General features: G+C 65.1%; 47 protein-coding genes, 1 tRNA gene and 1 pseudogene (1 of these 49 running past the window's edge). 24 read left to right on the top strand and 25 right to left on the bottom strand.

Features of this window, described 5'->3' with window-relative positions; translation table 11 throughout:
* Positions 1 to 208: the 5' portion of an FmdB family zinc ribbon protein gene (locus D4Q52_RS13150; protein ID WP_119857022.1), read on the bottom strand. Its footprint begins 2 nt before the window's first position; the window shows 208 of its 210 coding nt (coding positions 1-208); the start codon lies at positions 206 to 208; the stop codon is cut by the window's left edge — 1 of its three bases falls inside, at position 1.
* Between the two features lie 94 nt (positions 209 to 302).
* On the opposite strand from D4Q52_RS13150, the gene cutA reads away from it, so the two are divergent.
* Both cutA and D4Q52_RS13140 read left to right on the top strand, forming a co-directional pair.
* Positions 303 to 629, top strand: a complete 327-nt coding sequence (cutA, locus tag D4Q52_RS13145) for a divalent-cation tolerance protein CutA (RefSeq protein ID WP_119857118.1) — start codon at positions 303 to 305, stop codon at positions 627 to 629.
* Between the two features lie 4 nt (positions 630 to 633).
* The gene (locus D4Q52_RS13140; RefSeq protein WP_119857021.1) at positions 634 to 1,608 is read left to right on the top strand and encodes a YheT family hydrolase; all 975 of its coding nucleotides are present in this window, start codon (positions 634 to 636) and stop codon (positions 1,606 to 1,608) included.
* A gap of 210 nt (positions 1,609 to 1,818) precedes the next feature.
* On the opposite strand, the gene D4Q52_RS13135 is transcribed toward D4Q52_RS13140, so the two are convergent.
* The 3 genes from D4Q52_RS13135 to D4Q52_RS13125 form a co-directional block, all read right to left on the bottom strand.
* The gene (locus D4Q52_RS13135) at positions 1,819 to 3,036 is read right to left on the bottom strand and encodes an ABC transporter substrate-binding protein (protein ID WP_119857020.1); all 1,218 of its coding nucleotides are present in this window, start codon (positions 3,034 to 3,036) and stop codon (positions 1,819 to 1,821) included.
* A gap of 58 nt (positions 3,037 to 3,094) precedes the next feature.
* Positions 3,095 to 4,072: a Bug family tripartite tricarboxylate transporter substrate binding protein gene (locus tag D4Q52_RS13130; RefSeq protein WP_119857019.1), complete on the bottom strand. Its 978-nt coding sequence runs from the start codon at positions 4,070 to 4,072 to the stop codon at positions 3,095 to 3,097.
* Positions 4,073 to 4,148: 76 nt separating this feature from the next.
* Positions 4,149 to 5,027, bottom strand: a complete 879-nt coding sequence (locus D4Q52_RS13125; protein ID WP_119857018.1) for an IclR family transcriptional regulator — start codon at positions 5,025 to 5,027, stop codon at positions 4,149 to 4,151.
* Between the two features lie 95 nt (positions 5,028 to 5,122).
* Between D4Q52_RS13125 and D4Q52_RS13120 the strand changes: the two genes are divergently transcribed.
* The 9 genes from D4Q52_RS13120 (at position 5,123) to D4Q52_RS13080 (ending at position 16,974) form a co-directional block, all read left to right on the top strand.
* Positions 5,123 to 5,371: a hypothetical protein gene (locus D4Q52_RS13120; RefSeq protein WP_425328485.1), complete on the top strand. Its 249-nt coding sequence runs from the start codon at positions 5,123 to 5,125 to the stop codon at positions 5,369 to 5,371.
* 248 nt (positions 5,372 to 5,619) lie between these two features.
* Positions 5,620 to 6,933, top strand: coding sequence for a siderophore utilization protein FsrB (fsrB, locus tag D4Q52_RS13115; protein WP_119857016.1), 1,314 nt, complete (start codon positions 5,620 to 5,622; stop codon positions 6,931 to 6,933).
* A gap of 580 nt (positions 6,934 to 7,513) precedes the next feature.
* The gene (locus D4Q52_RS13110) at positions 7,514 to 10,636 is read left to right on the top strand and encodes an ATP-binding protein (protein WP_182915308.1); all 3,123 of its coding nucleotides are present in this window, start codon (positions 7,514 to 7,516) and stop codon (positions 10,634 to 10,636) included.
* A gap of 70 nt (positions 10,637 to 10,706) precedes the next feature.
* Positions 10,707 to 11,126: a hypothetical protein gene (locus D4Q52_RS13105; protein WP_119857014.1), complete on the top strand. Its 420-nt coding sequence runs from the start codon at positions 10,707 to 10,709 to the stop codon at positions 11,124 to 11,126.
* A gap of 5 nt (positions 11,127 to 11,131) precedes the next feature.
* A complete protein-coding gene (locus D4Q52_RS13100) occupies positions 11,132 to 12,508 on the top strand; it encodes a hypothetical protein (RefSeq protein ID WP_147407792.1) in 1,377 nt (458 codons plus the stop codon).
* A 517-nt stretch (positions 12,509 to 13,025) separates the two neighbouring features.
* Complete coding sequence (locus D4Q52_RS13095) at positions 13,026 to 14,417, top strand: amidohydrolase family protein (protein ID WP_119857012.1); 1,392 nt, start codon at positions 13,026 to 13,028, stop codon at positions 14,415 to 14,417.
* Positions 14,410 to 15,150, top strand: coding sequence for an ABC transporter permease (locus D4Q52_RS13090; protein WP_119857011.1), 741 nt, complete (start codon positions 14,410 to 14,412; stop codon positions 15,148 to 15,150). The genes D4Q52_RS13095 and D4Q52_RS13090 overlap by 8 nt, the downstream gene beginning before the upstream one ends.
* Positions 15,147 to 15,965: an ABC transporter ATP-binding protein gene (locus D4Q52_RS13085; protein WP_182915307.1), complete on the top strand. Its 819-nt coding sequence runs from the start codon at positions 15,147 to 15,149 to the stop codon at positions 15,963 to 15,965. The genes D4Q52_RS13090 and D4Q52_RS13085 overlap by 4 nt, the downstream gene beginning before the upstream one ends.
* Positions 15,966 to 16,002: 37 nt before the next feature.
* Complete coding sequence (locus D4Q52_RS13080; protein WP_119857009.1) at positions 16,003 to 16,974, top strand: ABC transporter substrate-binding protein; 972 nt, start codon at positions 16,003 to 16,005, stop codon at positions 16,972 to 16,974.
* A 21-nt stretch (positions 16,975 to 16,995) separates the two neighbouring features.
* Here D4Q52_RS13080 and D4Q52_RS13075 read toward each other — a convergent pair whose 3' ends face one another.
* The gene (locus tag D4Q52_RS13075) at positions 16,996 to 17,937 is read right to left on the bottom strand and encodes a LysR family transcriptional regulator (RefSeq protein WP_119857008.1); all 942 of its coding nucleotides are present in this window, start codon (positions 17,935 to 17,937) and stop codon (positions 16,996 to 16,998) included.
* Between the two features lie 131 nt (positions 17,938 to 18,068).
* Between D4Q52_RS13075 and D4Q52_RS13070 the strand changes: the two genes are divergently transcribed.
* From D4Q52_RS13070 to D4Q52_RS13060, 3 genes are all read left to right on the top strand, one after another.
* Positions 18,069 to 19,286 (top strand): acyl-CoA dehydrogenase family protein, encoded by a 1,218-nt coding sequence (locus tag D4Q52_RS13070; protein ID WP_119857007.1) that lies wholly within the window; start codon positions 18,069 to 18,071, stop codon positions 19,284 to 19,286.
* A gap of 45 nt (positions 19,287 to 19,331) precedes the next feature.
* Entirely contained in the window at positions 19,332 to 19,835 is a 504-nt protein-coding gene (locus D4Q52_RS13065; protein ID WP_119857006.1) for a flavin reductase family protein, read from the top strand.
* Between the two features lie 108 nt (positions 19,836 to 19,943).
* Positions 19,944 to 20,885 (top strand): sensor domain-containing diguanylate cyclase, encoded by a 942-nt coding sequence (locus tag D4Q52_RS13060; RefSeq protein WP_119857005.1) that lies wholly within the window; start codon positions 19,944 to 19,946, stop codon positions 20,883 to 20,885.
* A 469-nt stretch (positions 20,886 to 21,354) separates the two neighbouring features.
* Here the strand turns inward: D4Q52_RS13060 and D4Q52_RS13055 are convergent, their stop codons facing one another.
* From D4Q52_RS13055 to D4Q52_RS13035, 5 genes are all read right to left on the bottom strand, one after another.
* Positions 21,355 to 22,131, bottom strand: coding sequence for a hypothetical protein (locus D4Q52_RS13055; RefSeq protein ID WP_147407791.1), 777 nt, complete (start codon positions 22,129 to 22,131; stop codon positions 21,355 to 21,357).
* Positions 22,132 to 22,144: 13 nt separating this feature from the next.
* A complete protein-coding gene (locus D4Q52_RS13050) occupies positions 22,145 to 22,648 on the bottom strand; it encodes a Panacea domain-containing protein (RefSeq protein ID WP_119857003.1) in 504 nt (167 codons plus the stop codon).
* Between the two features lie 252 nt (positions 22,649 to 22,900).
* Positions 22,901 to 24,241, bottom strand: coding sequence for a hypothetical protein (locus D4Q52_RS13045; RefSeq protein WP_210210138.1), 1,341 nt, complete (start codon positions 24,239 to 24,241; stop codon positions 22,901 to 22,903).
* Positions 24,242 to 24,509: 268 nt separating this feature from the next.
* Positions 24,510 to 24,586: transfer RNA gene (locus D4Q52_RS13040), tRNA-Arg, on the bottom strand.
* Positions 24,587 to 24,709: 123 nt separating this feature from the next.
* The gene (locus D4Q52_RS13035; protein WP_119857002.1) at positions 24,710 to 25,117 is read right to left on the bottom strand and encodes a YccF domain-containing protein; all 408 of its coding nucleotides are present in this window, start codon (positions 25,115 to 25,117) and stop codon (positions 24,710 to 24,712) included.
* Between the two features lie 229 nt (positions 25,118 to 25,346).
* Here D4Q52_RS13035 and D4Q52_RS13030 point away from each other — a divergent pair, with 229 nt between their 5' ends.
* Together D4Q52_RS13030 and D4Q52_RS13025 are read left to right on the top strand one after the other, a co-directional pair.
* On the top strand, positions 25,347 to 26,951 hold the full coding sequence (locus tag D4Q52_RS13030) for a histidine kinase famiy protein (RefSeq protein WP_119857001.1): 1,605 nt from the start codon (positions 25,347 to 25,349) through the stop codon (positions 26,949 to 26,951).
* Between the two features lie 108 nt (positions 26,952 to 27,059).
* Positions 27,060 to 27,452 carry a hypothetical protein gene (locus tag D4Q52_RS13025; RefSeq protein ID WP_119857000.1) on the top strand — a complete coding sequence of 131 codons (393 nt, stop codon included), beginning with the start codon at positions 27,060 to 27,062 and terminating at the stop codon, positions 27,450 to 27,452.
* A gap of 346 nt (positions 27,453 to 27,798) precedes the next feature.
* Here D4Q52_RS13025 and D4Q52_RS13020 read toward each other — a convergent pair whose 3' ends face one another.
* The 9 genes from D4Q52_RS13020 to D4Q52_RS12980 form a co-directional block, all read right to left on the bottom strand.
* Positions 27,799 to 29,391, bottom strand: a complete 1,593-nt coding sequence (locus D4Q52_RS13020) for a gamma-glutamyltransferase family protein (RefSeq protein WP_119857116.1) — start codon at positions 29,389 to 29,391, stop codon at positions 27,799 to 27,801.
* 121 nt (positions 29,392 to 29,512) lie between these two features.
* Positions 29,513 to 30,205: a response regulator gene (locus D4Q52_RS13015; protein ID WP_119856999.1), complete on the bottom strand. Its 693-nt coding sequence runs from the start codon at positions 30,203 to 30,205 to the stop codon at positions 29,513 to 29,515.
* Positions 30,202 to 32,898 (bottom strand): sensor histidine kinase, encoded by a 2,697-nt coding sequence (locus D4Q52_RS13010; protein WP_119856998.1) that lies wholly within the window; start codon positions 32,896 to 32,898, stop codon positions 30,202 to 30,204. The genes D4Q52_RS13015 and D4Q52_RS13010 overlap by 4 nt, the downstream gene beginning before the upstream one ends.
* Complete coding sequence (locus D4Q52_RS13005; protein ID WP_119856997.1) at positions 32,898 to 33,518, bottom strand: K(+)-transporting ATPase subunit C; 621 nt, start codon at positions 33,516 to 33,518, stop codon at positions 32,898 to 32,900. Before D4Q52_RS13005 ends, D4Q52_RS13010 begins: the two co-directional genes overlap by 1 nt.
* Before the next feature lie 12 nt (positions 33,519 to 33,530).
* Positions 33,531 to 35,603 (bottom strand): potassium-transporting ATPase subunit KdpB, encoded by a 2,073-nt coding sequence (gene kdpB, locus D4Q52_RS13000; RefSeq protein WP_119856996.1) that lies wholly within the window; start codon positions 35,601 to 35,603, stop codon positions 33,531 to 33,533.
* Between the two features lie 15 nt (positions 35,604 to 35,618).
* A complete protein-coding gene (kdpA, locus tag D4Q52_RS12995; RefSeq protein ID WP_119856995.1) occupies positions 35,619 to 37,322 on the bottom strand; it encodes a potassium-transporting ATPase subunit KdpA in 1,704 nt (567 codons plus the stop codon).
* A 10-nt stretch (positions 37,323 to 37,332) separates the two neighbouring features.
* Positions 37,333 to 37,422, bottom strand: coding sequence for a K(+)-transporting ATPase subunit F (gene kdpF / locus D4Q52_RS12990; RefSeq protein ID WP_119856994.1), 90 nt, complete (start codon positions 37,420 to 37,422; stop codon positions 37,333 to 37,335).
* 238 nt (positions 37,423 to 37,660) lie between these two features.
* Entirely contained in the window at positions 37,661 to 40,378 is a 2,718-nt protein-coding gene (locus tag D4Q52_RS12985; protein ID WP_119856993.1) for a bifunctional diguanylate cyclase/phosphodiesterase, read from the bottom strand.
* Positions 40,379 to 40,604: 226 nt separating this feature from the next.
* Entirely contained in the window at positions 40,605 to 41,009 is a 405-nt protein-coding gene (locus tag D4Q52_RS12980) for a hypothetical protein (protein ID WP_119856992.1), read from the bottom strand.
* A gap of 387 nt (positions 41,010 to 41,396) precedes the next feature.
* Between D4Q52_RS12980 and D4Q52_RS12975 the strand changes: the two genes are divergently transcribed.
* Positions 41,397 to 41,591 carry a hypothetical protein gene (locus D4Q52_RS12975; protein WP_234831185.1) on the top strand — a complete coding sequence of 65 codons (195 nt, stop codon included), beginning with the start codon at positions 41,397 to 41,399 and terminating at the stop codon, positions 41,589 to 41,591.
* Here the strand turns inward: D4Q52_RS12975 and D4Q52_RS12970 are convergent.
* The 4 genes and pseudogenes from D4Q52_RS12970 to D4Q52_RS12955 form a co-directional block, all read right to left on the bottom strand.
* Positions 41,588 to 42,850 (bottom strand): acyl-CoA dehydrogenase family protein, encoded by a 1,263-nt coding sequence (locus D4Q52_RS12970; RefSeq protein WP_119856991.1) that lies wholly within the window; start codon positions 42,848 to 42,850, stop codon positions 41,588 to 41,590. The two genes, D4Q52_RS12975 and D4Q52_RS12970, sit on opposite strands and share 4 nt — an antisense overlap.
* A gap of 69 nt (positions 42,851 to 42,919) precedes the next feature.
* Positions 42,920 to 43,261, bottom strand: a complete 342-nt coding sequence (locus tag D4Q52_RS12965) for a c-type cytochrome (protein ID WP_119856990.1) — start codon at positions 43,259 to 43,261, stop codon at positions 42,920 to 42,922.
* Positions 43,262 to 43,267: 6 nt separating this feature from the next.
* Positions 43,268 to 43,703, bottom strand: a pseudogene (locus D4Q52_RS12960) (hypothetical protein).
* 125 nt (positions 43,704 to 43,828) lie between these two features.
* Entirely contained in the window at positions 43,829 to 45,625 is a 1,797-nt protein-coding gene (locus D4Q52_RS12955) for a putative bifunctional diguanylate cyclase/phosphodiesterase (protein WP_119856989.1), read from the bottom strand.
* Positions 45,626 to 45,797: 172 nt separating this feature from the next.
* Here D4Q52_RS12955 and D4Q52_RS12950 point away from each other — a divergent pair, with 172 nt between their 5' ends.
* Complete coding sequence (locus D4Q52_RS12950) at positions 45,798 to 46,640, top strand: SDR family NAD(P)-dependent oxidoreductase (RefSeq protein WP_119856988.1); 843 nt, start codon at positions 45,798 to 45,800, stop codon at positions 46,638 to 46,640.
* Positions 46,641 to 46,786: 146 nt separating this feature from the next.
* On the opposite strand, the gene D4Q52_RS12945 is transcribed toward D4Q52_RS12950, so the two are convergent.
* Positions 46,787 to 48,166 carry a cytochrome P450 gene (locus tag D4Q52_RS12945; RefSeq protein ID WP_119856987.1) on the bottom strand — a complete coding sequence of 460 codons (1,380 nt, stop codon included), beginning with the start codon at positions 48,164 to 48,166 and terminating at the stop codon, positions 46,787 to 46,789.
* 120 nt (positions 48,167 to 48,286) lie between these two features.
* Positions 48,287 to 49,621 (bottom strand): adenylate/guanylate cyclase domain-containing protein, encoded by a 1,335-nt coding sequence (locus tag D4Q52_RS12940; protein WP_234831183.1) that lies wholly within the window; start codon positions 49,619 to 49,621, stop codon positions 48,287 to 48,289.
* Between the two features lie 142 nt (positions 49,622 to 49,763).
* Here D4Q52_RS12940 and htpX point away from each other — a divergent pair, with 142 nt between their 5' ends.
* From htpX to D4Q52_RS12910, 6 genes are all read left to right on the top strand, one after another.
* Positions 49,764 to 50,741, top strand: coding sequence for a zinc metalloprotease HtpX (gene htpX / locus D4Q52_RS12935; protein ID WP_119856985.1), 978 nt, complete (start codon positions 49,764 to 49,766; stop codon positions 50,739 to 50,741).
* A 292-nt stretch (positions 50,742 to 51,033) separates the two neighbouring features.
* A complete protein-coding gene (locus D4Q52_RS12930) occupies positions 51,034 to 52,455 on the top strand; it encodes an MFS transporter (protein ID WP_119857114.1) in 1,422 nt (473 codons plus the stop codon).
* A gap of 191 nt (positions 52,456 to 52,646) precedes the next feature.
* Positions 52,647 to 53,684, top strand: coding sequence for a branched-chain amino acid ABC transporter permease (locus D4Q52_RS12925; RefSeq protein ID WP_119856984.1), 1,038 nt, complete (start codon positions 52,647 to 52,649; stop codon positions 53,682 to 53,684).
* On the top strand, positions 53,681 to 55,453 hold the full coding sequence (locus D4Q52_RS12920; RefSeq protein WP_119856983.1) for an ABC transporter permease subunit: 1,773 nt from the start codon (positions 53,681 to 53,683) through the stop codon (positions 55,451 to 55,453). The genes D4Q52_RS12925 and D4Q52_RS12920 overlap by 4 nt, the downstream gene beginning before the upstream one ends.
* The gene (locus D4Q52_RS12915) at positions 55,450 to 56,172 is read left to right on the top strand and encodes an ABC transporter ATP-binding protein (protein ID WP_119856982.1); all 723 of its coding nucleotides are present in this window, start codon (positions 55,450 to 55,452) and stop codon (positions 56,170 to 56,172) included. Before D4Q52_RS12920 ends, D4Q52_RS12915 begins: the two co-directional genes overlap by 4 nt.
* Positions 56,173 to 56,264: 92 nt before the next feature.
* Entirely contained in the window at positions 56,265 to 57,419 is a 1,155-nt protein-coding gene (locus D4Q52_RS12910) for an ABC transporter substrate-binding protein (protein ID WP_119856981.1), read from the top strand.
* The last annotated feature ends 252 nt before the right edge of the window (positions 57,420 to 57,671 follow it).

The following is a 57,671-nucleotide window of genomic DNA, read 5'->3' as shown; positions in this document are numbered from 1 at the left end:
AGGCGCAGAGGTCCGTGCAGCGGCCGCAGCCGCCCGCGCCATCACACATCGGCACGTCCGGGCCTGCCTTGGCGGGCCTCGCGATCAGCGACAGCTGCTGGTCAAGATCGGTACTCTGGCACGACGGGCAGTTCGCGGTCTCGTTCGCGTAGAGCAGCGTTTCGAAGCGGTGCCCGCATTTGTTACAGACATAGCCGTAAATCGGCATGGCGGTCTCCGGGGCGGAACGGCGGATCGGCGTGCGTTAGCAATGACGAGGCCCACGCGCAATCCACCGGGCCTCAGCCAAAAGGAGCATGGGGATGGATCAGGCCGACGCCTGCGTGGTGATGGTCACGGCGCCCAGCAAGGATGAGGCGGAGCGTCTGGCAGTCGCAACGCTCGAAGCCCGGCTCGCCGCCTGTGTCCAGATCCAGGCCATCTGCAGCCATTATTGGTGGGACGGTAGAATTACCAGCGACGCCGAACAATTGCTGCTCTTCAAAACAGTGCCGGGGCATTTCGCAGCGCTGCGCGATTTGATTAGTTCCCTGCATTCCTACGATACGCCGGAGATTATCCAGCTGCCAGTGACGGCCGGGGCCGGCAAGTATCTCGGCTGGCTACGGCGCGAGGTGGCGGCGGTGTAGAGCGATGCACGAGCCTTTGTGCGCCTATCGCGCGCCGTGGTGGCTGCCCGGCGGCCATCTGCAAACGATCTGGCCGGCGCTGTTCGCGAAGCCGCGGCCGGCCGAAGCGCCGCGGCTCGCGCGCGAGCGCTGGCGCGCGCCGGACGGCGACTTCATCGACGTCGATCATCTCGCTGGCCCCGAAGCGGCGCCGTGGCTGGTGCTGTTTCATGGGCTGGAAGGCTCGTCGTCCAGCCGCTACGCGATCGCCTTCGCGCGCGCCGCACAGGCGCGCGGCTGGCGCTTCAGCATTCCGCATTTCCGCGGCTGCTCGGGCGAGCCCAATCTGGCGCCGCGCTCCTATCACTCCGGCGACTTCGAGGAGATCGGCTGGATGCTCGGCCGGCTGCGTGACCGCGCCGGTGCGCCGGTGCTCGCCGCCGGCGTCTCGCTCGGCGGCAACGCGCTGTTGCGCTGGACCGAGGAGGCCGGCGATAGCGCGGCGCAGACGGTGCGCGCGGTGGCATCGATCTCCGCACCGCTCGATCTACTCGCCGCCGGTGCTGCTATCGACGCCGGTCTCAACCGGCAGATCTATGTCCGCAACTTCCTGCGCACCATGAAGCCGCGTGCGCTGGCGAAATGGCGGCAGCATCCTGGTCTGTTCGATCGCGACCGGATGCTCGCGGCGACCACGCTGCGCGCCTTCGACGACGCCTTCACGGCGCCGCTGCACGGCTTCGCCGACGTCGACGATTACTGGACGCGGGCGTCGGCGAAGCCGCATCTGCACAGGATCCGCGTGCCGGCCTTGGTGCTGAACGCCCGCAACGATCCGTTCGTGCCGGGCGGCTCGCTGCCGGCGCCGCATCAGGTCGGGGATCACGTCGCGTTGGTGCAGCCCGATGATGGCGGCCACGTTGGTTTCGCGACGGGGCCGTTTCCGGGCGAGGTGCGGGCGATGCCGGAGGCGGTGTGTGCGTGGCTGGGCGCTGTGTAGTTGCCGGCGGAGCGATCCGGCACGGCGCACCTCTCCCGCTTGCGGGAGAGGTCGACGCGCGAAGCGCGGCGGGTGAGGGCACTCCTCTCCGCGAATCGCTGAGTCATCGGCTGGGGCGCCCTCACCCCAACCCTCTCCCGCAAGCGGGAGAGGGGGCGCGCTGCATGCGGGGAGGGGCTGCGCGTAGAAGCTAAGGTCGCGCCTTGCTTACTACTCCTTCGCCTGGTCGGTGATGATGTCGCCGTAGCGTTCCCATTTTTCGCCGTCGAATTTGGCCATTTGGAACTGCTTGTTGACGCGGTAGTCGGTCGGCGTGGTGGTGACGGTGATGCCGGGGAGCAGCATGTCGAGCGGGACGTTGGTGAGGTTGCTGGCCTGGCGCATCACGTTCTCGCGCGTCAGGTCGTCGCCGCATTGCTTCAGCACCTGCACCAGCAGCTGCGCGGTGATGTAGCCGTAGACGTTGAAGCTCGAATTGCGGTCGCCGTCCGGATAGTACTTGGCCATGAAGTCGAGATAGCGCTTGTTGCCTTCGTCGTTGGCCCATTGCGGATCGTCCGGCTCCTTGACGTAGCCGACGCTGATCACGCCCTTGGAGGCTTCGAGCCCGGCCGGCTTCAGTACCGCGCCGATCGAGCCAGCGTTAATGTCGATGATGTGGACCGGTTTCCAGCCGATCTCGTGCAGCTTCTTGATCGCCTGTGCGGCCTGTTTCGGCGTCGCGGCGCTGAACAACAAATCGGCGCCGGAGTCGCGGATCTTGAGGATCTGCGAGTCGATGGTCGGCTCGGATAGTTCGTAGGACGCTTCGGCGACGATCATCTTGGCGGCCTTGTCGCCAAGCCCGGCCTTGATGCCGGCGAGATAATCCTTGCCGAGGTCGTCGTTCTGCCACAGCACGCCGACTTTGGCGTTCGGATGCTGCTTGAGGATGAACTGGCCGTAGATCCGGCCCTCGACGAAGTAGCTCGGGTTGAAGCCCATCGTCCACGGGAAGTTCTTCGGGTCGGTGAAGCGCGCCGCGCCGGTGGCGGCGAACAGCTGCGGCACCTTCTTGGCGTTGAGATATTTCAGCACCGCGGCGTTCGGTGCCGTGCCGATGATCTGGAATGTCAGCAGCACCTCGTCGCCCTCGACCAGCTTGCGAACCTGCTCGACGGTCTTGGGCGGCGAGTAGGCGTCGTCGTACTGGATCAGGTTGACCTTGCGGCCGTTGACGCCGCCCTGCTCGTTGACCATCCGCATAAAGGCGGCCTGGGTCTTGGCGATCGACGAATAGGCCGAGGCCGGGCCGGACAGCGGCGCCGTCTGGCCGACCTTGATCTCGCTGTCGGTGGCGCCGGTATCGTATTTCTTCTGGGCGTGGGCAGCTGGGGCCGCGCAGGCGATGGCCATCGCGGCGGCGAGGCCGGCGATCAGTGTCCTCATGACGTTCCTCGTTGTGGGTTGTCGTTGTCGTCGCGTCGCGTCCGCACGGGCCGGGCGGCTATTGCTGTCCCTTGAGGCCGGCCTCCTCGATGACCTTGCTCCATTTGCTGGTTTCTTCGTCGATGAACGTGGCGAACTCGGCGCCGGGGCGCCCGCTGGCCTCGAGGCCCTGGTCGAGCAGCTTCTGCTTGACGGTGGGGTCCTGCAGGGCACGCAGTACGGTGTCCTGCAGCCTGGCGACGATCGGCGCCGGCGTCGCGGCGGGCGCCATGAAGCCGTACCAGCCGGCGGCGACGATCTGCGGAAAGCCCAGCTCGACCAGCGTCGGCGCGTCCGGATAGATCGTGCTGCGCTGGGCGGAGGCGACGCCGAGTACGCGGAAGTTTCCGGCCTGGATGTGCGGCAACGCCGAACTGATCGCCGTGAAGGTGGCGTCGACCCGGCCGGCGAGCAGTTCGGTGTAGGAGGCGGAGTCGCCGCGGAACGGAATGTTGAGGCCCTTGACGCCGGCGGTCCTGAACAGCAGCTCGGCGGCGAGATGCGGCTGCGAGCCCGGGCCCGGCGAGGCGAAGGTCAGGCCGTCCTTCTTGGCCTTGCCGTAGGCGATCAGCTCCGGCAGCGTCTTGTACTCGGACTTGGCGTTGATGATCAGGAAGATCGGCGCCGTCACCGCCATCGCGACCGGCGTCAGCTCCTTGCGGTCGTAGTTCAGCTTGCCGAACAGCGCTTCCGCGGTCGCGTAGGGCGCAGCCACGTAAAGAAAGGTGGAGCCGTCGGGCGCGGCCTTGGCCACCATCTCGTTTGCGATGCGGGTGCCGGCGCCGGGCTTGTTCTCGACGATGAACTGCTGCTTCAGCTCGCGCTCGAAGAACTCGTTGAAGATTCGCAGCGAGATGTCGTTGGCGCCGCCGGCGCCATACGGCGATATCATCCGCACCAGCCGCGTCGGCCATTCGACCTCGGCGAATGCCGGCCAAGTGGGCGCAGAGGCCAGCGCGGCCGCCGAGGCCAGCAGCGTGCGTCGGGTCAGGGGCATGTCGTCCTCCTTGTTGCTCCGGTCCGCTCGTTGGGCTGGCGGACCTGAAGGCGTGGTGTTGTCGTCGCCGCAGGGTTCAGCCGGCGGGTTCATCGGTTCGTGCGGGGATCACCGGCTCGGCCTCGCCGACCAGCGCGCGGATGCTGGCGGCGAGCGCGCGCAGCCGCGGGCCGATCTCGGCTTCGAGCTGGCCGGGTTGCAGCCGGAATTCAGGGATGCCGCAATTGATCGCGAAGGTGCGCTGCAGCGATCTGGCGCGGAACAGCGGCGCTGCGACCGCGTGGATCGCCGGCATGTAGTCGCCGAAACAGGTGCAGAAGCCGCGCTCGGCGCATTGCTGCAGGCCGGAGCGATACAGCTCGGCATAGCTCTCCCACATCGCCGGGTCGGCGGCGGCGAGCCGTGTCGCCAGGGCGGTGGCTTCGCGTTCCGGCAGCAACGCCGCGGCAGCGCGGCCCATCGCGGTACGCACCACCGGGATCGGCAGGCCGATATCCGGACTATGCGGGCCGACATCGCCGGAGCGCGCGGTCTCGACATAGATGATCGACGGCCCGTCGAGGAGGCCGATCGACACTGTGCCGCGAACGCTGACCGCGAGGTCCTGCATCAGCGGCCGAGCGAGCTGGCGGAACGGCATGTCGGCCAGAAGCGGCCGGACGATTCGTAGCGCGCGGGTGCCGAGGCCGTATTTCGAGATCGCGGCGTCGTAACGCAGGTAGCCCAGCTCGGCGAGGGTGTGGGTCAGCCGCGCCACTGTCGGGCGCGGAATGCCGGTGCGCACCGAGATCTGCATGTTGCCGAGCAGCGGCGCCGCCGCATCGAACGCCTCGAGCACAATCAGCCCCTTGGCGAGCGTCGTGGCGAACGCTGCGTCCCCGGCGCTGTCCGCCAGCACGGCGGCGGCGGAGAGCATCGGCGGGGCGAGTGGACGGGACGGAACGTCTTCGATCATGCACCCATTATGGAGCCGATCGCAGAGTTGTCCAATTATTATAGTTTCATCGTTCAAGACGTCCAACATGCGGACGCTGTCATGGACCAGGAACGATGGCACCATCGGCCGCGACGAGCGTTGTTCCGTCAATCAAAGCAGGCGGAGGACGAACGATGCCCGACGACATCAAAGGAGCCGACCTCGAACCGGATGATTTTCCGGTTCACGCCGAGAGCACCGAGCTCAAGACCCAGGACGGCGAAAAGATCGCCGAGGCGAAGAGCAAGAAGCTCGCCGAGGAGATCGCCCAACGGCTGAACGAGCAGGCCCAGCGCGAGGAAGAGGATCGCTGGTCGGCGTGATCGTTTGGGGAGTGTCGTGAAGGCCGAGGCACGATGTCGCATCGCTGCCCGCGTTCTCGTTAAAGCGCTGCATGGCGGCCGCAATTGATCAGTTTGAAACGATTCCAGGAGCGCGAGCCTGTACTCTCGGCTCCAACGCGGTAGAGCGGTCGGATCAAGTCTGACCAGCGACGGCGTGCCATGACAAAGTCTGCCCTTCTGTCGATCACCCCCGCCCACAAGGCGCGGTCCGCTGTGGGAAGCGCAGCATGAGGGCGGCGTTCGGGAGGCTGCATCGCTGGGCCGGGCTGCTCACGGCAGCCTTCCTGTTCTTTTCGGGCGTCACCGGCGCGGTGATCTCGTGGGATCACGAGCTCGACGAAACGCTGAATGCCAAGCTGTTCGACGTGGCGAGCTCCGGGCCGGCAATCCCGTCGACCGATCTCGCCAAACAGATCGAACAGCGCGATCCCCGCGCGCGCGTGATCTTCTTCCCGATGACGCCGGAGCCGGGCCATTCGCTGGCGTTCTTTGTGCAGCCGCGGATCGATCCGGCAACTGGCAAGCGCTACGCGCTCGATTACAACCAGATCTTCCTCGATCCGAACACGGGCACCGAGCTCGGCCGGCGCTACTGGGGAGCGGTGTGGCCGGTCACCAGCGAGAACTTCGTCTCGTTTCTGTACAAGCTGCACTACACCATGCACGTCCCGGAGTTCTGGGGCAGCGATCGGTGGGGTGCGCGGCTGCTCGGCATCATCGCCATCATCTGGACCATCGATTGCTTCGTCGGCTTCTATCTGACGCTGCCGGCCCGCAAGCTGCTGCGCGCCGGGCAGGCGCCGGCGGTGAAGCGGCAGCTCGGCAAGGGGTTCTGGGCGCGCTGGGCGCCGGCCTGGAAGATCAAGACCTCGGGCAGCGCCTACCGGATCAATTTCGATATCCACCGTGCCTTCAGCCTGTGGACCTGGGCGGTGCTGTTCGTGGTCGCCTTCACGGCGTTCTCGCTCAACCTGTACTTCGAGGTGTTCTCGCCGCTGATGAAGACGGTGTCGAACTACACGCCGACGCCCTACGAGCAGCGGCCGTACCGCAGCCTCGACGACCCGATCGAGCCGAAGATGAGCTTCGAGCAGATCGCCGAGCGCGCCAGCGCCGACGCCAAGGCGCGCGGCTTCACCGAGCCGCTTGGCTCGCTGTTCTACGGCCCGGCGCACGGCGTGTTCGCCGCTCAGTTCTTCAAGCCCGGCGAGGAGCATGGCGCGGCCGGCGTCGGGCCGGCGCAACTGTATTACGACAGCGAGGATGGCCGCCCGCTCGGCGAACGGCTGCCCTGGGTCGGCACCGCGGCGGACGTGTTCGTGCAGATGCAGCTGCCGCTGCATTCCGGCCGCATCCTCGGCCTGCCGGGCCGCATCCTGATCTCGGCGATGGGCCTCGTGGTCGCGGCGCTGTCGGTCACCGGTGTGGTGATCTGGGCCCGCAAACGCCGCGCGCGGCTTGCGGCGCGGCGTAGCGCGATAGACGGGCAGCCCCGCGGCGTGCCGCTGCCGCTGTCCGCGAGGACGGAGCGGGCCCGATAGATCAGCACCTTAAACGCCGCTCAACTGTTCTGGCGGCCTTTCCGAACGGACGTCTCCTGGCAATCAAGAGCCTACCGCTATCCCCGTCACCCGCCCCTTTGTTGCCATGCTGCTCGAACAAAATAATGGCGGAGTGGGGCGATGTAACCATCGTTAGCAGACGCGCCTCGCGCAGCAGTGTCTGCGGGTGATCCCCTGAAGAGCTCCATGCTTGCCAATGTCTCGGCAGGATCGACGTCCGATCGTGTCATTCGACCGGCATAGCGGCTTCGTCTCGAGCATGCTTGTTCATGTATGGTGAGCGAGCTTGTTGTACCGGGTGCTATTGTCTTGGACTACTGTCCAGTTGTTCGTTTCCTCTTCGCGAGTCTTCTGAGGCGACAACATGAAGCGCGAGTCCCGGCGGCGGAATGTCGAACTGGCCGTCCCGCGGGGAGCGCAACGATCCTGTGCGGCGTGTGGAAAGTCGCTGACAGTCAGAGCCCAATTTTGCTCAGCTTGCGGAGCGCCGGTTCGGCGCCAGAATGGGCCGCATGCGGCGCTCGGCTCGCACTCAGGACAAGACGGCGAAGCGGTCGCCTTGGCCGATATCAAGGACAATTCCTTGCTCGGCGGTGAGCGCAAGTGGATCACCGTCTTGTTCGCCGATATCAAAGGGTCAATGGGATTGATCGCCAATCGCGATCCAGAAGATGCTCAGCGAATCCTGGATCCCATTGTCGAACTGATGACGGCCGCGGTGAGAAGCTATAATGGGTTCGTTGCCAGTGTAATGGGCGATGGAATCATGGCGCTGTTCGGGGCACCCGTGGCGCAGGAAGACCACGCGATGCGTGCCAGCCACGCCGCCCTCGAAATGCAGGCAATGATCCGCAAATACGCGAGGTCGACGAGATCAAGCGGAAGGCGGGGTCTCTCAATCCGGATCGGGATAAATTCCGGGCAGATCGTCGTCCCGAAACAGCTGGGTGCCTATTCGGATATTGGCCTCGTCGGCCAGACCGTTCATATCGCGTCGCGCATGGAGCAGATGGCGCGGCCGGGAAGTGTACTTGCTACAATAGATACCATCAGACTGGCTGAAGGATACATCGAAACCAAGCCGCTTGGCTGGAGATCGGTCAGAGGCCTCGGGCAAACCATCGAGGTATTTGAGATCGTCAGCAAAACAACCGGCCGGACCCGGCTGCAAGCCGCGATCGGCCGAGGGTTGACGCGGTTCGTTGGCCGCGAGCGCGAGATGGAGGACCTGAAGGATGCGCTGAAGCACGCCAAGAGCGGCAGCGGTCAACTCCGTGCCGTTGTTGGCGAGCCTGGAATTGGAAAATCGCGCCTCGTCCACGAATTCATCCACGCCCCAGAACTGTCGGACTGCCTGCTTCTCGAAGCGAACGCCACTTCTTATGGGCGCGCGACGCCGTACTTTCCGCTGATCGAGATGCTGCGCAATTGCTACTTCAGAATCGGCTCCGGTGACCGGAAAAAGACGGTTCGAGACAAGGTCGCCGCCAGAATTGCAGGGCTCGGGCTGACATCAACACATGCGGAGGCGGCACTGCTCGACCTTCTTGATGTGCTTGACCGTCGGCATTCGTTCCGGTCAATCGAGCCGCTTCAACGTCGTCGATGTACCTACGAGGCGTGCGTCGAGCTCCTTCGCCTCGAAAGCGAACGGCAGCCGGTCGTTGCGGTGTTTGAGGATTTGCACTGGACCGATTCTCTGACACTCGACCTGCTCCACGAGGTCACCGATCGATTCTCGAGCTCGCGGATCCTGATCGTCGTCAGCCATCGCCCGGATTTTCGCGACGATCGGGAATTGGCCGACGATCATCAAAGATTGCGGCTCCGGCCGCTCGTGACTGAACCTTTGCAGGCACTCCTCGATGCTTTGCTTGGCACCGACCCGAGTATTGCTGCCCTTAAGGCCTCGTTGCTCGAACGTTCAGGAGGCAATCCTTTGTTTTCGGAGGAGATCGTGAGATCCCTCGTGGAAACGGGCGCGCTTCAGGGTCCTCAAGGTCGCTACCGGCTCGGCCGAGCGGTCGACTACACCGACGTGCCGCCCACCGTGCAAGCGGTTCTCGCTGCGCGCATCGATGAGCTTAGTCCCGATGCGAAGCTGCTATTGCAGCAGGCCGCGGTCATCGGCCAGAACGTTCCGATTGTCTTGTTGCAAGCAATCTCGGGCTTGCCCGGAAAGGAGCTGCGCCGCCTGCTGCGCGTGTTGGAGACGGCTGAGTTCCTGTTTCCGGCAGGTGCCGCCACGGGTGCCGAGTTTGCCTTCAAACACGCGCTCACCCACGACGTCGCGTACGAAGAGATGCGATTGGACCGGCGCCGCGAGATCCACGCCGAACTTTTGGTGATCATGCAGGCGCTTTACGCCGACCGCCTCGACGGAAAAGTCGAGCGTCTGGCCGACCATGCGTTTCACGGACAAATGTGGTCCCAGGCGGTCGACCTGCTCAGGCGGGCCGGCACGAAAGCGGCGGATCGGGAAGCCTACCGGGAAGCCGTGGCACTATTCGAGCGGGCGCTGGCGGCGGCGTCGCAGATGCCGGAAAGCAGAACGAGGCTCGAGACCGAAATCGATATCCGCTTCGACATACGCAATGCGCTTCAGCCGCTCGGCGACCGCCAGCGAATCGCAACCTACCTTCGCGAGGCCGAAGTGCTGTCGGAGCGACTTGGCGACGAGCATCGAATTGGCTGGGTTCAGTCCTATCTGACCGAGCAGTTCTGGATGCTTGGCAATTATGGACAGTCCATTGCCGCAGGCGAGCGCGCCCTTGACGTGGCTCGGCGCGCTGACGATCTGGCGCTGCAGATTGTGACCAACCTGCCATTGGGGCTCGCGCACCACACGCGCGGCGACTACAGGCGTGCGATCGAGTGCTTTGGATGGAACGTCGCGCAGTTGGCCGGAGAACGTGCCGCGCAACGGTTTGGCATGTTCGTTCTCCCGGCGTCGTTCGCGTGCTCGTTTATCGGGTGGGCGCAGGCCGAGCTCGGATGCTTCGATGAGGCGTCCGACAGTGCGTCGCGTGCCCTCGGCATAGCTGAGGCGGCGGCGCATCCGTTCAGCTGTGGCTATGCCCATCTCGGGCTCGGTGTCGTGGCTTTGCGCCAGGGATTTTTCGACCGTGCTATTGGGGCATTCGAGAGCGCACTCGCGGTCGGCGCTTTCGCCGACAGCCCGGTGGGCTTTGCCTTCGTCGCGCTGCATCTGGGCTACGCGCTGGGGCTCGGCCGCGATCTGACAAAAGGGACGGCGATGCTGGAGCGGAGCATTGAGGTTGCCGAGGCGAATGGCTTTGTCGCGCGGCACGCCCTGCGTCTCGCCTATGCGGGCGAATTATACCTATTGGCGGGACGTCACGCTGCCGGCGCGACCGCGGCGACGAGAGCCGTCGATTTGGCGAGACGCCACGGCGAGCAGGCCAATGAGGCTCACGGTCTGCGTGTGGTGGGGTTGGCCGATCTTGCCAGGGGACGCCCGGACGAGGCGGCGATCCATCTGCAGGATGCGATCCGGCTGGCCGAGCGATTGGAGATGCGCGCCCTGCGGGTCCAATGTCGTCTTGCGCTGGCCGATGTTCACGATCGGGTCGGACGCCGGGACGAGGCGGCAGCAGAACGGCGATCGGCTGCGCAAACCGCCGATACCTTGAAGATGCGGTTGTTGGGTCGCGACGGTTGAACCTCGGCCGGATGGTCGCACACCTACCAGAAGGACGTTCAACGAGACACCTTCGAGGGAGGGATACGCGATGGACAGTCGGCTTCTCGCTACGCTGCATGGCATGCGAACAAGTCCCGCCTATCAGTCTGCCGAGGCACTCCGGAGACGGCTCAAGGCCGGAGGGAAATCTTCGGCAGCTGCGGCAACCGACAGCGAAGCGTCCGAGGCGCTCGGTGCCATTCTGCTGCTGATCGGCACCTGGGAGACTATCGCGGTGCTATTGCAGGGCGCCGGCGACGCGAGCGAGTATTTTGCGCTTGCTCCAGTCTCCTACATGTGGGGCGAACTGGCGCCCGCGATCTACATTCTGCGGTCGTCAGATCCGCAATGTGCTCGACACTTCGAGCGCCTCGGCAAAGAGCATGCGGACTGGATCAGCAAGATGAAAGAGCAGGGTGAGTACCAAACCGGCGATTGCCATGGTTGCTTGCATGCGATGTTCGGATAGGCGAGATGACATCGGATCGAGAGCGTTTGTTCAGCGCCTGGCTGCTGCATCCGTATTTCGATCTCGAACCGACCCCGTTCGGCCCGCTTCACGCCAGATGCGTCGAGCACGGGTGGCGCGCTTTCGACGATCTGGAGCTGCCTAGGTTCACGCCTCAGCGGGCTCTGGCACCTGGCTTTCGCGTCCAGCTGGCGAGAACGACTGGACAGCGGTCTCCAGTGATCCGTCCGCACGACCTGCCCGCCAGGCTCAGATCGGAGCGTTGGGGCAAGCTGTGCGGAGCCATCGACGGCTGGAATGCACTTCTGCCCGAAAAACGCGTGCGACTGGCCTTTCTGCTTCATTCGCTCTGCTTTTATTCGCAACTGATCGATCTGGTCGACGGACGAGAGGACCACGGACTGGGTGCCGACCCGGTTGCGCTCGAGCTGGACCTCCTGTGCGCGTCGGCTCGTTACATTGCTGCCGTTCCAAAACAAATCTCCGACTACCACGACGCCGACCTGTCAAAACTCGAGCGGATCGCGGGTGACTCGAGAGCTGAGCCCCGTACCCGGTTCAATTCGACCGCGAAGGTCTTCGTTCACAAGGCAAAGACGAGGGCAGACACGTCTGAACTCGTCCGATGGGGAGCGCGGTTCGAAGCCTGCCTTGGACCGGCGGTTGCCGACATGGACGAGTTCTCGGCCAATCTTCACATCAGCCGGTTTTACCGCGGGATGGGCTTTCTTCCTCAACGGGCGGGCGACGCCGCGGCCGTCGCACGGGCGATGGGCCTCGCTGAAGACTACGCGTTCCGGATGCGGCCTGTGACGCCGGCCCAGCAGGTGTTGTTCAAGGAGAACCTGCACGCGCTGATGCAAAGCCGCGCCAAGGAAGCCGCATGGGCCGGCGATCTCGATCTGGCACTGACCCGAGCGCTGCAAGTCATCGAGTTCGATCCTTGCGATTCCATGGCCTGGTTGGAGCTCGGCCAGCTTCACCGTCGTCGCAAGAGTTGGCCGAAGGCGGCTGAGGCCTTTGCCGTTGCGGCGATGCTCGGCCCCCCGGCAGCCGCAGTGGGGCGCCACCTGGTGGGGGTCTGCCTGAGTAAAATCGGCCTCGATCTGCTCGCGGCCTTGTTCTTCAGGGACGCGCTCGAGGCGGATCCACTCGGCATCTCGCCCCGTCGAGCAATCGAAAATCTACCGGATGCGCCTGTTCTCGTCGCCTTGAAAGAATGGCTCGGCAGCCAAGGCGCAGGCCCGGTCGACGGTGACTCGGCAGGCGGCATGGACATCGGCCGAGCGTCCGTTGCTGCAAAAGCGCGCGGTGCGCCGAAACCTTCTGCATCTGCCGGGCTTGGGGCCGATGGCGGTTGTGATTTCGCTCCCCCTGGATAGCCAAGAACCTGACGGATAGCTCCGCGCAAGGCGACCAGATGCGCCGGCGCGCAGCCGACGCCAGCCGCATCCCCTCCAAGGTTCTACCAGCTGGCCCCTGAAGCGAACGTCATGCTCGCCGGCGTGCTGGCAGCTTGATCTGTCGGTCCCGCGCGGCGGCCGGCAGGCTATCCCGCGCAAGTCGGCGCGAGCGGAGGCTGCATGGTCGCGGACATGTCCATGCGCGATCTTGCGGTGCAGCACGAGCTTTGGGCAGGCGCTGAACTGATTGTTAGCAATACGATCAGCAACTGTGCATCGCGCACGAAATCATGAACAGGATTCATGGAAGGAATTACTGTCATGAATTTGACTTAGATCAACAAGCCGGCCATTTTTTCGCAATGAGCGACGCAAACTCGAGCCGGTGCGCGATTAACTACGTGATGCTATCCGGCCTCGGGTTATCCGAGGTGCTGGTTGAAGCCACGCGGGCGCGCACGGTGCTGCGTTTGTCGCAGTTGCGGCGAGATAGCAAGTGACGCGCACCGCCATCCAGCACGGTCTGGTGCTTACCATGGACGGCGCCGGCCGCATCATCCAGGATGGTCTGGTGGTGATCGAAGGCCGTGACATCGTCGCGGTCGGCCCGTTTGACGCCGCGCTTGCCGCGACGTGCGACGCCGTGATCGACGCCACCGGCCGGATTGTGCTGCCGGGCCTGATCAATTCGCACACCCATCTGTGCATGACATTCGGCCGCACCATCGGCCCGGAGCGGCGCCTGCTCGAATGGCTCGATCTCATCATGCCGATCATGGCGGCGATGGACGAGGACGCGCTGTACGCGGCAGAATTGCTCGGCTGTGTCGAGAACATCAAAAACGGCAATACCAGCCTGGTCGAAAACATCTTCATGCCGCCGCAGGCCGGCTCGGACATCGAGGATGCGGCGTTTCGCGCGCTGCGCGACAGCGGAATTCGCGGCACCGTGGCCCGTGCCACCGAAGCCCGCGCATTCGCTCCGCGCTTCTGCGAGACCTCGGCCGAGCAGGCGTCACGCGTGGCGCGGCTCGCCGGCCGTTGGCACGGCGCGGAGAGCGGCCGGTTGCGGCTGTCGATCGGGCCGTTGCTGCCGTGGGTGCTGGATGAGGCGGGATTTCGCATCACGCGCCGCATCGCCCGGGACAATGGTCTCGCGCTGCATATGCATGTCGCCGAGTCGCCGGAGTTCAACCGCATGATCGCGCAGCATTTCGGTCGCGATATCCGCCAGGTCGAATTGCTCGAGGAAGTGGGCTGCCTTGGACCGGACGTGCAGGCGATCGCGTGTTCGGACGTTTCGCCGCACGAGATCGAGCTGCTGGCCGCGAGCGGCACCGCCGTCCTGTTCGATCCGCCGACGCGGCTGTTCTGGGGCACCGGATTTCCGCCGATCCGCGAATTCATCACCGCCGGAATCACCTGCGGACTTGCCACCAACGGGGCCGCGGCGAATTGCGGGCAGGATGTGTTCGAGAGCATGAAATACGCCTGTGCTACCGCCAAGACCGCGGCCAACGATCCGGAAGCGCTGACTGCGGCGCGGGCGCTGCAGATGGCGACGGTGGAAGGTGCACGCGCGATCGGGCAACCGGATACCGGGTCGATCGAGATCGGCAAGCGTGCCGATCTGATCACCATCGAGGCGCGGCAACCGCATCTGTCGCCGCTGTTCGATCCGCAGAAGGCCCTTGTCTATAGCGCGCGCGGCGCCGATGTCCGCGACGCCGTGATCGATGGCCGGCTGGTGATGCGGGATCGCAAGGTGCTGACCGTCGACGAGGACGCGCTGCTCGCCGAAGTCGACCAGGTCGCACGCCGCTGCGCCGCCCGCGCCGGGATCGCTCTTCCTGAACTGCGGATCACTCGGGAGTCCGACCATGCTTAAGGTGTTTTCCTTCGTGGCGGCGGGGATCGTCTGGGGATTGCTGTCGCTCACGCTGCCGCCCGAGATCTTCCCCGGCCCGATCGAGACCGCGCAGGTGCTGTGGGGCGAAATCGCCGGCGGCCGGGTCGAGACCGATGTGGCGATGACCATGCTGCGCGTTGTCGGCGGCCTGATTCTGGCGCTGCTGCTCGGCGTGCCGATCGGCGTGCTGATGGGGCTGAACCGCCGCGCCGAGGCCGTGCTCGACGTCTGGGTGATGATCGGGCTGACGGTGCCCAGCCTGTGCTATGCCATCATGGCGTTCATGTGGTTCGGGCTCAACGAGGGCGCCGCGATCCTCGCCATCGCCGTGACGGCAGCGCCGTCGATCACCATCAACATCTGGGAGGGCGTCAAGAACGTCGATACCAAGCTGGTGGCGATGGCGCGGGTGTTCGAAGCCTCGAGGCCCGACATCGTCCGCCGCGTGCTGCTGCCGCAGATCTTTCCCTATGTGATGGCCTCGGCGCGGTTCGGCCTCGGCATCATCTGGAAGATCACCGTGCTGGTCGAGCTGATCGGCCGGCCGAACGGCGTCGGGTTCAAGCTGTTCTACTGGTACCAGCTTGCCGATATGCGACAAGTGCTCGCCTGGACGCTGCTGTTCACCATCATCATGCTCATGATCGAGCTGTTGATCCTGAAACCGATCGAACGTCGCATCTTCGCATGGCGCCCGCAGGTAGCAGTATGAATCCAGCCATCAAGGTCGCCTCGCTCCGCAAGACCTTCAAGGATCGCGACGGCAATTCGCGCACCGTGCTGAAGAATCTCGATCTCGAGGTCGGCTCGGGCGAATTCCTCTGCATCCTCGGCCCGTCCGGCTGCGGCAAGTCGACCCTGCTCAACGTGCTGGCCGGGCTCGACAAGGTGTACGAGGGCGAGGCCCGCGTCAGCGGCGGCCGCGTCGGCTATCTGTTTCAGGAGCCGCGGCTGCTGCCGTGGCTGACCGCCGAAGGCAATCTCGATTTCGCGCTGTCGAGCTGCAAGGTGCCGCCCGGGCGCTGGCAGGAGCTGAAGTCGCGCTATCTGGCGATGACCGGGCTGTCGGATTTTCGCGACTACTATCCGCACCAGATTTCCGGCGGCATGGCGCAGCGATTGGCGCTGGTCCGCGCGCTCTGCGTCGAGCCCGGCATCCTGCTGATGGACGAGCCGTTCTCGGGCCTCGACGAGATCACCGCGCGGCGCATCCGCACCGATCTGCTGACGATCTGGGAAGAGACCCGCAAGACCATCGTGTTCGTCACTCACAACGCCTACGAGGCCTGTTTCCTGGCCGATCGCATCCTGGTGATGTCGGGCGGCGCGTTCCAGCAGGAGATCCGCGTGCCGATCCCGCGGCCGCGCAGCTACGACGATTCCGCGGTGTTCGAGCTCAGCCGCGACGTGATCCGGGCGTTCGGCGACGGTTTTGGCCGTGACGCCAGCGCGCCGCCGGCGCCAGCGCCGCAAGCCAAGCTGGTCGACGATCTCGACCGTGTTACTGCCGCCCGCATGAATCTCTGAACCGTCGACACCTTCAACCGCGACCCATGGAGCCCGTATGCTAGTCCGACTTGGTGTTATCGCCGCCGTCATGCTGGCGACGGCCAGTGCCGCCACCGCGCAGGTCAAGGTGCGGATCGGCGATCTTGCGCAATCGCTCAACGAGATCGGCTCGCGCGCGATGATCGATCAGGGAATCGACAAGAAATACGGGCTCGCCGCCGAATATCGCGCCTATCCGACGCTGGACGGGCTGTTCACCGCGATCCGCGGTAAGGATGTCGACGTCGGTTTCGGCGGCTGGACCGCGATCGCGCAATTCCGCGGCAAGGGCATGCCGGTCACCATGATCTTCCCGGTCGGCCGCGGCGTCACCGTCGACGTCATCGTGCCGACGGCGTCGCCGATCAAGAGCATCGCCGACCTCAAGGGCAAGAAGGTCGGCTCGTTCGCCGGCGCGGCCGGCACCGCCACCGTGCTGTTCCGGGTGATCGCCTCCAAGTTCCACAATTTCGATCCGGGCAAGACCGGCGATCTGCAGTTCGCCGGTCCCGGCCTGTTGCCGGCGCTGCTCGACAAGGGCGAGATCGACGCCGCCGTGATGTTCGATCCGCTCGCTGCCAAGCTCGAAGCCTCCGGCAAATATCGGTCGATCGGCAATCTGGCCGACGCCTACAAGGCCGGCACCGGAGACGACTTCCTGTGGATCGGCTACTCGACCAACGACGATTTCATCAAGTCGAATCCGGAAGCGCTGACCAACTTCACCAAGGCGTGGCTGGAAGCGCTCGACTACGTCAAGACGCACCCCGAGGTGTTCGAGGCCTACGGCAAGAAATACGGGCTCGACGAGGCCGCCGTGAAGCTGCTGCGCGAGCGCGTGCTGGCGGACTACACCACCAAGTGGGACGACGCGACGATCGCCACGCTGCGGCGCTTTGCCAGCATGGCGAACGAGGTGATGGGCGGCGGCTATCTGGACACCGTGCCGGCCGAGGCGTTCTCGACCAAATTCGATCCGCGCAAGTAACAGCGCAAAGCGCGGCGCTGCTCAACGCCGCTCTTTAGGCCGTCGCACGTCGTCGCTTTCCTGACTGAGCAAAGCGGCGGCGGTCTGGCACAGCCACTTGATGCCGGTGTCGTTCGCGAACCGCGAATGACTGTGCACCCGGACCTCGATCGGCGGCAGCTCGAACGGCAGCTCCAGCAACCGGAAATCGCGCGCGCGATGCAGATCCAGCGCCAGCAGCCGCGGAAAGATCGCCGCGAGGTCCGAATGCCGGACGATCTCCGGCGCGGTGGTGAAGTGGCCGCGCACCGCGATGCGCGGCCGCGCGTCCTCGTCGGCGAGCCATTGCTCGGCGAGCTGATACACCGACGACGTCGTGCGCGCGAAGAAGAACCGCATCCGCGAAAAATTGGACCGCGTCAGCCGCGATTTGGCGACCGGATGGTTGGCGCGCACCAGGCAGATGTAACGATCGTTGAAGGTGTCGATGCTGATCAGGTCCTTGTCGGGCGCGCTGATGGCTCCGATCGCCAGGTCGATCTCGCCCGACCGCATCGAACTCACCACGCTGTCCGGCAGCAACGGCACGACGTGAACCCGAATGAACGGCGAGATCCGCGACAATTCGCTCATCAGCCGCGGCAGGATGTAGACCTCCGCGATGTCCGACATCGCCACCCGGAAGGTGCGCTCGGTGCTGCGCGGGTCGAACACCACGCCGCTCTGCAGCGTGCGATTGAGCAGTTCGAACGCCTGATCCAGCGGCTCGTGCAGGCGCACCGCGGCATCGGTCGGCAGCATGCGGTTTGCGACCCGCACGAACAGCGGATCGCCGAAGCGCTCGCGCAATCGCCGCAGCGCGTGACTGATCGCCGGCTGCGTCAGACCGAGGCGATCGCCGGCCGCGGTGAGACTACGCAGGTCCCAGATCGCCAGGAACACGCGTAGCAGGTTGAGGTCGAGGTGGTCATGAATTCGGCTCATGCAGAAGATTATGACTATGAATTTGACTTACATCAAGGCGGCCGACATCGTGCTGCTACGCGCAGACTAACAGTGACGAAAGTTGCGTCGCGCTGCGGCGCGAGACCCATCACCCGCTCAGGAGATCTGGAATGAACAGCGCTGCCGCCCTGGAGAAGTCTCACGCCGACGCGGTCGGTTCCGAGTTCGATTACAAGGCCGCGGTGCGTTCCATCCTGCCGCGCATCGCCGCGACCACGCATGAGAGCGACAAGCAGCGCCGGCTGGCGGATGACGCCGCCAACGCGCTGCGCGAATCCGGCCTTTCCCGCATGATCACGCCGCGCCAGTTCGGCGGCTACGAAATGTCGCCGAGCGCGCATATCTGGGCCTGCGCCGAAATCGGCAAGGTGTGTTCGGCGGCCAGTTGGGTGTTGATGGTGTGCGTGGCGCACGACTACATCATCGGCCGGTTTCCCGAGGAATGTCAGCGCGAGGTCTATGAGGGCGACGCCGACAATCTGGTCGCCGGCTCGCTGGCGCCGGCGGGCGTGCTGACTCCGGTCGAGGGTGGCTGGCGGCTCACCGGCCGCTGGCAGTTCGGCAGCGGCAGCGATCATTCGCCGTGGTTCATCCTCGGCTCGCGCCGCGCCAATCCCGGCCCGGACGATTATTTGATCCATCACGTCATGGTGCCGCTTGCCGACGTCGAGATCGTCGATACCTGGCACACGCTCGGCATGCGCGGCACCGGCTCGAAGGACCTCGTCGTCACCGACAAGTTCATTCCGGCGCATCGCGCGGTGCCGACGCAGCCGACCTTCCTCGGCCTCAGCCCGCACGCCAAGGCGCCGACCTATCGGCTGTCGGTATATTCCGGCCTGCCGGCGATGCTGTCGGGCTCGGTGCTCGGCATGGCCGAGGGCGGCCTCAAGGCCTTCATCGACGCCACCGCCAAGCGCGTGACGCCGGCCGGCGTGGTCAAGGCCGTCAATGCCTCGATGCAGAAGCGCGTCGCCGAATCCAGCGCCGAGATCGCCGCGGCGCGGCGGCTCTTGACCGACATGTGCGAGCGCTTCGACGTGCTGATGGCGGTCGACCAGGCGCCGATGTCGACCGAGGACCGCATTCAGATGCGCTGGGATGCGGCCTATGTGGTCGAGCTGTGCCGCCGCGCGATCGACCGGCTGTATGCCGCGTCGGGCGCCGCCGGCATCTACGAAGGCAGTCCGGTGTATCGCGCCTTCCGCGACATCAGCACCGCCTGTCACCACGCGGTGATCGATTTCGACACGGTGTCGGGGATGATGGGCCAGTTCAAGCTCACCGGCGATCTCGGCGAAAACCCGCGCGCCGCGCCGTTCGCCTGAGCCGGCGACGCCGCGACGGCTCCCGACCTTCCGCGAGGATGTGACATGATCTCCGAGACGCCGATTTCATCGGAGCTGTTCAAGCAGAGCATGCGCCTCCTCGCCGGCGGCGTCTGCATCGTGGCGAGCAGCCACAATGGCGAGTGGCACGGCCTGACCATGACGGCGGTGTGCTCGCTGACGATGGAGCCGCCGTCGCTGATCGTCTGCGTCAACCGCGGCGCCGGCACGCGCGGCGTCATCAGCGTCACCAAGCGGGTCAGCATCAACATCCTGTCGCGCGACCACGCCGGCCTCGCCGAACTGTTCGCCTCGCCGCAGGTGCGCGGCGCGGCGCGATTCGACCGCGCGCAATGGACCGCGATGGCCAGCGGCGTACCGGCGCTCGCCGACGCGCTCGCGGTGCTCGACTGCGAGATCATTCAGGAAACCGAAGTCGGCCAGCACTCGGTGTTCTTCTGCGAAGTGAAAAGCTCGCGGCTGCAGCCGGACGGCGAGCCGCTGGTCCACTTCAACCGCGCCTTCTGCGCGGTGCAGCCGGTGTGTTGAGCGCGCGGACGCGGCTCATCGGTCGCACTCCCCATATAGGGAACATTAACGGGGTCGGTTTAGGGTTATGGTAATCAGATAACGTCGTGGACGACTGCCGGATCACCGATGAGGGAAGACCCCGCTGCTTCGGGTTTGTCGGACGAGGTTCGGCTTCGGCTGTATGACCAGGCTCTCCCAGCCGCGCGCATCGGCGCCTGGGAATGCGAGCTTGCCACCGAGCGGCTGAACTGGACCCCCGGTGTCTACGCGATCTTCGGCTATCCGCCCGGCAATCCGCTGCGCCGCGCCGCAATTGTCGATCTCTATGTCGACGAGTCGCGCCGCAACATGGAGCTCGCCCGCGCCGAGGTGATCCGCAGCGGCCGCCCGGTCACGCTCGATACCGAGATCCGGACCTGGCGAGGCGAGACGCGCTGGATGCGGCTGTCGATCCATGCGCAGCGGGACGGCGTCGGACCACTGCGGATCTTCGGCGCCAAGCAGGACATCACCGCCGATCGCCAGGCGATTCACAGCCTGCGGCGGCAGGCCGAAACCGACCCGCTCACCGGCCTTGCCAACCGCGCGATCTTCCAGGCGCGCTATCTCGAGGTCGTCAACGACAGCCTGCATCACGGCGACGCCTCGGCGCTGGTGCTGATCGACCTTGACGGCTTCAAGGTGCTGAACGACACGCTCGGTCATCTCGCCGGTGACGCCTGCCTGTGCGAAGTCGCGCAGCGGCTGCGCCGCGCCTTCCGTGGCGCCGGGCTGGTCGGCCGGCTCGGCGGCGACGAATTCGCCATCATCCTGCAGGCGCCGAGCACGCCGGCAAGGATCGCCGACGTGCTGCGCCACACCACCGCGATGCTAGGCCGCCCGCTGTTCTGGAACGGCCACCGCATCGCCATCAGCGCCTCGATCGGCGCCGCCCTGATCGGCCGCCCCCACCGCCGCCGCATCGTCGAGCTGTTCGCCGAAGCCGACGCCGCGCTGTATCAGGCGAAGGCGGCCGGGCGGAATTGCGTGCATGTGATCGGGGACGAGGCGGAGAGCCGGGCGGCGTAGGGGCGGGCGGGCTGGTTACACATCAGATGCAGCACGTCCGCGGGCTTCAGATCTGGGGCCGAAAAAGGCGGCAAGACGGCGTGAAGGGCGGCGCTAGCATGGCCGCGCAGCACGGCTGGCCCCGCCAGGCGGAATTCTGAGCTTCGCAGTTAGGGAGGGGCAATTCCCTTCAAGCCGGCGCGCCATGGGGTAGGCCGATCGGTCACGCGAGCGCCGACTGATTGTTGACGGATAAAGCGTTAGGCGAGGCGCTACGGTCAGGTAATGCCAGCGCCCTGCCAGGCCCAAGGGCATATGGTTGCTGGTGTTGACCGGATGTCGCCCCGGCGAGAAACGACCTGACAGCGCACACCTTCCGGCATTCCTACGGTTAGTGGCCGGCATTCTCGAATGCAGCAAATCCCAAAAATACCTCATCAGCTTGACGCTGTCTTCGTCGCAGCCGCAGACAAGATACGTTAGAAAATCTCTAACTATATGAGTCCGTAGCGGCCTTGGTAGCTTCATCTTTCAGGAGCAGTTTGTCCAACTCGTCGATTGCAATCTCGAGAAGGTCACTCACGCAGTCCGCAAGCCCCTCCTGTATGACGCCTGACACTCGAACGAAAAGCGCGTCTGGCATAGCAACCAGCATCGTTGAGAATTGCAATCGATGGGTGAGGCTCGATTGTATTTGGTCGTAAAGTCCACGGCATCGACAATCTTGCCCGCACGCCCCAATCCTGGCTTCGATTTCCGTGATTGCGATTTCGAATTCACCTTTCCCTATCGGAGCTTCTCGCGTTTTGTAGTCCGAGTACGCGGAGGGCTGGATATTGTGTGATGGGTCTAGCAGAACGATGTTGAAGATGCCGCGCTCGTCCCAGAATCCGACGATTCGACCTAAAGCCTTCGATACTGAAAATTGCCAGAACGGATATTCGTCATCGTTGTCTAAGTACTTTTTGTCTATCCAATTAAGGTCGCTTCGCCTGATTGGAATGCTGCGGTGGCTCCAGTCAATTTCATGCAACCGCCAACGCAGCTTTTCAGCAGGTGTGCTGAGCACTTCGGAAACTTGCTTGGCACTGAGATCGGAAATCTTCTCAAGCACTGAAACAAACCATGCGCCATCTTTGTCGCCGGTGCCGAAAAGGTCGATCTGCTTCAGATATCGGAATGAAAAATTCCACTGGCGCACCTGCGGGATTGCGCCGAGCTTGACCGCTTGCGATGCGGCAGGAACATTACCGACTACGGGCTTCAAGATATACTAGGCCTCAACTTGCTGTATTGCGCTGCAGCCTGGCGGAGTAGTATTCCTGCATCGTCTTGTCAGATATCGCTTTTTCGCAACGCTCGTTTGGATGATAACCCTCACGAGTTTCGATCCATGGACGCTCTTGGTGTGTCATTTCTTCGAGCTGGTCGTCAGTGTATTCGGCGTAGGCTTCAAGAATGTTGTCGATGTGACGCTTTACAGGGTTAGGGAGCGCATCAACGTCAAAGTTCTCACGCATGTCGCGTCGGCGAACTGGTGAGTACATGGATTTCGTGTCTTTGAATCTGTCATAAATGATACGGCACACTGGCCCATGAACCCAGGCTTGAAACTCATTGTTGAAGAAGCGCCCTTTCCCGAACGCTAAATTCCACGCCTGCACGTAGTAAAGTAGCTTATGTAGCTTGAGCACATTTAGGCGTTCGCCAGCGTCCTCCATCTTTACAACGATGTAGTCGACGACGTCATGAATGTCTGCGGTTGCCTGGGTCTGGGCAGTCATCTTGAACTTCTCGGTGGTGCTATATCAATTCATTGTAGCACGCGCCGATTCGCGGGTCACGGATTCAAAAGTCTATATTTGTCAAGATGTTCCACATCCTAAATGGGTCTCGCCCCACTGCGGTCGCCATCGCCGATTCGTGGCGCAGCGACCGTTCAGAAAGGTCATTAGCCTCTGCAAAACGGGCCTTCTAGCGTTCGATAATCTCAAAAAGGTCCGACTTTGCATTATGCGATTTCAAGTGATGCTTGACTAGTTTTTCGGCTGGGTAAGCCACCAATCATATCGCGCCTTCCAATTGGTAGGGACGCTGGTGGCGGCTATTAGCGTCACTAAGTACGCAAACATCTTCCGGCAACGTCCATACGTCTGGATATTTTTGCCGGCGACTGTCGGGCTGTCAGTCAAGTTGAGCATGATCGCGACTTCGTTAGGTGAAAACGACTTGACCATCTTTTCATAGCTAGGCATGGCCGCATGAGACACCCCATATGGGTTTCCTATCGCACAGGTGATCACCGATTCAACGAATACTTGTTGCGCAGTCGCGGGTACCCGATTTTGCGACGCGAGATATTCGAGCCGCTGAGCAAATGGCGGCTCGTTGTAGAAATTGTTCATTGCATTGTGGACCGATAGCAGGTTTCCGCTCGCCGTCGTTATCACAAGGTGGATCTCACTCTCGCCGAGCAGCGAGAGTAGTCCCAGCTTCTCAAAAAACTGGGATGACGCCTTACTCTTTACGTCGTCTCCGCTTGCTCGATAGCCCTGATGTCGATCTACAAGTTCCGATTTGGAGTGAGGTGAAAGCGTTTCCCTGAACGGGCCACAAACGTCTAAAGCATTAACGCGAGCCTCTTCGCCGGACGAGGGGTCGCAATAAATGCCATGGAGCGTGCCGAAAAGTGCGTCTCTTTGAGCTTCGAACGTTTGCTCGAGGCGTTGAACCCACGTGTGAAGTTGCTCCGGCGCAAACCGAGAAGCTTTGATGGCGGCGACGAACGCATGTATGTCCACACCACGTGGGTTATCCTCCATCGATAGCGCGTGGCGCGAACAGCGGCTCAGGAAGACTAGAAATTCGTCTTCATCGAGGCTGCCCATCGATGGATGAGCGGCCGAAAAGTTATTTCGGGTGTCACGGCACTGGTCTAGGAAAAAGTAACCGTCCTCTGAAACTAGATTTAGTTTGAGGCATAACGATAAAAGGTCCGCATCCTTCAGGTCAACTAGAGTGGCTTCGTCAAACGTTTTGGCAGTTACGTGATGGACAACTGTTAAGCCAAATCTACGTACTTTTTCGCGCAACTCGACTACTGCAGCGTTCCATGCGTAGTTAATAGCGCTGTCGAATAAGCCTGCTGAAACAGCCACGCACATGCGGACGACTGTTTCATTCCGATGCTGCGCGGGAATCTTTTCGAGGAGTCGCGGTAGGTTGGACCAGGCATGGGCGATCTGTTGATCGCTCGGAAGGACCGTCCGCGAAACGCCGAGCGCCCGGGTGAGGTCGTTTAGCATCTGCCCGGTAAGGGCGGTCGGGTTTGGAAGCGCAATCGTCGTTGCTGCCGTTGCGGCTGGAAGAGTGGCCATGAAATTCACTTCACTGAATGCTGGAAGCAAGGCACCGTAACGTAATCTGCGCGCGGGGCCACTCCGAAAGGGCGCCCCGATGGCGAGTGCACGTAGATGCTAATCCAATAACGTGAATGTATACTGCAAAAATCTTAGAGGGCTACTGTCGCGTATGTCATGCCGGGTCGCGCCCGCGCTTTTCACACAGGCCAAGCCCAACTGCTTCTATGTGCTTCCTGACGGAGAAAGCAAGATTCCGCCGATTACCATATCCATTTCAAATTGCTGGCGCACCCGACACGATTCGAACGTGTGACCTTTGCCTTCGGAGGGCAACGCTCTATCCAGCTGAGCTACGGGTGCGTGCCCCGTTCCTGTAGCCGATTGGCGGCGGGTCGGCAACGGGGCAGAGCGGGGCGATTGGCTCTGTAGAAAACAGCTTTGCCGCAAGCCTCGTCCCGCCAAGACCCTCGCTCCCCGTCTCCTTCACTCCGCCGGCACGATCATCTTTCCGATCGGCCACAGCGCGATGCCGGCGAGTTTGAGGTGGGCCCAGGCGAATGGGATGCCGATGATGGTGACGGCGAGAAGGACGGCGGTGACGACGTGGCCGAGCGCCAGCCACCAGCCGGCGAATACGAACCAGATGATGTTGCCGATGACGCCGAGCGGGCCGGTGCCGATGTCGTCGCGGCCGGTGACCATGTCGCGCGGTACCGCCATATAGCCGAACGGGAAGAGCGTGTAGGCGGCGATGCTGAAGGCGGCGCGGGCCCAGGGCAGGCCGATGATGGTGATCGCCATGATCACCGCGGCCAGCGCCCAGCCAGCGGCCATCCAGATGCCGCCGAGCGCGATCCAGAGGATGTTCAGAAGCAGCGAGACAGGCGACATGGATCGAACTCCGAGAGGGCTAGGGCAGTGTTGCTGAGTCGGGGTGGAACCGTCCACGGTCCCTGATGGAAAGCTGGGCAAAAGCCATCCGTGGGCCGGGCAGCGTTCAATTTAAGGTCATATGGCACCTTGGCTGGCGCGATGCTGCTCTGCAGCAAGTCGCTTCGCCGGAACGGAACCCTCCTGGCCGCATTACAGTTCCCGTTGCCACCCTGGAGCCCTTGTCAAAATGTCGGACGATCAGCATCCCCGTGAGCGCGCGGTTGTCGACCGCGGCGATGCGATCGATCTCACAAATCCGAATCACGACATCTTCTTTGCTGCGGTCGAAACGACGCGGATGCCGATGATCGTGACCGACCCGCGCCAGCCGGACAACCCGATCATCTTCGCCAACCGGGCTTTTCTGGAGATGACCGGCTACGCGCTCGGCGAGATCGTCGGCAACAATTGCCGCTTCCTGCAGGGGCCGGACACCGATCGCGACACCGTGGCGATCGTTCGCGAGGCGATCGCCCACCGGCGCGACGTCGCGGTCGAGATCCTTAACTATCGCAAGAACGGCGCGGCGTTCTGGAACGCGCTGTTCATCAGCCCGGTTTATAATCGCGACGGCGAGCTGGTGTACTTCTTTGCCTCGCAGCTCGACGTGTCGCGCCGGCGCGACGCCGAGACCTCGCTGGTGCAGGCGCAGAAGATGGAGGCGATCGGCCAGCTCACCGGCGGCATCGCCCACGACTTCAACAATCTGCTGCAGGTGATCATCGGCTATGCGGACACCCTGCAGTCCGCCACCGACAGCCTGGCGCCGCGGCATCAGCGCGCGGTCGACAACATCCGGACGGCCGCGGCGCGCGCCGCGACGCTGACGCAGCAATTGCTGTCGTTCGCCCGCAAGCAGCGGCTCGACAGCCGGCCGATCAATCTCAACAACATGATCGAGACGCTGGTGCGGCTGGCGCGCCGCACGCTGGGCGAAAACGTCGACGTGCAGGTCAAGACGCAGAGCGATCTGTGGAACAGCCGCATCGACCAGACCCAGGCTGAAGTCGCGCTGCTCAATCTGTTCGTCAACGCCCGCGACGCGATGCCGAACGGCGGCACGCTGACGATCCGCACCGAGAACAAGGAGATCGCCGAGGAGGACACGCTGCAGTTCGGCGTGCCGCGCGGCGGGCGATACGTCGTGCTCAAGGTGACCGACACCGGCAACGGCATCGGGCCCGACATCCTCAAGCGCGTCACCGAGCCGTTCTTCACCACCAAGGAAGAAGGCAAGGGTACCGGGCTTGGGCTCGCCATGGTGTATGGCTTCACCCGGCAGTCCGGCGGAAGCACGCATATCTACAGCGAAATCGGCCACGGCACGACCGTCCAGCTGCTGTTCCCCGCCACCACGCAGGATCTGCCCAAGCCGTCGATCCGCGCGCCGATGGCGATGGATCGCGCCGGCAGCGAGCGCATTCTGGTGGTCGAGGATCGTCCCGAGGTCGCCGAACTGGCGCGGTCGATCCTGGAGGATTTCGGCTACCAGACCGAGATGGCCAGCAACGCCCGCGAAGCGCTCGAGCTGCTCGATGCCGAGACGCGGTTCGATCTGTTGTTCACCGATCTGGTGATGCCCGGCAGCATGAACGGCGCCGTGCTGGCGCGCGAAGCGTTGAAGCGGCAACCCAAGCTCAAGGTGCTGCTCACCACCGGCTATTCCGAAGCCGTGGTCGCACAACAGGACGCCGCGTCCGAAGAGTTCGACATCATCAACAAGCCGTATCGCCGCACGGATCTGATCCGGCGCGTGCGGCATCTGCTGGATGGCCCGACCGGGGTGACGTAATCGCGGATCGCGTGCGGTCTCCGCAATCTCAAAATCGCCATCGCGGCGGCGAATTGCCGCCAAAGCGCTTGGCCAGATTCGACCGCAGCTTCACCGGAGACATCCCGCTTGCCCTACACCGTGACGGCGACCCGCGACGATGAGAAGATGCAGAGCGTGCGCAACAGCGCACTGATCGCGCTCGCCAAAGCACGGGTGTGGGAAAGCGAAGGTTGGCGCGTTCTGATCGAGGGGCCCGATGGCAGCGAGTATGCGGTCGCGCAGCTCGAGGCCATCACGGCGTTCAAGCCGGAGAAGTGGAAGTCGTTCGCCGCTACGCTGCCGGCGCAGGACGCATGGAGCGACGCGCAGGCGCTGGCCTTGCTCGGCGCTGATCTGCTCGAACCTGAAGCGAAGATGCAGCTCGGCGATCTGCAGGGGCCATGGATTTCCTACGGGCCATGGCGGGTGGAATCACGCGGCGCCGAGGCCGGGAAGAAGCTGGCGCTGGCGTCTTCCTGAGCCACTACTCTGTTGCAGCGTTCGCAACGATACACCAGCACGAGCCGCCTCAGCTGTACGATCGGCAGCCGGCCGATCAGCAGCATGTCGTGTGCGCAGTTCGGGCACGTCAGATTGCTTTCAGGACTGGCATCGAACATCACGGCCGCTCGCAGCAGAGGCCGCGTCGCGGCCGGTCGGCGCATGTGTAGCAGCGGGATGTAAAGCGTCCGCGACGCGATCCTCCTCAATTCTTGCGCGGTCACGCCGATCTTCAGATGTGACCGCCCTCTCCTGGCAGTTCCGCGCAAGTTTCCGCGTAGTCATACCTGGTGGATCGCGCGAGCTGAGAGTCCTTGGAGCTCAGTCAGCTTTCGGCGACGGCGTCGCCCCATGGCTGTGCGATCTCGGTTGCGCCGGAGTTGGTGTCGCGCTCGCGCAGCACGACGCTTGGGCAGGCGAATTTCATCGGGAATGTCTGCACCCGCGCTTCCTCATAACTGAAGCGCCGCGCCAGCGCGGTCCGCGTTGCATACGGCAGCCGAACGTCGCCGATCACGATCGCGCCTTCGCTGGCGTCGATCCGTGGCTGATGCAAAGCAGCCTCGAGATCCATGCCGTAGTCCATCACGAACGATAGGATCTGCGCCACCGCCGGCAGAATGCGGCGACCGCCCGAGGCACCCAGCGCCAGGCGGCGGCCGTCGGCGGCCTGCGCCAGCACCGGCGTGTAGTTGGTGAGGCAGCGCTTGCCGGGTGCCAGTGAGTTGGGGCGGCCGGGCTCGGGATCGAACCACATGATGCCGTTGTTCAACATGATGCCGCTGCGCGGAGTTTCGAATTTCGAGCCGAACGTCGACAGCAGCGTCTGTGTCACCGCCGCCATGTTGCCGTCACGATCCACCACGGAGAAGTGCGTCGTGCAGGCGGGCGCCAGATGTTCGGCGCCGAGCGCACGGCGGCCGTCGGCGTCGCCCATGTCGGCGAGCCGCTCCGCATAGGCGGATTGCAGCGCGCGCGCATAGGCCGCGTAGGCCTCAAGGTCCGGCTCGCCGCCCTGCGCCTGCAGCTGTTGCGCCAGCACGCGGAGCGTATGCGCGAGCGTCGGCCCGGCGGTGAGTTCGGGCGTCGCATAGACGGTGCCGCCGCGATACGGAATCGCGAGCGGCTCGCGCAGATGCGCGCGGAACGACGCCAGATCCTCGACCGTCAGCGAGCCGCCGGCGGCGCTGATATCGGCCGCGATGCTGCGGGCCAGATCGCCTGCGTAGAAGTCGCGCGGGCCTTGCGCGGCGAGTTGTGCCATCGTCGCCCGCAGCCGTGTCTGCGGCAGCCGGGTCTCCGCCCGGATGCCCCATGGCGATTGCGGCGGCAGCCCGTCGATCAGATACGATGCGGCGCTGGCTTCGTAGCGGCGCAGATCCGCCGCGGCGCTGCCGATCATCAGCGTCGTCCACCAATCGACCGCGAGCCCTTCGCCGGCCAGCGCGACGCTCGGAGACACCAGTTCCTGCCACGGCATCCGCGCGTAGCGGCGATGCGCTTCCTCCATGCCGGCGACGACGCCGGGCACCGCGACCGAGCCCGGCCCGTGCAGGTTCCGATCGTCTTTGACGCGCGGCCATGGAAACAGATCGGACGCCGCGCCGGCGCCGGTCAGCGGATAGTCGCTCGTGCGCAGGCTGCCGGGTGCGCGCATGCCGTAATCGATGACTTGGTATGTGTTCTCGGCCGCGCGGTACAGCACCATCGCGCCGCCGCCGCCGAGCCCGCTCATCCATGGCTCCAGCACGCCCAGCGCAAATGTGGTGGCAATCACCGCGTCGATGCAGTCGCCGCCCGCGGCCAGCACCTGTGCGCCCACTTCCGCTGCGCGGCGCGATTGCGCCGCAACGATGCCGCCCTTGGAGGCGACCGCGGGTTTGCGGATCTGCTGCAGATTGCTGAACTGATCGACCATGATCGGGCTGTGCTTTCGCTGCGTGGAAAAACACCGCGCGAACGCGCGGCGCGAGGCATCAAACCACATGCGATCACGGCGCGACAATCCTCGCGCACCGCATGCGGCGTTGCGCGCCGCGTCAGCCGGCTTCGCCGATGCGATAGCCGATGCCGGGCTCGGTCGAAATGATCTGCGGATCGTCGGCGCGCGCTTCGATCTTCTGCCGCAGCTGGCCGATATAGACGCGCAGATATTGCGTGTCGGAGGTGTGCGCGGGCCCCCACACCGCAGCGAGAATCTGGCGGTGGGTGACGACGCGGCCGGCGTGACGCACCAGGAAGGCGAGCAGTTCGAATTCTTTCGGCGTCAGCTTGATATCGGTGCCGTCGCGGGTGACGCGGTGGCGCAGCACGTCGATCTCGATGCCGCCGACCGACAACGTCGCCGGCTCGGATTTGCGCTGCATGCGATGGCGCAACGCGGCGCGCATTCGGGCCATCAGCTCGCCGGTGTTGAACGGCTTGTTGACGTAGTCGTCGGCGCCGAGATCCAGCGACTCGATCTTCTCAGCCTCGCGTTCACGCGCCGACAGCACCAGGATCGGCAGATCCGACCAGGCGCGGACCTGTCGGATCACGTCCTTGCCGTCGCCGTCGGCGAGGCCGAGGTCGAGCAGCACGATGTCCGGGGCATCGGCGGCGATTCGCTTGATCGCCTCGGCGACGGTCGCGGCGTGCGCGACGTCATAGCTGTTGGCTTCCAGCGCCGGCTTCAGAAAGCGCAGGATCGCCGGTTCGTCGTCGACCACCAGCACGCGCGAATTCATGCTCATGATTGCGGCGTCTCCTGGGTTGGGTCGCGCATGAAACTCAGCACGAAGCGCGTGCCGCGCCCGTCGGCGACCAGGCTGGCCGACACCGTGCCGCCATGCGCTTCCATGATTCCCTTGGTGATGGCGAGCCCGAGCCCGACGCCCTGGCCGCGGTCGGATGTTGGCGCGGCGTCGCGCGCGCCGCGCACGAAGCGATCGAAGATATGCGGCAGGTCGGCCGCCGCAATGCCCGGGCCGTTGTCGGTGACGCGCAGATGCACCGCAGCCTCGTCGGCCGCGGCATCGACGACGATGTGCGCCGTGGGCGGCGTGTACGTCACCGCGTTGGCGACGATGTTGCCGAGCGCCTGCTCGACCAGCGCGGCGTCGGCCTGCACCAGCGGAATGTCCGCCGGCCAGGCCAGCTCGAGCCGCTGCGTCGCGCCGCGGCGGCGTGCGGCCTCGATCACCCGCGCGGCGATCTCGCGCAGATCGACCCAGTCGCGCCGCAGTTCGAGCGCGCCGGATTCGATCCGGGTGATCGACAACAGATTGCGCACCATCTCGTCGAGGCCTTCGGCCTCCTCGCGGATGTTGGCGAGCAGGTCGCGGGTCGCGGCTTCGCCGAGCTTGTCGCCATAGGTCGACAGACTCGTTGCCGAGCCGAGGATCGAGGACAGCGGCGTGCGGAAATCGTGAGAGATCGAGGCCAGCAACGTATTGCGGACGCGCTCGGTTTCGGTCGCGGTGCGGGCGCTCACCATGTCGCGGGTCAGCGCGGCGCGCTCCAGCGCCGCGGCGGTCTGCTCGGTCAGGGTGTCGAGCAGTGCCTGCGCTTCAGCATCGAGCGCCGCGCTATCCTTCTGCTGCATCACCCCGATCACGCCGTAGGTGGTGGAGCTGGTGCGGGCCGGTACGAAGCGCCACGGCACGATCGGCAGGGTGCCGGTCTCGAAGCCGGCCGGCTCATTGTGGGTGAGGGCCCAGCGCGCCGCCGTCATCGCGGCTTCGTCGAGCGTATCCTCCGGCGGCCAGGCCGCGGCGAGCACCAGATCGTCGCCGCGAGGCAGCAGCACCATCACTGGCCGTCCGAGGCTGGCGTGGATCTCGCTCGCGGCGCCTTCGGCGATCTGATCGCTGGTCGCCAGCCCCGACAGCCGCCGTGTGAACTCGTACAGCCGCCGCATCGCCCGCACGCGGCCGGCGGAAATCCGGGCCTGCTCGCGCAGTCGCCCGGCGAGCGTTGCGGCGACGAACGCGACCACCAGGTACACCAGCAGCGCCAGCAGCTCGTACGGCTCGGCGATAGTGAAGGTGTAGAGCGGGGCGATGAAGAAGAAATTGTAGGCGAAGAACGACAGCACCGAAGCGAAGATTGCCGGCCACACCCCCGACTTGACGGCGCTGAACAGCACCGCCATCAGGAACACCACCGACAGATTGGCGGTGGGGATCATCTGCCCGATCGCCTTACCGACCAGAGTTGCCCCGGTCACCGCAACCGCCGCGTACAGGAAATGCGCCGGCGTTGAAGCGTCGAACCGTGCCGCCAGCGAGCGCGACGGGCGCTCGGCAGCGTCGCTCTGGGTCGGCACGAGGTGGATGGCGATGTCGGTCGAGCGCTGCAGCAATTGCAGCGGCAACGAGCGCGACAGCAGCCGCCGCCACGCACTGCCGGGACGGCCGATCACGATCTGGGTGACGTTTTCGAACCGGGCGAAGCGCAGCAGTTCGTCCGGCAGGTCGGCGCCGGTCAGCGTATGGATCTCGGCGCCGAGGCTTTCGGCCAGCTTCAGGGCGGCGTCGATCTGCTGGCGTGCGGCGGTGGGCAGATTGACGCCGGGGCGCTCGACCGTGACGGCGATCCACGGCGCATCCATTAGATCGGCGAGCCGCTTGGCGTTGCGCACCACGCCGGGCGAACCGGCGTCCGGTCCGACGCAGGCGAGGATGCGTTCGCCGGCCGCCCACGGGCCTTCGATCGCCTGCGCCTGCATCCGCTCGACCAACGCGGCGTCGACCCGCTCGGCGGCGCGGCGCAGCGCGAGTTCGCGCAGTGCGGTCAGGTTCTGCGGCTTGAAGAAGCTCTCGACCGCGCGCGCCGCGGTGTCCTGGACATAGACCTTGCCCTGAGCCAGCCGCTTCAGCAGTTCGTCGGGCGGCAGGTCGACCAGCACGATCTCGTCGGCGCGGTCGAACGCGGTGTCGGGCACGGTCTCGCGCACCCGCACCTTGCTGATCTTCAGCACGACGTCGTTCAGGCTTTCGAGGTGCTGGATGTTCAGCGTGGTCCAGACATCGATGCCGGCGGCGAGCAGTTCGTCGATGTCCTGCCAGCGTTTCGGATGCCGGCTGCCGGGCACGTTGGTGTGGGCGTATTCGTCGACCAGCAGCAGACCGGGCCGCCGCGCCAGCGCGCCGTCGAGGTCGAATTCGCCGATCACCCGGTTGCGATACACGATCGGGCGGCGCGGCAGCTGCTCGAGGCCCTGCAGCAATTGCTCGGTCTCGAGCCGGCCGTGGGTTTCGATCAGTCCCGCCACCACGTCGCGGCCGCCGCTCTGCTCGCTGCGCGCGGCGGCGAGCATCGCGTAGGTCTTGCCGACGCCGGGGGCGGCGCCGACGAACACCTTGAGCCGCCCGCGCCCCTCTTTGCTGGCGAGCGCCAGCAGGGCGTCGGGCGATGCGCGAGCGGTGGTAGCGGAGGTCGACATCAGGAGGCCGGTTGCTTCGGAGCCTGCAGTCTATCCAGCGCCAGGTTTAATTTCAGCACGTTGACGCGCGGTTCGCCGAGCACGCCGAGGTCGCGGCCACTCGTCTGCTGCTCCACCAAAGCACGCAGCGCGGCCTCCGGCAAATTGCGGGTCCTGGCGACTCGCGGGACCTGGAATAGCGCCGCCTCCGGCGAGATGTCCGGGTCGAGGCCGCTGCCGGAGGTGGTGACCAGATCGACCGGCACCGGCTGCGTCGGGTTTTCCTGCTGTAGCGCCGCGACGTCGTCCTTCAGCCGGTCCGCCAGCGTCTTGCTGGTCGGACCGAGATTGGAGCCCATCGAATTGGCTGCATTGTATGGCGCCGGCACGGTCTTGCTGGCGTCCTGCGGGTCGGGCGCGGTGGTGGCCGAGGGGCGGCCATGGAAATAGGTCGGCGTGGTGAACGACTGGCCGATCAAGGCGGAGCCGATCACCTGACCGTCCTTCTCGATCAGGCTGCCATTGGCCTGGCCCGGCAACAGCACCTGAGCAAGGCCGGTCATCGCCAACGGATAGATCAGGCCGGTGAGGCAGGCGAGGGCGGCGAAGGATACCAGGGCCGGGCGGATTTCTTTCAACATGGACGTCACCTTTCAGGCGAGATGCAAAGCGGTCACCGCGAGATCGATGACCTTGATGCCGACGAACGGCAGCACCAGGCCGCCGAGGCCGTAGATCAGGAGATTGCGGCGCAGCAGCGCGGCGGCGCCGACCGGGCGATAGGTCACGCCCTTCAGCGCTAAGGGAATCAGCGCGATGATGATTAGCGCGTTGAAGATGATCGCCGACAGGATCGCGCTTTGCGGCGTCGACAGGCCCATCACGTTGAGCGCGCCGAGCTGCGGATAGAACGCCACGAACATCGCCGGGATGATGGCGAAGTACTTGGCGACGTCGTTGGCGATCGAGAACGTGGTCAGCGCGCCGCGCGTCATCAGCAGTTGCTTGCCGATGCCGACAACCTCGATGAGCTTGGTCGGATCCGAGTCGAGATCGACCATGTTGCCGGCCTCGCGGGCCGCCTGGGTGCCGCTCTGCATCGCGACGCCGACATCGGCCTGGGCGAGCGCCGGGGCGTCGTTGGTGCCGTCGCCGCACATCGCGATCAGCCGGCCGTTGGCCTGCTCGGTGCGGATGTAGCGCAGCTTGTCCTCGGGGGTAGCCTGGGCGATGAAATCGTCAACGCCGGCTTCCGAAGCGATCGAGGCCGCTGTGACCGGGTTGTCGCCGGTGATCATCACGGTCTTGATGCCCATCCGCCGCAGCGCCGCGAAGCGCTCCTTGACGTCCGGCTTCACCACGTCCTTGAGATGGATGACGCCGAGCAGCCGGCCGCCTTCGGCGAGGCCGAGTGGCGTGCCGCCGGCGCGGGCGATGCGATCGACCGCGGCGCGGAACGCGGGCGGTTCGGCGATATCGGCGCCGGATTCATCGCGCACGAACTTCAGGATCGAATCCACCGCTCCCTTGCGCAGCTTGCGGCCCGGAAGATCGATGCCCGACAGCCGCGTCATGGCCGAGAAGGCGATGAACTGCGCGCCGACCGGCGCCGCCGCGCTGGAGACCGCGTACTTCTCCTGCGCCAGCGCCACGATCGAACGGCCCTCCGCCGTCTCGTCCGCCTCGCTGGCCAGCAGCGCAGCCTGCGCGGCCTCGGCGTCGCTGACGCCGGGCACCGCGATGATCTCGGAGGCGAGGCGGTTGCCGAACGTGATGGTGCCGGTCTTGTCGAGCAGCAGCGTGTCAATGTCGCCGGCGGCTTCGACCGCGCGGCCGGACATCGCCAGCACGTTGAAGCGTACCAGCCGGTCCATGCCGGCGATGCCGATCGCCGACAGCAGCGCGCCGATCGTGGTCGGGATCAGCGTCACGAACAGCGCCACCAGCACGATCACCGAGATCGAGCCGCCGGCATAGCTGGCGAAACTCGGGATCGTCACCGTGGCAAACACGAAGATGATGGTGAGCCCGACCAAGAGGATGTTCAGCGCGATTTCGTTCGGGGTCTTCTGCCGCTCGGCGCCTTCGACCAGCTTGATCATGCGGTCGAGAAACGACGAGCCGACCGCCGCGGTGATCTTCACGATGATGCGGTCCGAGATCACGGTGGTGCCGCCAGTCACCGCCGAGCGGTCGCCGCCGGATTCGCGGATGACGGGGGCCGACTCGCCGGTCACCGCCGCTTCATTGACCGAGGCGATACCCTCGATGATGTCGCCATCGCCCGGGATGATGTCGCCGGCTTCGCACAGCACAACGTCGCCGACCTGAAGATGCTCGGCGGCGACGCCTTCGTACAGTTCGTTGTTGCCAGGCATCAGCAGCCGCTTGGCAACCGTGGAGGCGCGGGTGGCGCGCAGCGTGTCGGCCTGCGCCTTGCCGCGGCCTTCCGCCACGGCTTCGGCGAAGTTGGCGAACAGCACCGTGAACCACAGCCAGATGGTGATCTGCAATTCGAAGCCGATGTCGCCCTGGCCGGTGATCACGTCGCGGATCAGCAGCACGGTGGTGAGCGCGGTGACGATCTCGAGCACGAACATCACCGGGTTCTTGATCAGCGTGCGCGGGTCGAGCTTGACGAAGGCCTGACCGACCGCCGGCAGCAGAATTGCCGGATCGAGCATGGTCGCCGCCTTGCTCCGCTTGCTAGTTTTGGTGGCTTGCATGGATGGGACTCCGGATCAGTAAGCGGCGCCGTGGAGCATCGCCAGATGCTCGACGATCGGACCGACAGCGAGTGCGGGGAAGAAGGTGAGGCCGCCGACGATCAGGATGACGCCGACCAAGAGGCCGACGAACAGCGGACCGCCCGTCGGGAAGGTGCCGCTGGTGGCGGCGACCTTCTTCTTGCCGGCGAGCGAGCCGGCGATCGCCATCGCCGGCACGATCATCCAGAACCGGCCGAAGAACATCGTCGCCGCGCCGGCAAGGTTGTAGAACGGCGTATTGCCGGTGAGGCCGCCGAACGCCGAGCCGTTATTGGCGGCTTGCGACGTGAAGGCGTACAGCACTTCCGAGAAGCCGTGCGGGCCGGAATTGGCCATCGACGCCACCGCCGGTGGGTACACCACGGCGATCGCCGTGAAGCCGAGCATGAACAGCGGCAGCACCAGGATCGCCAGCATCGCCATCTTGACCTCGCGGGCCTCGATTTTCTTGCCGACATATTCGGGCGTGCGGCCGACCATCAAGCCGGCCAGGAAGATGGTGATGATGACGAACAGCAGCATGCCGTAGAGCCCGGCGCCGACGCCGCCGATCACGATCTCGCCGAGCTCCATGTTGATCAGCGGGATCATGCCGCCAAGCGCCGTGAAGCTGTCGTGCATGGCGTTGACGGCGCCGCAGGACGCCGCGGTGGTGATCACCGCGAACAACGCCGAGGCGACAATGCCGAAGCGGACCTCTTTGCCTTCCATGTTGCCGCCGGTGAGCCCGAGCGACTGCAGGATCTGTGTGCCGTTGGCTTCGGCCCAATAACAGACGGCGACACCGGCGATGAACAGCACGCCCATCGCGGCGAGGATGGCCCAGCCCTGGCGCTGGTCGCCGACCATGCGGCCGAACACGTTGGTGAGCGCCGCGCCGAGCGCGAAGATCGACAGCATCTGCACGAAGTTCGACAGCGCCGTCGGGTTCTCGAACGGATGCGCGGCGTTGGCGTTGAAAAAGCCGCCGCCGTTGGTGCCGAGCATCTTAATGGCGACCTGCGAGGCCACCGGGCCGAGCGCCAGCGTCTGCTTGCCGCCTTCGAGCGTCGTGGCGTCGACATAGGCACCGAGCGTCTGCGGCATGCCCTGCCAGACTAGGAACAGCGTGAAGACTACGCTGAGCGGCAGCAGCACGTAGAGGGTGCAGCGGGTGACGTCGACCCAGAAGTTTCCGACGGTGTTGGCGGAGGCGCGGGCGAAGCCGCGGATCAGCGCCACCGCCAACACGATGCCGGTCGCTGCCGACAGGAAGTTCTGCACCGTCAGCCCGAGCATCTGGCTGAGATACGACATGGTGCTTTCGCCGCCGTAGTTCTGCCAGTTGGTGTTGGTGAGGAACGACACCACGGTGTTGAAGGTGAGATCCGGCGCCACCGCAGACTGGTCCGCGGGGTTGAGCGGCAGCACGCTCTGCAGCCGCAGCAGCGCGTACAGCAGCACGAAGCCGGCGGCGTGAAACAGCAGCATCGCCACCGTGTAGGTCAGCCAATGCTGTTCGCGTTCGGGATCGACGCCGGCGAGCCGATACAGTCCGGCCTCGACCGGCCGCAGTGCGAACGACAGCGGTGTGGTCTGGCCGTTGAAGACACGGGTGAGATAGGCGCCGAGCAGCGGCGTCAGCGCCACGATGATCGCGCCGAACAGCACGATCTGGGTCCAACCGATCAGGGTCATGGCGGCGCTCCTAAAACCGCTCTGGGCGCAGCAGCGCGTAGACCAGATAGATGAGCAGCAGCGCGCAAACCGACGCGGCGAATGCGTAGTCGAACGTCATGGGTGCGCTCCTTAAATCCGTTCGCACGCGTAGGCGTAGCCGATCGTGACGGCGAACAGGCTGAATCCAAACAGGAGCATGAGAAAGTCGAGCATCGAAGCCTCCAGATGATGGCAACGATCCAGCTAGGCCCCCACCCATAAGGAAGCGATGCGGAAATCACCGCGCCGGCATAAAGCCGGCATAAAGACCCGTGCTGCGTAGGTGCGCTCAGGCAGGCGCGATTAGATGCGCGACGTCAGGCTGCTCGTGTGCCGCGATGCTCGTCCAATAGCGAGCGGAACTTGCGGGCGGGCACCGCCGGGCTGAACAGCCATCCCTGCATCTGGGTGCAACCGAGCGCGCGCAGGATATCACGTTGACTCTCGGTTTCCACGCCTTCGGCGGTCGTCGTCATGTCGCGCGACGCCGCGATATTGACGATTGCTTCGATGATTGCCGTCGAGGTGTTGGTGCCGTCAACGCTGTCGATGAAAGCGCGATCGATTTTGATCTTGTCGAACGGGAAGCGCTGCAGATAGCTCAGCGACGAGTAGCCGGTGCCGAAATCATCCAGCGAGATTCGCACGCCGAGCGCCCGCAATTGGTTCAGCGTCGCCAGCGCTGCGTCGTCGTCGTGGATCAGCACCGCTTCGGTGACTTCGAGTTCAAGCCGCCGCGCCGGCAGCCCCGTCGATCCCAGTACCGAGGCGACCAGCAGCGCCAGCGTCTGCTGGCGGAATTGTACCGGCGAAATGTTCACCGCGAGCGTAATGTCGTCATCCCACAGGGCCGCTTCGGCGCAGGCCGCAGCCAGCGTCCAGCCGCCGATCTCGTTGATCAAACCGGTATCTTCGGCAATCGGAATGAACTCGGCGGGTGAGATCAGGCCGCGCGTCGGATGCCGCCAGCGCAGCAGCGCTTCGCAGCCGGTGATTGTATTGGTGCGCAGGTCGACCAGCGGCTGATAGTGAATTTCGAAGCCGCCGCCGACAATAGCGTGGCGCAGGTCGAATTCGAGCTCGCGCCGGGCGCGGGCGACGGCGTCCATGGCGGGCTCGAAGAACCGGAAGGTCCGCCTGCCGCCGGCCTTGGCGCCGTACATTGCGAGGTCGGCATTCTTGACGAGCTGATCGATGTCGGCCCCGTCGCGCGGCGCGATCGCCACGCCGAGCGAGGCATCGCTCGACAGATGGTGGCCGAGGCACTGATACGGCCTGCGGATCGCCTGATGGATGTGCTCGACCAGCGAGGTCGCGCGCTTAGTGTCGCCGTCGCTGGCGGCGATGATGGCGAATTCGTCGCCGCCGAGCCGCGCCACGAAATCACCCGGGCCGACGCAGCCGCGCAGCCGCACCGCGACCTGCTTGAGCAGTTCGTCGCCGATCGGATGGCCGAGCGTGTCGTTGATACTCTTGAACTCATCGATATCGATGTAAATCAGCGCGAAGCTGCCACCGTGCCGGCAGCGTTGCAGCTCCAACTCCAGCCGTTGGCGGAACAGGCTGCGGTTCGGCAGATCGGTCAGGCTGTCGTAATGCGCCAGATAGGCGATTCGTTCGCTGTCGCGGATCCGCTCGGTGATGTCTTCGTGGGTCGAGACCCAGCCGCCGCCCGGCACCGGGACGCTGGAGATCTGGATCGAACGATCGTCCGAGCCGTGCTTGTCGGCGGTCTTCTCCACGATCACCGCCTGAATGATCCGGCTGCAATACTCGTCGACGTCGCCTTTGAACGAGCCGACTTCCTTGCGATGTGCGACGATGTCGCGGAAGCTGCAGCCCGGCTTCACGATGTCCGGCGACATTCCGTACATCTCGATATAGCGCTGGTTGCAGACGACCAGCCGCGCCTCCGCGTCGAACAGCAGCAGGCCCTGCGACATGTTGTTGATGGCGGTGTTGAGCCGCTGCTTGTCGACCGCCAGCTTGGCCTGGGTGGCATGATGATGCCTGCTGATCTGGCGAACGATCAGTAGCAGGATCACGGCGACGACCGACGCCGACACCGCGGCAGCGACGATCAGCAGCCGGGTCTGCTTGCGCCAGGCGACGAGCGCCTCGTCCACGGTGGTGGCGGTGACCACGACGATCGGCAGGCCGCGTAGCGCGTGCGACGAGATCAGGCGGTCGCGGCCGTCGATCGGGCTCTTCACCTGGGTGTTGAGGTTGGTCTGAAACAGCTTGATTCGTTGAGGCGATCCGGAGCGAAAATTCTGACCGATCTGGTCGTCGGCGTGCGGGTAGCGCGCCAGCAGTACACCGTTGCGATGATGGATCGAGATGGCGGAGTCGCCGCCGAGCGAGACCGAGGCGAGGAATTGCTCGATGTGGGCAGGTGTCAGCGACCGGCTGACAACGCCCAGAAAGGCACCGTCGGCACTGGTCATACGCTGCGCCAATACGATGACCCAGCCGCCGGCCAGGGCATCCTGAATCAGCTCGACCGTGACGTTCGACGCTCGGCCCGATGCATGAGCCTGGAAATATTCCCGTTCGGCGATCGACAGGTCGGGGACCGGCCATTGAGCCGAACTGTTGATCAACTGGCCGCGGTGGTTGAAGATTGCCAGCTTGGAGATTTCGGGCCCAGGCTGGGTCTTGGCCCGCAGCATTTCATGGGTTTCCAGCGTCGCCATCTGGCCGCTGAAGGCCTCCGGTGAGCGGAACTGCGATTGCCGGGCATTGGCGGCGACCTCGGTCTGGACAGTGAGAAAATTCTCGAATTCCCGGTCGTAGTGGTGGGCCAGCAGCATCGCCGTATTGGCGAGTTCGCGTTCACTGTTTTTCAGAGCCTTGCCGCGCAGGTCGCCGACCATGGCGGTGGTCACCGCCGCAATCAGGATGATCAGCAGCGCCCCGCATCCCATCAGCAGCGCCACCGGACGTTGATGCAAAAGGTTGCCGATAGCGGCCCGCTCCGCCGAGCCGGACGGATCGGAAGCGGCCCCATTGCCGGTATGCGTACTGATCGTCATGTTGCGACGAATAACCACTAGTGATGGAAGCCGGGTTAGGATTCACGGTAATCAAACCTTAAAATGGAACCCTGAAATCTGCAGACGTTGTTTGCCCAGGCTATGGCTCGCCGCCGCCGTGCGGGCTCGTGCTCGACTTGCGTCGGCGTCCGGACAGCAAAAAGGCCGGCGTTTGCAGCGCCGGCCTTGAATTTATCGGGACTTTCCTGCGCCGGCGGCGCGGGGATCAGTTGATGCGGGTGCCGGGCTGTGCCGTCACCGCTTTGGTATTGCGGTAAACTTCGAAAACGCCGAGCGCCAGCGCGGCCGCATAAATAAAGACGACAAGGTTGCGGGGCAGCAGCATCGCCGCAGCAATCAGCGCAACCGTGATCGTGGTCGCCTTCACCAGCTTCTGTTCGTCGATGAACAGCGCCTTGAACCGCTCCAGGTTCTCGGGCTTCCACAGTGGTGGGTTCAAGGATTGCAGTCCGAACCGGTCCCACGCACCCTTGAAGCCGAGGTCGCGCGCCCACAGCAGGAACAGAGCTATCAGGAAAGTGAGCAGCGCAACAAGCGCCCCGGGTGGGCCGCCCGCGTAGCCGATCACGACAATCAAAGCGGCGGCAAAAGCAGCAAGCCAGATTTGCATGTGAGATACCTATGTTCACCCGTCATCACGGGTGCCTTTTCAGGTTCATCCACGCTCGCGCCACGCGGGCGGAGGGAAAGGACGGCGCACGCGCGACCCATCACGCAAACTGCCTCCACGACACGGTTCGTGGAGGCGTCGGCACGGGCCGATGCCAACCTTGCTGAAATAAAACGAACCGAAAACAGCCGCCAGTCAGGCGAATTGCTGACAGTCGACTCCGGACGAAGGCCATTTACGGACGCGGCAGGGGATCACAGCGCAGATCGGCGGCTCACGGCTCGAGATCGCGCGCAGCCGCGCCGCATCGGTATTCCTACGAGCCGGCATTTTAATCACTGCGTAACGACGTTGCCGGGATAGTCGCCGCCGACGGAGTTCAGCCCCATGATGACGCAGACGCTTGAAACCACCGACGTGAAGGAGGCTCGCCGCTCGCGCATCGCGCAGTTCAGCGGTCGTGCGGCGACCATCAAGATCGGCGGTTCGTCCATTACCGGCATCGTCCGCGCCGTCAAGGAAGACAAGTCCGGCAACGCCCCGCGCTGGCTGGTGACGGTGATCGAGAAACCGAAGGCCTAACGCAGCAGCTGCGTCGGCGGGACGAACTGACAGGCATTGCGTCCGGCCTGTGCCCGCGCCGCCGCCAATTCGGCCCTTGCCACAACCCGCAGGTGGACCTCGTCCGGTCCGTCGAGAAAACGCATCGCCCGCCCCCAGGTCCACAGATAGGCGAGCGGCGTATCCGGCGTCAGCCCCATCGCGCCGAACACCTGCATGGCGCGGTCGACGATCCGGGTCTGCAGCCGCGCCGCCACCAGCTTGATGGCCGAGACGTCGACGCGGGCCGCCGCATTGCCCTCGCAGTCCATGCGATGCGCCGCCCGCAGCACCAGCAACCGCGCCTGATCGATTTCCAACCGCGATTCCGCGATCCAGTCCTGGATGTTGGCGTAGTCGGCCAGATGCCTGCCAAACGCCTTGCGCTCCAGCGCGCGCTCGCACATCAGCTCGAGCGCGACCTCGCATTGACCGATCGTGCGCATGCAATGGTGCACGCGGCCCGGCCCGAGCCGGTCCTGCGCCAGCCGGAAGCCCTTGCCCTCCTGGCCCAGCAGATTGGCGGCCGGCACCCGGACATTGCGGAAAAGCAGCTCGCAATGCCCTTCGGGCGCGTGGTGGTGCATGATCGGGATGTCTCGGACCACGCTCAGCCCCGGTGTGTCCATTGGCACCAGCAGCATCGAGTGCCGTTCGGTCGAGGACGCGTCGAGATGCTCGCCCGTCATCCCCATCACGATCGCAAGCTTGCAGTTCGGATGCGCGGCGCCGGTGATAAACCATTTGCGGCCGTTGATCACGTAGTCGTCGCCATCCCGGACCATGCTGGTCCGGATGTTGCGCGCATCCGACGACGCTGCGTCCGGCTCGCTCATCGCGAAGCAGGAGCGGATCTCGCCGATCAACAATGGTTCGAGCCATCGGGAGCGCTGCTCGGGCGTCGCTGCGAGCTGCAGCAGCTCCATGTTGCCGGTGTCGGGCGCGTTGCAATTGAAGACTTCGGATGCCCAGTGCACGCGTCCCATGATCTCGGCGAGCGGGGCGTATTCGAGATTGGTCAGCCGCTGTCCCGGGTCGTCGTCGCCGAGCCCGGGCAGAAACAGGTTCCAGAGGTCTTCGGAGAACGCCCGCGACTTCAGCCGCTCGATCAGCGCCAGCGGATAGCGGCCGGCCGCTACCTCGTGGTGCCAGGCGACGTTCTGCGGCTCGACGTGAAACCGCATGAAGTCGTTGAGCTGCGCGCGCAGCCGCTGGACCTTGTCGCTGTGGTCGAAGTCCATGCGCCCTTCACCGATTGCAGCCGCGGCGCGGTGCTCGAAATGGAGATGGGCCGTGCTGCTCCGGCCGCATCAGTCGCGCTTGAGGCTGAGGATGTAGCGGACGATCTCGTCCGCATCCGCGGGCGCGATGATGAAGTTCGGCATGTTGGCATGGCTCGACCGCAGGAACACCTTCAGCGACAATTCGGTTGCCGAGGGCATGTCGGCGATGCGTTGGAAGGCGGGGCCCCTGCCGCTCGTTATCTCGCCGCGTTCCACCGCGTGGCAGTCGGCGCACCAATTCACCGCCATGCGATGGCCGGCGGCGATCGCCTCGGGCAAGGCCGAGGCTTGAGCGCGGTGCGGCTGGGGCATCAGCAGCACCGCGGCGATCAGAGCGGTGGTTGCAAACCAGACCGCGCCTTTGCGCATCGGCGCTCAGTGCCGGGCGGTCGAGGGCGAGGTGTGGACGTCGTCGCCGAGCGCGTCGAGCGTCACCTTGTTGGCGCAGTAGGCCTGGTAGTGCTCGGCCACCGAGCCGTCGGCGAGATCGTGGTCGCACTCGCTCTTATGGCGGCACAGCGCGCAGACGCGTTCGAGGTCGCGCAGCACCAGCGGCTGCGTCCGGGCGATCGCGTCTTCGTCGATGCCCAACGCCTTGAGCAGTTGCGGCAGTTCGTCGATCTTATGTGGTCCCTGGCGAACCAGTTCGTCGAGATCAGTCGAGGTGACGCCGAGATCGTGCGCGATGCGGCCGAATTCAGCCGCGTCGAACTGGCACATCTCGGTGACTTCGCGGCGATTGCTTGAGCCAGGTGGCGAAGGTGTCGATCAGGCGATCGACGAAGGGGTAGGGGCGGGAGTGGGCAGGCATGACGCCCTCCGGATCTGTCCTTGGAGTGGCGCGACCATCGCCGATGAGCGGGTCAGTCACATTGCGTTAGATCAAGCCAAAAATACCGTAGTTCTCCGGAGCCTCGGCCCGCCCATCAAGGCAAGCTACGCGCGACCGGCGTTCGCGCGCGACATCGCCGCGCGGGCCGGTTCGGCGGTCCGGCCATAGGCGCTGGCGCGGCCGCTGGCCTGCGCGGCCGGCTTCAACTCTTCGAGGAAGATCGGCTTGGAGAAGTAGTAACCCTGCGCATAGCGGATCTTGGTAGCGGCCTGGAGGTAGGCCAGTTCCTCGAAAGTCTCGAGTCCTTCGGCGATCACCGTCATGCCGAGCGCTTCGCTCAGCGACTCGATCGCCTTGAGGATGCCCTGGCTGCGCGGCCGCTTATGGATGTCGGTAATGAACGAGCGGTCGATCTTGATCTCGTCGGCAGTGATGTCGGCGAGTGCCGACAGCGACGAATAGCCGATGCCGAAATCGTCGATCGAGATGCCGACGCCGATCTGCCGCAGCAGCGGCAGAATCTCGCTCTGGAAGTGACTCTTGGCGACGAATGCGTCTTCCGTCACCTCGACGATGAAGCGTGACGGAAATCCGGTGGCGGCGAGCGCTGCGCAGAACGATCGCATGAAATCGAAATTGCCGGCCTGCTTGGCGGCGACGTTGATACTGATGCTGACGCCTTCCCCGAACGTGTCGTTGATCAGGTCGATCGACTTCGTGATCTCGGCAAGGACCAGATGGGTCAACTCGTCGATCAGCCCGAGTTCGACCGCGAGATCGACGAAAGTACCGGGCGCCTGGATAACGCCGTTGTCGTCGCGCAGTCGCACCAGTGCCTCGATGCCCTTGATGTCGCGGGTCCGGATATCGACCTTGGGCTGAAACGCGCAGCAGAACCGCTTGTCGAGGATCGCCTGGCGCAGCGATTGCTCGATCGCCATCCGCTCCAGCGCTTCGTGCTCCATTGCGACATCGAACATCACCACGCCGCCTTTGATGGCGCTCTTGACGCGGTACATCGCGATGTCTGCGTTCTGGCGCAGCGCATCGAAGCTGCGGCCGTGCTCGGGATACAGGCTGACGCCCGTCGAGGCGGAAGCGAACAGTTCGGAACCATCGATATAGAACGGCGCCCGCAGCCGCTGCAGCAGGAATTCGATGTAGTCGGCGACCTCGTCGCGGCTCTGAATCGGATTCAGCAAAAGCAGGAATTCGTCGCCGCTGATCCGCGACAGCGTGTCGGTGCTACGCAATTCGAGGCCGAGCCGCTTGGCGACGCCGACGAGCAGCGCGTCGCCGACCGCATGGCCGTAGTAATCGTTGATGTGCTTGAAATTGTCGATGTCGAGAAAGGCCAGCGCGAAGCGACTTGCCGGCCCGTCGTCGCGCAGCAACGCGTCGGCGCGGCGTTCGATCACGCTGCGGTTCGGCAGCCCGGTGAGTTCGTCGAAGTAAGCGCGGCGGAACAGCCGGTCTTCGATGGCCTTCTGTTCGGTGATGTCGCAAGCGCTCGACAGCAGCAGCCGGTGTCCGCCGAGTTCGATCGGTCGATGCGCCGTCAGATACGTCCGGGCGGTGGTGGCGGCGCCGATCTGCTTCTCGATGACGGCCGGCCGACCCGCTGCCAGCAGTGCCATCGCTTCGACGCGGTGCTGATCGTGGGGTGAATGGAACTGGTCCGATGCTATCCAGGCTGCGGCAGCATCGTTAACGATCAGGAAATCGCCGCGCTCGTCCTGCACGGTGACGGCGGACGGCAGCGCGTGAAGGATCGAGTGCAGCAATTCAAGGTCAAAAACGCGAGATGCCGCGCGCAATCGATTCTCGGTCGCGACCAAGTCCTCGCCGGCCGGCAATTCCGCCGCTGGGGACGAAAGTTGGGGAGTCGCTGCGCTGCACATCGCGGCGGACAATGGCAAGCTTGGTTGTAATATTGGTTAAGTCACACCTCTAAAACTCGCCTCGATCCTGCGACGCTTTCGATTTGCATTGCGACAGCGCGATTTGTCATTAACAGAGGATCAACGACCAGGCCGATGCGGCGGCGACCGCATCCAAACAGGGGAGAGGGCGATGGGACGACTGAGCGGCAAAGTGGCGGTGATCACCGGGGCAACCAGCGGCATCGGCTTGCGGACGGCCGAAGTGTTCGTCGCGGAGGGGGCCAAGGTGGTGATTGCCGGGCGGCGGGCGCCTGAGGGCGACGCGCTGGCCGCTCAGCTCGGCACTGCCTGCATCTTCCGCCAGACCGACGTGACGCAAGAAGAGCAGATGAAGGCGCTGATCGACGCGGCGGTCGACAGCTTCGGGCGGATCGACTGCCTTTTCAACAATGCCGGCGGGCCGGCGCAGACCGGCGGCATCGAGGGGCTCGAGGTCGATCGCTTCGACGCCGCGATGGCGACGCTGGTGCGCAGCGTCATGCTGGGCATGAAGCACGCCGCCCCGCATATGAAGAAGCAGGGCTCCGGCAGCATCATCAACAACGGCAGCATCGCTGGCAGGCTTGCCGGGTTCTCGTCGTCGCTCGTGTACGGCGCCGCGAAGGCAGCGGTGATCCATTTCACCAAATGCGTGGCGATGGAACTCGGAGAGTCCGGCGTTCGCGTCAACAGCATCTCGCCCGGCGCGATCGCCACCGGCATCTTCGGCAAGGCGCTCGGGTTGACGACCGAAGCGGCCGAGAAGACCTCGGCGACCATGCGCGAGATCTACAAGACCGCGCAGCCGATCCAGCGCGCCGGCATTCCGGACGATATCGCGCACGCCGCGGTGTTCCTCGCCAGCGACGAGTCGGGCTTCATCAACGGCCATGATCTGGTGATCGACGGCGGCATCACCGGCGGCCGCAACTGGACCCAGCAACAGCAAGGCTACGTCGCGCTGCGCAAGGCGTTCGATCACAGCGAGGGGTGAGACTCGGGTGAAGACCTCGCCCCGTCATTGCAAGGAGCGAAGCGACGAAGCAATCCAGCGCCTAGCACTGCGCTGGATTGCTTCGCTTCGCTCGCAATGACGGGGCGGGCTCATCATCAAGACACGCACCGACAACTGCCGGTAGCTTACCTCACCGGCTCCACATTCACCCGCAGCCCGTCCTTCGGCTTCGGGATCGGCCACATCTGCCAGCTCGACGTATAGTTCGGCGGCAGGCTGACGCTGACGTTCTGCAGCAGGTGCACGGCGAAGCATTTCGCCTGCATGTAGGCGAAGTGCAGGCCGAGGCACATATGGGCGCCGCCGCCGAACGGGATCCAGGCGAAGCGGTGACGGCCGCGCTGCGCTTCGTCGGAGAACCGCAGCGGATCGAACCGGTCGGGATCGGGCCAGATCTCCGGCATGTGGTGGGTGAACAGCGGATTCACCGCCACCATCGTGCCGGCGGGAATCGTGTAGCCTCGGAAAGTGAACTCGCGGGTGGCGCGGCGTGGCAGCGATGGCACCGGCGGCCGCAGCCGCATCGCTTCCTTGAACGCCATTTCGGTCAGCGGCAGGGCGTCGAGCTGCGCAAAGCCGATCGGCTCGCCGGGCTTCAGCCCCAGTGCGGCGACTTCCTCGCGCAGCCTTTGCTGCCAGGGCGGATCGGCGGCCAGCGCGGCGACGAACGAGGTCAGCGACGAGGTCAGCGTGTCGTGCGCCGCCATCATCAGGAAGCTCATATGGTCGATGATGTCCTGGGTCGACAGCAGCGCGCCGTCCTCGTGGGTGGCGCGGCACAGCTGCGAGAACAGATCGTCGCCGCCCTGGGCGCGGCGCAGCGGGATCTGCTCAGCGAAGTACGCGACGATGCGCTTGCGGCCGCGCACGCCGCGCGCCATCGCTGTGCCGGGCCACGGCTTGCGGATCGGCGCCACCGAAGCCGCCACCATATCGACGAAGGCAGCGTTGATCTCTTCGGTTTCGGCACCGATCCGTGTGCCGAGGAACGAGGTTGCGGCGAGGTCGAGCGTTAGCTGCTTCATCGCCGGATAGCATCGCATTTCGCCGGGCGTGGCGCGCCACTGCGCGAAGCGGCGGGCGATGCCGTCGTTGAGCTCGGCCAGATAGGATTGCATCGGCCCGGCCTTGAACGCGACCGACAATGCGCGCCGGTGCAGCCGGTGCTCGTCGAAATCCAGCAGCATCAGGCCGCGCGGAAACAGCAGGTCGAGGATCGAGCCCCAACCGTGGGTCGAGGAAAACAGTTTGCTGTTGTCGAACAGCACGAACTCGTTGGCCTCGGGGCCGAGTAGCGTAATGCTGGTCTCGCCGAGCACCCGGCTGCGATATACCGGCCCATAGGTGCGGGCCATCATCTCGACTTGCCCCTTTGGGTCGGCCAACACTTCGAGGGTGCGGCCGATGATCGGCCAGCCTTCGTCACCGGGAATGTGGGCGAGCGCGCTGCGCTTCGGCGGTGCCGGCCGGGCGACGAGCGATGGGGCCGCGAGCTGGATCGACATGGTGTCCTCCGCGTTTCCTGCAGCCTGCGCGGGGGTTGTGCCCCGTCTTGCGGCTTTGTTGCAGTTGAAAATAGGAGGCGTCTGATCGGCTTGGCAAGTGCTAACTCGGCGCGGGGCCGGTTACGACGCCGCCGTCTGCGGGTGAATAGCGACGACGTCGTGAGGTGCCAGGATCGTCATCGGTGTTGCAACGCCGCGCAGCGGGTAGGCGCCGAGCGGCTCCAGCGGCATGCTGATGTGGCGAGCGGCTGCCGCCGTAATCAGGATGTTGCGCCCGAGGATCTTTTGCAGCGCTTCGACCCGGCTGGCTTCATTGACGGCCGGGCCGATCACCGTGAAGTCGAGCCGGTTGGGGGCGCCGATATTGCCGAAGAACACCTCGCCCTCGTGCAGCGCGATCCCGGCCCGCAGCGGCCGCCAGCCCTCGATGGCAGCAAGGCCCGGCGGCGGTTCTCTGTTCAGCCGGGCAAGTCCGGCCTGCGCGGCCTGGGCGGCAGCGAGCGCGGCGTCGCCGGCGGCGCAGCCATCGTCGCCGAGCGGAAACACCGCCAGCAATCCGTCGCCGATGAACTTGAGCACTTCACCGCCCTGGGCCAGCACCGCGTCGACAAACACTTCGAAATAGGCGTTGAGCACCGTGATGGTGTCCCAGCCGCTGAGCCGGTCGGACAGGTCGGTGAAGCCGCGCATGTCAGATACCCAGATGATGGCGCGGATCGGCTCGCCGCTGCCGCGCTTGATGTCGCCGCTCAGCACCTTGGCGGCGGCGACTGGGCCCAAATACGCGCCGAGCGCATTGGTGGAGATGCGCACCGCGATGTGGCGCTCGACATGCAAGGTGAACAGCACCAGCACGCGCTTGATCTCGGCCAGGTGCTCGTCGCTGAAGCCGCCCGGGCGTGTCGTCGACAGGGTGACGGCGTGGCGGAAGCCTTCGCCGCCGAGCGGCAGCGCGAAGTATTCGGTATAACCGCCGGCGGCCAAATCACGCATAATCGGAAATTCGGCCTGCGCGGCAGCGTCCTGCGGATTACGACGCAGCGCCGCCCCTTCCTCAAAAATCCGCCGCAGCGGGTTGAGCTTGAATGCGTCGGTGTCGGCGGTTGACTGCTGCACCTGCACTTCGTCGCACAGCCCATCCGACGAGCGCCAGTTCCAGGCGAAGCCGAGCAACTGCGGGTGCAGCGTGCCGATATGCAGCGTGGCGCGATCGATCGGCAGCCCCGCCGCGTTCATCCGCCACAGCAGCGCCTCGAAGGTCAGCAGCAGTTCGCGTTCACGGGACGCCTCGAGCAGCAACCAGCGCTGCAACTCTTCGATGGTCAAAATGTCGGGCGCGCAGCTACGGCCGCGCTGGCTGCGCCGCACGATGGTGACACCAGGCGGATAGACGCGGACGGCGTCGCGCGGCGCAGTCGGGTCGGTCTCGACAGGATGGGGGTCAAGCTCGGTCACTGCGACAATCTGCCCCTTCGGGGGCAGTGCCGCAAGCCGCGACGCGCAGCCGCACAGATCGATCTTGTTCGAACCCAAAGAGTTACCATCTCACGGGAGCGTGACCCGCTGCTCTCGGGAAGCGGCACGCAGGAGAAGGATCATGAGTTACTTCAAGACTGCGATGCTGCTGGCCGGCATGACCGCGCTGTTCATGGGCGTCGGCTACCTGATCGGCGGCGCCAGCGGCGCCCTGATCGCGCTGGTCGTCGCGGCCGGCATGAACATCTTTACGTACTGGAATTCCGACCGGATGGTGCTGTCGATGTACGGCGCCCAGGAGGTCGACGCGCGCACCGCACCGGACCTCCACCGCATGGTCGCGGAATTGGCCGCCCGCGCCGGACTGCCGATGCCGCGGGTGTACATCATGGACAACCCGCAGCCCAATGCGTTCGCGACCGGCCGTAATCCGGAGAACGCCGCCGTGGCGGTGACCACGGGGCTGATGGGCCAACTCAGCCGCGAGGAGCTCGCCGGCGTGGTGGCGCACGAGCTGGCGCACATCAAGCATCATGACACGCTGCTGATGACCGTCACGGCGACGATCGCCGGTGCGATCTCGATGATCGCGCAGTTCGGCATGTTCTTCGGCGGCAACCGCAACAACAGCGGCCCCGGTGTCATCGGTTCGCTGGCGCTGATGATCCTGGCGCCGCTCGGCGCCATGCTGGTGCAGATGGCGATCAGCCGGACCCGCGAATACGCCGCCGACGAGATGGGCGCGCGAATCTGTGGCCAGCCGATGTGGCTCGCCTCGGCGTTGCGCAAGATCGAGGCCGCGGCGCATCAGGTGCCGAACTATGACGCCGAGCGGGCGCCCGCGACCGCGCATATGTTCATCATCAACCCGCTGTCGGGCCAGGGCATGGACAATCTGTTTGCTACCCATCCGTCCACCGACAACCGCGTCGCCGCGCTGCAGCGCCTCGCCGGCGAAATCGGCGGCGGTGGTGCGGCGCGTCCCACCGCATCGGCCACGCGCGGTCCGGCAGCCGGCCCGCGAAGCGGTCAGCCGCGCGGCAGCGGCACCTCGCGCAGCCCGTGGAGCGGTGGCTCGTCTCGCGGCCCGTGGGGATAAGGCTGTCTTTGGATGATGATCGTCGAAGGCCCCGGTTCGCCGGGGCCTTTTCGTTTGAGCACGGCCTCTCCCCGTCATTGCGAGCCAACGGGTCGGCGCAATAGCGCCGCCCGATGACAGGCTCCGCGAAGCAATCCAGCCCCGTGCTCGGCGCTGGATTGCTTCGTCGCTTCGCTCCTCGCAATGACGGAGAGGCAGGAGGCGACCGAATTTACTTACCTCTCTGGTAATCGACCCGACGCAGACTGACTGCAAGGCTGTGCTCGTCGCTCTGCCACCGGGACTCGCCGCCATGCCATCAGCCTCGACCACCACTCCGTTCACCGCCTCTTCGCGCCGCTGGCAGGTGCTGGCGATCGTGGTGGCGGCGCAGTTCATGTTCGGGGTCGATGCGTTCATCGTCAACGTCGCGCTGCCGACGATCGCGATCGATCTGAACGCGTCGTCGTCGCAGCTCGGCGCGGTGATCGCGATCTATCTAATCGGCTATGCGACGCTGATCGTGACCGGCGGCCGGCTCGGCGACATCTACGGCACCAAGACGGTGTTTCTCATTGGCGTCGCCGGCTTTACGCTGACCTCGCTGTGGTGCGGGCTGGCGCAGTCCGGCACCGAGTTGATCCTGGCGCGGCTGGCGCAGGGCACGACCGCGGCGCTGATGGTGCCGCAGGTGCTGGCGACGCTGCACGTGCTGTTTCCCGACGCGGCGCGGGCCAAAGCGTTTGCTATCTACGGCGTCGTGCTCGGGCTTGCCGGTGCGGCCGGCTTTGCAATCGGCGGCCTGCTGGTGACGCTGCATCTCGGCGGCTTCGGCTGGCGAGCGATCTTCTTCGTCAACGGTCCGGTCGGGCTGATCATCATCGCGGCCGCCGTGCTGATCGTCCCGCAGGCGCCGCGACGGCCGGGGACGCGGCTCGATCTGCCGGGCGCGGTCATCCTGTTCGTCGGGCTGCTCGGCATCATCGGGCCGCTCCTGTTCGGCCAGGAACTCGGCTGGGCGCCGTGGATCTGGCTGCCGATGGTGGCCGGCGGCGTGATCGTGGCGCTGTTCCTACGCTACGAGCGGGCGCTGGCGGCGCGCGGCGGCATGCCGTTGATCGATCTCGAGCTACTCAAGGATCCGGCGTTCACGCGCGGGCTCGGCGCGGTGGCCTGCTTCTTCGTCGCCAATCAGTCGTTCTATCTGGTAATCACGCTTTACATGCAGATGGCGCTGCAGATCCCACCGCTGCAGGCCGGGCTGGTGTTCCTGCCGCTGGCATTGGCTTTCGTGATTGCGTCGCGGCACTCCGGCGCGCGCGCCAGACATCGCGGCACGCTGGTGCTGATCGAGGGCTGCCTGCTTCAGATAGCCGGCCTCGCGGTGATCGCGTTGACTGTCGCGACGGTGGCGGCGCCTTCGCCCGTATTGCTGGCGCTGGTGCTGATCGGGGTCGGCTATGGCCAGGGGTTGGTGATGGCGCCGCTGTCCGGCGCGGTGCTCGCCAGCGTGCAGGCGCAGAGTGCCGGCTCGGCCTCCGGGCTGTATGGCACCACCACGCAGATCGCCAACGCCGCCGGCATTGCGGTCTTTGGCGCGCTGTATTTCGCGCTGGCTGATACATCCTCGGGCCGCTTCGCCCTGCTGGTTGCGCTGGCGCTGCTGGCGGCCGCGCTGGTCGGCACCATCGTGCTGCTGCGCTGGATGCGGCGGGCCGCCTTGGTCCCATCGTAGGATATCTCGCGAACGGTCCCTGCATTAGCCTTCCCGTGCTGCGCGTCGGGGATCGCGCGGCCGGGCAGGCTCGTTGGCCGATCCGGCGCTGTCGCGTCATTTCCCTTGAATTGAACGATCGGTTGGTGAATTTTACCAGCCTCAACGAAACTGGACCGCCAAAGTGTCCAGATCGCGCCGGGGGAGGACGCGTGGACACCACGATATTCCTGTTTCTTTTGCAGGACGGCATCATCAACGGTGCAGTCTATGCGCTCGTCGCCATCGCGCTGGTGCTGGTGTTCGCGGTCACGCGCGTCATTCTGGTGCCCCAGGGCGAGTTCGTCGCGTTCACGGCGCTGACCATTGCGGCGCTGGAAAACGGCGTGGCGCCGGCAACGCCGTGGCTTCTGCTGGCGCTCGGCTGCCTCGCGGCAGCGTCCGAACTGATCCGGCATTTTCGCGATCTGACGCTGCGCCGCGTCGCCTTCGTGGTGCTGTTCGACCTGGCGCTGCCGGTGGCGCTGCTGCTGCTGACGCGCGCGCTGGCGCCCATGAAAATGGGTCAGGTCGGCAGCATCCTGCTGGCGATCGCGCTGATCACTCCGATGGGCCCGATGCTGTACCGCATCGCGTTCGAGCCGATCGCCCACGCCAGCGTGCTGGTGCTGCTGATGGCCTCGTTCGGCGTGCACTTCTCGCTGATGGGGCTCGGTCTGTTGTTCTTCGGGCCGGAAGGCACCGGCACCACGCCGCTGTCGTCGCAATCGTTCTCCCTGGGTGAACTGCTGATAACCGGGCAGAGCGTCGCGGTGCTTGTGGTGACGGCTGTGCTGCTGTTGCTGTTCGCGCTGTTCTTCGGCCGCACCCTGCTCGGCAAGGCGCTAAAAGCCTGCTCGTCGAACCGCACCGGGGCACGGCTGGTCGGAATCCCGATCTCGGCCGCAGGGCAGATCGCCTTCGCGCTGGCGGCGCTGATCGGTGCGGTGTCCGGCGCGCTGGTCGGGCCGCTGATGACGGTGGCTTATGATTCCGGCTTCCTGATCGGCCTGAAGGCCTTCGTCGCCGCCATTCTCGGCGGGCTGGTGAGCTATCCGCTGACGGTGCTGGCGGCGCTGACGGTTGGATTCGCCGAGGCGCTGTTTTCGTTCTGGGCCAGCAACTTCAAGGAAGTGCTGGTGTTTACGCTGATCATCCCGGTGCTCGCCTGGCGCTCGATCGTCGCGCCCCACGCCGAGGAATCCGAATGAAGCCCGCTGCGCCCAAGCTGATCCCCGCGGCGATCGCCGCGGCGGTGCTGATCCTGCCGTTCACCGGGCTGATGCCGGACTACTGGATCACGCTGTTCAATTACATCGGCATCTCGAGTCTCGTTGCGATCGGGCTGGTGCTGCTGACCGGCGTCGGCGGCATGACGTCGTTCGGGCAGGCGGCGTTCGTCGGCTTCGGCGCCTACACCACCGGGGTGCTGACGGTGTACTACGGCATCTCGCCCTGGCTGACGTTGCCGGTCGCGCTGCTGGTCACGATGATCGCGGCGCTGCTCGTGGGCGCCATCACGGTGCGGCTCAGCGGTCACTATCTGCCGCTCGGCACCATCGCCTGGGGCATCGCGTTCTACTATCTGTTCGGCAATCTGAACTGGCTCGGCGCCCATGACGGGCTGCCCGGCATTCCGGCGCTGAGGATCGGCGACTACGCGCTGATCGCGCCACGCGATTATTTCGTGGTGGTGTGGGTCGCGGTGGTGCTGGCGGTCATTGCCACCCAGAATTTGCTCGGCGGGCGGGTCGGCCGCGCGGTGCGGGCGTTGCGGCGCTCGACGCGCGCCGCCGAGGCGTTCGGCGTCAACACCGCCGGCGCCAAGCTGATGGTGTTCGTCTATGCGGCGATGCTGGCCGGGCTCGCCGGCTGGCTCTACGCGCATTTCCAGCGCTCGGTGTCGCCGGGGCCGTTCGGCATCACGGCCGGCACCGAATATCTGCTGATGGCCGTGCTCGGCGGCGCCGGCCGGGTCTATGGCGCGATCCTCGGCGCGGCCGGCATCACCTTCCTGCGCGATCAGCTGCAGGATCTGCTGCCCTGGCTGCTCGGCCACACCGGCAATTTCGAGATCATCGCGTTCGGTGCCGTGCTGGTGCTGCTGCTGCAGACGGCGCCCGGCGGGCTGTGGCCGATCCTGTTCGGCCCGCCGCCGCCGCCGAACGTGCCGCCGCCTGCGGAGACCGATCGGCTGCCGGCGCGGCCGCTGCCGCCGCCCGGCACGCCGCTGCTGCAGGCCGAACAGGCGCGCAAGAGTTTTGGCGGGCTGGTGGCCGTCAACGACGTCGGCTTCGAGGTCGAGAGCGGGCGCATCATCGGTCTGATCGGCCCGAACGGCGCCGGCAAGAGCACGACGTTCAACCTGATCACCGGCGTGCTGCCGCTGACGTCGGGCAGGATCGCATTCGAAGGTCATCCGCTCGCCGCGCAGACGCCGCAGCGCGCCGCCCGGCTCGGCCTCGGCCGCACCTTCCAGCACGTCGAGATCGTCGCCGACATGAGCGTGGTCGAGAACGTTGCGCTCGGCGCGCATCTGCGCGGCCGCGCCGGCGTGCTGCGCGCGATCTTCCGGCTCGATCGCGCCGAAGAGGCGCAGTTGCTCGACAGCGCCCGCCGTGCACTCGCCCGTGTCGGCCTTGCCGAGGTGGCGGACGAGCCGGCCGGCACGCTGGCACTCGGTCAGTTGCGGCTGGTCGAAGTGGCGCGCGCGCTGTGTCTCGAGCCGGTACTGCTGCTGCTCGATGAGCCGGCCGCCGGGCTGCGCGTCGGTGAGAAGAAGGCGCTCGCCAGGCTGCTGCGTGAGGTCCGGGCCGAGGGCATGAGCGTGCTGCTGGTCGAGCACGACATGGATTTCGTCATGAGCCTCGCCGACAGGCTCGTGGTGCTCGACTTCGGCACCAAGATCGCCGAGGGCGCGCCGACCGCGATCCGGCAGGACCCGGCCGTGCTCGAAGCCTATCTCGGGGGCGTGTCGTGACCGCGCTGCTCGAGGTGCAAAGCGTCAGCGTCGCCTATGGCCGCGCCGAGGTGGTGCATGACGTTTCGTTGAAGGTCGAACAGGGCGCGCTGGTGACGGTGATCGGCGCCAACGGCGCCGGCAAGACCACGCTGCTCAATGCCGTCATGGGATTGCTCAAGGCGCGCGGCCGACTCGTCTTTCGCGGTGCCGAGATCAGCGGCGTCGCGCTGGAGTCGCGGGTCAAGGCCGGACTGTGCCTGGTGCCGGAACGGCGTGAACTGTTCGCCGACATGGCGGTTGAGGACAATCTGCTGCTTGGCGGCTTTCGCCGAAGCCGCGCCGAGCGCAGCCAGACGATGGAGGAGATCTACGCGCGGCTACCAAGGCTGAAGGAGCGGCGCACTCAGCTCGCCGGCACGCTGTCGGGCGGCGAACGCCAGATGCTGGCGATGGGCCGCGCGCTGATGGCGCGCCCGACCTTGCTGATGCTCGACGAGCCGAGCCTGGGCCTCGCACCGCGGATCGTGCGCGACGTGTTCCACATTCTAACCGATCTGCGCAGGACCGGCGTGTCGATCCTGCTGGTCGAGCAGAACGCCCGTGCGGCGCTTGAAGTTGCCGACTATGCTTATGTGATGGAGCTGGGATCGATTACCAAGCAAGGATCGCCCGCGGACATCGCCGCCGACCCGCGGCTGGTCGAAAGTTATCTCGGTCTCGGCGGGCAAGAGTACTAGAGCATGATCCCGAACAGTGGATACCGGTTTTCGGAAAAGATCATGCTCAAGTCAGAAGCGTACCAACGATAACAAAACGGAGGAGGACGTCCATGCAACAGAGCAAGACCCTGATCGTCGCGGTGGCGGCGATGTTGGCCGGCGTCGGCGCCGCGTCGGCCGACATCAAGATCGGCATCACCATGAGCGCGTCCGGCCCTGGCGCCGCGCTCGGTCAGCCGCAGTCCAAGACGGTGGCGGCGCTGCCCAAGGAGATCGGCGGCGAGAAGATCACTTACTTCGCGCTGGACGACGAGTCCGATCCGACCAAGGCGGCGCAGAACGCTCGCAAGCTGCTGTCGGAAGAAAAGGTCGACGTGCTGATCGGCTCGTCCCTGACGCCGGTCAGCCTGCCGCTGATCGACATCGCGGCCGAAGCCAAGACGCCGCTGATGACGATGGCGGCCGCCGCCATCCTGGTGGCGCCGATGGAAGAGCGGCGCAAATGGGTCTACAAAGTCGTGCCGAACGACGACATCATGGCGGAGGCGATCGGTAAGTACATCGCCAAGACCGGCGCCAAGAAGGTCGGCTACATCGGCTTCTCGGACGCTTATGGCGAAGGCTACTACAAGGTGCTGGCGGCCGCAGCGCCGAAGCTCGGCTTCGAACTGACGACTCACGAGGTCTATGCCCGCAGCGACGCCAGCGTCACCGGCCAGGTGCTGAAGATTATCGCCACCAAGCCCGATGCGGTGTTCATCGCGGCGGCCGGGACGCCCGCCGTGCTGCCGCAGAAAGCGCTGCGCGAGCGTGGCTTCAAGGGGGCGATCTACCAGACCCACGGCGTTGCGACAGAGGAATTCATCAAGCTCGGCGGCAAGGACGTCGAAGGCGCGATCTTCACCGGTGAGGCCTATAGCGGCGCCGAAGATATGCCGGCGGACAGTCCGTTCCGCAAGGTCAAGGCGCGGTTCGTTGACGCCTACAAGGCGGCCAATGGCGGCGCGTTGCCTTCGATCTTCGGCGCGCATCTGTGGGATTCGATGACGCTGGTCGAAAATGCGATCCCTGCGGCGCTGAAGGTCGCCAGGCCCGGCACGCCGGAATTCCGCGCCGCGATCCGCGACCAGATCGAAAAGTCGAAAGACCTGCCGCTCAACAACGGCCTGTCGAACATGACCCCCGACAACCACAACGGCTACGACGAGCGCTCCGCCTTCCTGATCGAAATCCGCGACGGCGCGTTCAGGTTGAAGCAGGAGTAATTGTGACGGTCAGTCCGTGGCGGGCGTAGCGCGAACCCGGAATCTCCTTTGCTCACAACCTCTGGATTCCGGATTCGCGCAGCTCCTGCGCGCCCCGGAATGACCGTGCGGGGCGAAGCGCCCAATCTCCCCTCCCCCTTGCGGGGAGGGGTCGGGGGTGGGGGTCCCCAGGCACTGTGCCCGCGGCCCCCCCCACCCCCGCGACCCCGGGCAGCGGCCCCCACCCCCCCCCAGGGGGGGGGGCCGAGCACC

Source organism: Rhodopseudomonas palustris, from assembly GCF_003591005.1.
Lineage (GTDB): Bacteria > Pseudomonadota > Alphaproteobacteria > Rhizobiales > Xanthobacteraceae > Rhodopseudomonas > Rhodopseudomonas palustris_K.
The sequence above is the reverse complement of the archived record's forward strand: the minus strand, read 5'-3'. Positions and strand labels throughout refer to the sequence as shown.

Bases quoted from the DNA above. Each gene is read 5' to 3' on its own strand.
- cutA (WP_119857118.1), top strand. From the start codon at position 303: ATGGATCAGGCCGACGCCTGCGTGGTGATGGTCACGGCGCCCAGCAAG.
- D4Q52_RS13140 (WP_119857021.1), top strand. From the start codon at position 634: ATGCACGAGCCTTTGTGCGCCTATCGCGCGCCGTGGTGGCTGCCCGGC.
- D4Q52_RS13135 (WP_119857020.1), bottom strand. From the start codon at position 3,036: ATGAGGACACTGATCGCCGGCCTCGCCGCCGCGATGGCCATCGCCTGC.
- D4Q52_RS13130 (WP_119857019.1), bottom strand. From the start codon at position 4,072: ATGCCCCTGACCCGACGCACGCTGCTGGCCTCGGCGGCCGCGCTGGCC.
- D4Q52_RS13125 (WP_119857018.1), bottom strand. From the start codon at position 5,027: ATGATCGAAGACGTTCCGTCCCGTCCACTCGCCCCGCCGATGCTCTCC.
- D4Q52_RS13120 (WP_425328485.1), top strand. From the start codon at position 5,123: ATGGCACCATCGGCCGCGACGAGCGTTGTTCCGTCAATCAAAGCAGGC.
- fsrB (WP_119857016.1), top strand. From the start codon at position 5,620: ATGAGGGCGGCGTTCGGGAGGCTGCATCGCTGGGCCGGGCTGCTCACG.
- D4Q52_RS13105 (WP_119857014.1), top strand. From the start codon at position 10,707: ATGGACAGTCGGCTTCTCGCTACGCTGCATGGCATGCGAACAAGTCCC.
- D4Q52_RS13100 (WP_147407792.1), top strand. From the start codon at position 11,132: ATGACATCGGATCGAGAGCGTTTGTTCAGCGCCTGGCTGCTGCATCCG.
- D4Q52_RS13090 (WP_119857011.1), top strand. From the start codon at position 14,410: ATGCTTAAGGTGTTTTCCTTCGTGGCGGCGGGGATCGTCTGGGGATTG.
- D4Q52_RS13085 (WP_182915307.1), top strand. From the start codon at position 15,147: ATGAATCCAGCCATCAAGGTCGCCTCGCTCCGCAAGACCTTCAAGGAT.
- D4Q52_RS13080 (WP_119857009.1), top strand. From the start codon at position 16,003: ATGCTAGTCCGACTTGGTGTTATCGCCGCCGTCATGCTGGCGACGGCC.
- D4Q52_RS13075 (WP_119857008.1), bottom strand. From the start codon at position 17,937: ATGAGCCGAATTCATGACCACCTCGACCTCAACCTGCTACGCGTGTTC.
- D4Q52_RS13070 (WP_119857007.1), top strand. From the start codon at position 18,069: ATGAACAGCGCTGCCGCCCTGGAGAAGTCTCACGCCGACGCGGTCGGT.
- D4Q52_RS13065 (WP_119857006.1), top strand. From the start codon at position 19,332: ATGATCTCCGAGACGCCGATTTCATCGGAGCTGTTCAAGCAGAGCATG.
- D4Q52_RS13060 (WP_119857005.1), top strand. From the start codon at position 19,944: ATGAGGGAAGACCCCGCTGCTTCGGGTTTGTCGGACGAGGTTCGGCTT.
- D4Q52_RS13050 (WP_119857003.1), bottom strand. From the start codon at position 22,648: ATGACTGCCCAGACCCAGGCAACCGCAGACATTCATGACGTCGTCGAC.
- D4Q52_RS13045 (WP_210210138.1), bottom strand. From the start codon at position 24,241: ATGGCCACTCTTCCAGCCGCAACGGCAGCAACGACGATTGCGCTTCCA.
- D4Q52_RS13035 (WP_119857002.1), bottom strand. From the start codon at position 25,117: ATGTCGCCTGTCTCGCTGCTTCTGAACATCCTCTGGATCGCGCTCGGC.
- D4Q52_RS13030 (WP_119857001.1), top strand. From the start codon at position 25,347: ATGTCGGACGATCAGCATCCCCGTGAGCGCGCGGTTGTCGACCGCGGC.
- D4Q52_RS13020 (WP_119857116.1), bottom strand. From the start codon at position 29,391: ATGGTCGATCAGTTCAGCAATCTGCAGCAGATCCGCAAACCCGCGGTC.
- D4Q52_RS13015 (WP_119856999.1), bottom strand. From the start codon at position 30,205: ATGAGCATGAATTCGCGCGTGCTGGTGGTCGACGACGAACCGGCGATC.
- D4Q52_RS13010 (WP_119856998.1), bottom strand. From the start codon at position 32,898: ATGTCGACCTCCGCTACCACCGCTCGCGCATCGCCCGACGCCCTGCTG.
- D4Q52_RS13005 (WP_119856997.1), bottom strand. From the start codon at position 33,518: ATGTTGAAAGAAATCCGCCCGGCCCTGGTATCCTTCGCCGCCCTCGCC.
- kdpB (WP_119856996.1), bottom strand. From the start codon at position 35,603: ATGCAAGCCACCAAAACTAGCAAGCGGAGCAAGGCGGCGACCATGCTC.
- kdpA (WP_119856995.1), bottom strand. From the start codon at position 37,322: ATGACCCTGATCGGTTGGACCCAGATCGTGCTGTTCGGCGCGATCATC.
- kdpF (WP_119856994.1), bottom strand. From the start codon at position 37,422: ATGACGTTCGACTACGCATTCGCCGCGTCGGTTTGCGCGCTGCTGCTC.
- D4Q52_RS12985 (WP_119856993.1), bottom strand. From the start codon at position 40,378: ATGACGATCAGTACGCATACCGGCAATGGGGCCGCTTCCGATCCGTCC.
- D4Q52_RS12980 (WP_119856992.1), bottom strand. From the start codon at position 41,009: ATGCAAATCTGGCTTGCTGCTTTTGCCGCCGCTTTGATTGTCGTGATC.
- D4Q52_RS12975 (WP_234831185.1), top strand. From the start codon at position 41,397: ATGATGACGCAGACGCTTGAAACCACCGACGTGAAGGAGGCTCGCCGC.
- D4Q52_RS12970 (WP_119856991.1), bottom strand. From the start codon at position 42,850: ATGGACTTCGACCACAGCGACAAGGTCCAGCGGCTGCGCGCGCAGCTC.
- D4Q52_RS12965 (WP_119856990.1), bottom strand. From the start codon at position 43,261: ATGCGCAAAGGCGCGGTCTGGTTTGCAACCACCGCTCTGATCGCCGCG.
- D4Q52_RS12955 (WP_119856989.1), bottom strand. From the start codon at position 45,625: ATGTGCAGCGCAGCGACTCCCCAACTTTCGTCCCCAGCGGCGGAATTG.
- D4Q52_RS12950 (WP_119856988.1), top strand. From the start codon at position 45,798: ATGGGACGACTGAGCGGCAAAGTGGCGGTGATCACCGGGGCAACCAGC.
- D4Q52_RS12945 (WP_119856987.1), bottom strand. From the start codon at position 48,166: ATGTCGATCCAGCTCGCGGCCCCATCGCTCGTCGCCCGGCCGGCACCG.
- htpX (WP_119856985.1), top strand. From the start codon at position 49,764: ATGAGTTACTTCAAGACTGCGATGCTGCTGGCCGGCATGACCGCGCTG.
- D4Q52_RS12930 (WP_119857114.1), top strand. From the start codon at position 51,034: ATGCCATCAGCCTCGACCACCACTCCGTTCACCGCCTCTTCGCGCCGC.
- D4Q52_RS12920 (WP_119856983.1), top strand. From the start codon at position 53,681: ATGAAGCCCGCTGCGCCCAAGCTGATCCCCGCGGCGATCGCCGCGGCG.
- D4Q52_RS12910 (WP_119856981.1), top strand. From the start codon at position 56,265: ATGCAACAGAGCAAGACCCTGATCGTCGCGGTGGCGGCGATGTTGGCC.